The sequence below is a fragment of the Alteromonas sp. 4NH20-0104 genome, from assembly GCF_057547795.1.
On record NZ_BAAJLP010000038.1, the window covers coordinates 1 to 43,450 of the forward strand.

Sequence of the window (43,450 nt, forward strand, 5' to 3'; positions counted from 1 at the left end):
ATCCTGCTGTTGGGTGAGGTAAAAGTACTCGGTGAAGCATTTGTACAGCTGGGTACCACTGAGCACTGATGCCGAAGGAAAATGCAGCATAGGGATCAGATTGCAGGGCGCCAGAATGTCGTGGCTTCCGTTGTCATTGTCGAGCTCGTCGATGTTCAGTACGCGAGCCAGTAACTCGCCCTGTTTAACGTGCTGGCCAGGCTGAGCGCAATATTCCACCATGCCGCCCCAGCCGGTAAATAAGGTTTTGTAATCGCTCAGCATAACGCCAATACGGTCCATTACTGCCGGACTCACCTGACTTTCGGGTAATAAGCCTTTCACGGTCAGATAACTGATAATGCTGCGGGCATCGATTTCACCTTCGGCAAAATCAATCACTTCCTGACTGCCCATTTCCAGCGTAAACGCCTCAATGCCAAAATCGATATCGCGGTTATCCCGTTCATTGAGGCGATCGGTGAGAGTCCACCAGGGGCAAAACGTGGCTTCATCCAGTGCACCGGCAAAGACATTAGGAATGAAAATACAGTGCGGAAAGTTAAATGCTTTAGCGCTCTCACGGGCATAGTCGGGAATATAGATGTGGCGGGTTGATACCGGCCCGTTGTGTAAATCCAGCACAAAGTCGGCATCCAGAGCCAGTTGTTGGAGCCTCAGATTGAGCTGTTGAGCCAGACCCAGTCCCCACGGACTAGCCAGTTTACCGGCAATGGCAGTGCTTAAATGTTCGCGAAACCGCTGTTTGATGGAGGCGACCGACTCTTCTGCCGTGACGGTATTGATGAAGGCATCTACCTGCCCGGCATCATAGTAATAGCCCCGGTTCCAGTTAGTCCCGTTAACCGGATCAAACCGGCCAAGGGTGTATTCACCGGCTTTTATATTCGTGCCAACGGGATTGCAGTTTGGTACCAGCACAATTTCGCCACATAGGGGCATGGCCTGCAGCCATTGGATAAGGTGGTAGATCACCACATTGCCCTGAACCTCGGCACCGTGAATTGAGCTTTGAATATACACCTTAGGTCCAGGCCGCTGGCCCTTGATATGATACACGGGAACATTCATGCTCCGGCCTGAGGCATTTTGGGCAACTCGGATATGTTTCTTATTTACCTGATTGAGCATAGCGATGGGTTACTTTTTATTTTGTTTCAGGCTGGCAAACTGCACACTGCGGGTCGGCAGGTACATTAAATTGTTGCCAGGTAAGGGTAAGGCCGTCGTAGGTCAGTAACTGCCCGGCGGGCAGCACCTTTTTGCCCATCAGCCACAATAAGCCTACGTGGGCCTGCTGGGTACCGATGGCGGCAACGACCGGAGCAAAAATACCGGCTTCCACACAGGACAGCGCCTGTTCGGTGAAAAGACGGCTGATACACTGATAACAAGGACTCCGATTAACTGGATCAACCATTAATAACTGACCCTCAAAGCGAATAGCCGCGCCACTTATTAACGGTCGTTGCTGCTGATAGCACAAGGCGTTAATTTGTTTGCGACTGGCCGGGTTGTCGGTGCAGTCCAGCACTAAATCGTGCTCACGGATCTGCTGTATCAGAGCGTCATCATCAAGACGCGTATTAATAGCGTTAATCTGACAGTCCGGGTTCAACTCGTGCAGTCTGTCCCGGGCGGCGTAAACTTTAAACTGACCGACCTGAGCCCGGCTAAAAAGGAGCTGCCTGGGAAGGTTCGATACGGCTACTTTGTCATCATCGACCAGGGTCAGCAGGCCAACGCCACTGCTGCATAATAACTGTGCTGCCGGGCAGCCGAGCCCGCCGCTGCCGATGATCAGCACCCGGGCATTTAGCAGCGCTTCCTGGCCCTGAAGGTCAATCTGGGGCAGCACAATATGGCGATTATAAGTGACCGCCTGGGCGTAGCTGAGTGTCTCTGCCATGGTTAGACTTTTATCCTGTTATATTTCAACGCATAATGTACCAATTCGACAGTCCTGTCGCAGCAGATTTTTAAGGACCATCATGACTACCGCTTCTGAATCACTGGCAATTGCAATTTTAACCGTATCCGATACCCGTACGCTGGAGACCGATACATCGGGGCAGTATCTGGTTGAGGCCGTTACTGAGGCCGGCCATTCAGTGGCCGAACGCGCGCTGGTTATCGATGATATCTATCAACAGCGGGCCATTGTGTCGGCCTGGATAGCCAACCCTGGCGTGGAAGCCATACTGGTGACCGGCGGTACCGGCTTTACCGGCCGTGATTCAACCCCTGAAGCGCTTAGCGTGTTGTTTGATAAAACCGTCGACGGCTTCGGTGAGTTGTTTCGCTATTTGAGTTATCAGGAAATTGGCACTTCTACCATTCAGTCGCGGGCACTGGCCGGCTTTGCCAACCGTACTGTGATTTTTTGCCTGCCAGGGTCTACCGGTGCCTGTAAAACGGCCTGGCAGGGGATTATTCGTTCGCAGTTAGACGCCAGCTTTAAGCCGTGCAACTTTGTTGGACATTTAAAAGGCGGACATTAGTTATGCAATTGTCTCATGTGAATCAGCAAGGTGAAGCCAACATGGTGGATGTCAGCGGTAAAGCGGTGACGACCCGTGAAGCTATTGCCGAAGGCGAGTTGCATTTAAGTGCCGAGGCGTTGGCGCAGGTGAAAAATAACAGCGCCGCCAAAGGCGACGTGTTGGCAGTGGCCAGAATTGCTGGCATTCAGGGGGCAAAACAATGCGCCAGCCTGATCCCTTTGTGTCACCCTTTAGCCCTGAGTAAGGTTGATATTGAGTTCACTCTGGACGAGCAGAATAACCGGATTATTACCCGTTGCCGTTGCAAACTGAACGGTCAGACCGGTGTGGAAATGGAAGCGCTGACCGGCGTTAATGTGGCGCTGTTGACCTTGTTTGATATGTGCAAGGCGGTGGATCCGGCTATGATTATGACCAATGTGCGCGTGTTGCATAAGCAGGGCGGCAAGAGCGGTCAGTGGAGTCGTGATGAAGGTTAAGTTTTTTGCTCAGATCCGAGAGTTAACCGGGACGGCGTCGGTGGAAATGGCAGTGCCGGAAAATGCCACCGTTGAGGGCGTGCGTCAGGCATTAATGGCCAGAGGCCCGTCGTGGCAGGAAGCCCTGTCGGTGAATGTGTTATGTGCCTGTAATCAAACACTGTGTGACGGCGCTACGACCGTGTCGGAGCAGGATGAGGTGGCCTTCTTTCCACCGGTCACTGGAGGTTAGGATGTTTGCGCGGGTCAGCGAAGCGGACTTCAGTCAACAGGCACTTTTTGATGAGCTGTGCCAACACGATAAGGCCAGTCAGTCGGGCGCTGTGGTGACCTTTACCGGACGGGTGAGAGACTATAACGCCAACGGCGCAATCGATGGTATCGAACTGGAATATTATCCGGGCATGACAGAGGCTGCGCTGCAACGTCTGCTGGATGAGGCGACCACGCGCTTTAATCTCGCCAATGCCGGGATTGTTCATCGCGTGGGCCGCCTGGAAAACCAGGCGCAGATTGTCTGGGTAGGCACCTGCGCAGCACATCGACAGGACGCCTTTAATGGGGCCTCGTATATGATGGATATGCTCAAGCAATCGGTGCCTATTTGGAAAAAGGAATGGGCGGACGGTTCGCCAACCTGGGTGGCAGCCAAGGGAACAGACAGTGATGCCGCCATGCGCTGGCTGACCGACGATAAGGACAACTAGTCAGCCATGAACCGAATATTTCTGCACCTGGTGGTGCTACTGGGGATTATTGGTGCGCCTGCCAGCGTATTGGCCGCCTCTTCCATCAATGTAGCGGTGGCGGCAAACTTTGCAGCGCCACTGCAAAAGCTGCTACCCGAATTTGAGGCCGCAACGGGGATAAATGTGCGCTTAAGCGTTGGTTCCAGTGGAGCATTATTTGCGCAGATCCAACACGGTGCTCCCTACGATGCATTTCTATCGGCCGACAGTAAACGTCCCCAGGCTTTAATTGCCTCAGGCAGGGTGAATGTGTCTGCGGTGCAGACCTATGCTATTGGCCATCTGGCGCTGGTGGGGGATGTCGAGGGTATTTCAGATCCCAGGTTAACCGCGGCCGGCGTACGGGTCGCCATCGCTGAACCAGAAACAGCGCCTTATGGTCGCGCTGCCAGACAGTTGCTCAAGCAAGCGGGGCTATGGGAAACGCTGGCCGCAGGACTGATTCGGGGCACCAATATTCAGCAGACATTGCAGTTTTGGCAAACCGGTAATGTGGATGTGGCGTTGATAGCGGCTTCTCAATGTGTCACTTACGAGCTGGCCTGTAAAAGGGTACCCGAAGACTACGCGCCGATTATTCAACAAGTGGCCGTTACCGGCACCGGCGATGCGGCAGTCGCCGCCAGCCAGCTGGTGGATTTCCTGCGTAGCCAGCCTGTGCAGTTAAAGTTGTCTGCGGCCGGATATGCGCCGCTGGATCAGCATCTGTCAGAAGGTAGTGATTAAACGTGGAGTTCCCGGCAATTTGGCTGACTCTGAAATTAGCAGGGTTATCGACGTTACTGCTGATGCTGGTCGCCATACCGGTAAGCTGGTGGTTAAGCCGTTGGAACAGTCGTTTCAAAGCTGTGGTTCAGGCTTGTGTAGCATTACCTTTGGTGCTGCCCCCCACGGTGCTGGGATTTTATTTGTTGCTGGCTTTTGCGCCCGATAGCATGGTTGGCGAGCTATGGCTAACGATGACAGGGGAGCGGCTTGCTTTTACCTTTGAAGCCCTGGTGCTGGGCTCAGTTATTTATTCCTTTCCGTTTGCAGTGCAGCCGTTATATGCCAGTTTCTGCCAATTTCATCCCCATTATTTACACACCGCAAAAATGCTCAACTTGCCCTGGTCTGCGCGTTTAGCAAAGGTCTGGTTGCCGGCCATTAAGCCTGGTTTGCTGATCGCTGCAGGATTAAGTTTCGCCCATACGGTGGGCGAGTTTGGTGTGGTGCTGATGATTGGCGGCAATATTCCAGGCCAAACCCGGGTTGTTTCCATCGCATTGTTCGACCAGGTAGAATCGCTAAATTATGGCACCGCTCATCAGCTGGCCGCAACCTTGTTAATTTTTTCTTTGTGCTTGCTGATGGCACTTTACTGGCTGCAGGGACGTCGGAGGCTCAAATGGAATGTCATGTAAGGGGGCAGGCCGGCGAGTTTTATCTTGATGTGGTGTTATCCGCCACTGCTGAGTGCGCCTGGTTTGGTCTTGTAGGCCACTCAGGCGCGGGTAAGTCGACGTTATTGCAGGCTTTAGCAGGCTTCGACACGTCAGCTAAAGTGCAGGGACAGTGGCAGGATATCGACTTGAGCAGTGCCAGAAACACCGTTCTGGTCAGTGCACAAACGCCGTTGTTTCCGGCACTTAACGTGGCCGACAACCTTGAACTGGTAGCCCGCTATAACCAGCAGCTCACCAACATAGCTGCCATTGTGGCGCTTTGTGAGTGTGAGGCCCTGTTACTGCGCCACACCACCGAGTTGTCGGGCGGTGAGCTGCAACGGGTAAAGCTGGCCAGAGCGTTACTGGCCAATCCCCGATTGTTATTGCTGGATGAAAGCTTTGGCGCCATGGATCGCGCTCTGCGTTTTCGTATTTTGAAGAAGCTCAGGGTGTTCCTTGGTCAGCACACCAGGGTGCTCATGGTCAGCCATGATATTAATGAGATCATTCTTTGCTGCGATCATCTTGCGGTGATTGAAAACGGAGGCACGGTTGCCTGCGGTGCACTTAGCGAGTTGTTAAATCCCGAACATTCAGACTTGAGCACGACCGTCTTGCCATTGATCAGCGTGCTGCATGGAGTTGTGCGGGAAAACAAAGGTGGCGTCAGTCGTTTGCTCATCGACCAGACGGATGTTCGGGTAAGTGATGAAAGCGACGCTCAGTCCGGCAGCCCGATAAGGCTATTGTTGCCCGCTGAAGCGATCACTCTGGCAACTAAACAGGGCGACGCGCTGCAAACTAACTGTCTGAAGGGGAGGGTTATGGCGCTTCGGGCTTACTCGGCCACACAAAATGTGGTGATAATTGATTGCGGTGGCCAGCGATTGTCGGCTTTGGTTGATAACTACAATCAGCAGTGTGAGTTGTTGTCGGTCGGACGCCGTGTATGGGCTTATTTCAGTGGTCAGCAAACCCTGGTGTGAAAGGCGTGCACCCGATCACGACGCCACTTCTCCCTGGTCAGTAGTCGCGCCTTTTAACTGCGCTTTTCCCGCCAGTTTGGCCTCATACAAATACAAATCCGCTTCATTTAACAGATGCTCCAGTGTCTGCACGTTATTGATTGAGGTTACCACGTAACCGGCGCTGATGGTGACCACTCCCAACGGACTGGCTTCATTAACAATGGCCAGTTTCCGCACAGCCTCCACCAGGCTTTGACCAAGCATCCCGCAGCTTTGAGGGGGGATGTCAGGTAAAAAGACAGTAAATTCTTCACCGCCATAGCGTACGATACTGTCCTGGGGTCGCGGCAGGTGCTCTTTGAGGGTTTGTGCTACCTCGAATAAACACTTATCACCGGCAACATGACCATAGCGATCATTGAAACCTTTGAAATAGTCTATGTCGAGCATGATGACACCCAGCGATTTGCCGTCTCGTGACAGCCGTTTAAGCAGCGTTGGGATCTCGGTAAACAGGTAGTAGCGATTATACAGCAGGGTTAGCTGATCTTTGAAAGTCAGCTCGGTTAATAAATCCAGACGCAGTTTACTTTGCAGAAGGTTCTTTACCCGATGCACCAGAGTTGAGGCCACCACGGGTTTGCGGATGTAATCGGAAGCGCCTGCCTGCCAGCATTGATTCTGGGTATCTGCATTGCCATCCCCTGTAATAAACAAGACTGGGCAAGCGGAGGTTTTATGGTTGTTTTTGAGTAGGTGACACAATTCAATACCATTGATGCCGGGCATATTAATGTCGAGAAGAATTAGGTCCGGTGGCTGATTTTCACAGTAAACCACCACGTTGGTTGGGTCGTGCAATGTGTCACAATGTACGATATCGCTAAGAATGGTGGCAATTAATAAGCAACTGGACTGTTCGTCATCGACAACCAGCACCTTACAGTCAGCGATACTTTTGCTGGCATAAACCGTTGATTCCAGCGTGGTGTAGGCCGTGGATTGGGTCATTATGCTACTATCTTGCTCATTTATGGTTAGTCTGGCGGCAAGGTTACTGCTAAGCGTTACTTCACCCCTAAAAACGTCCTGTGTCGGTCATCTGTAACGCGGCGCTTTGGTCTCTGATTCCATATAAGCTATTAAAAGTGTACATGATTACATAAAATTTACAATTGATGGCGGCCTATAACCTCATTTCCCCTGAATTATTTTCATCCCGGGTTAGTAAATACGATGATTTACACTAGGATTAACTTAACCCACAAAACAACTCGTCATTGGTGATCAGAGTGGGCGGTTTCCCCTGAGGATTTCAACGCTTGAAAAAAATATCAGTCAGAGCTTATTCGTTTATTGCCGTGCTCATCGTTGTTGCTATTGCCATGATTGCCGATCACCGTATTACGGCATCCTATAATCAGGCTGTATTAGAAGATGTGCAAATAAACCTGAGTGAAATTGAAGCGTTGTTAAAAAATGAATATGCCTCATATCGCGATGACATTTTATTTTTGTACTCCACACCGCCAATTAGCGGCTTAACCCGGGCCCTCAGTAATAACGGAATTGACACGCAGGACAATACCACCACTGCCCAATGGCTGAGTCGCCTGACTTATATATTTCGCAGTTTTGTGGAGAATAACAGCGCCTACTCTCAATTAAGGCTGCTGGATGCACAAGGCAACGAAACCATTCGTGTGGACCGCAAAAACGGCAAAATAGTTGCCGTTGAAGAGCACCAATTACAAGCCAAAAGCGATCGATATTACTTCAATCAAACCAGAGCGCTGGTTAACGATCAACTGTATGTATCGCACATTGACCTCAACCGTGAAAATGGCCGGCTCACTTTCCCTCATCAGCCTACGGTGCGACTGGCACTGAAGATTGAGTCGGAGGGCCAGTTCATCGGCATGCTGGTTGCCAATATTGCGGTATCTCATGTGCTCACTGAACTGGATGTTCTGGTAGGGCAGCATTTATCGATAGTGCTCACTGACGACAAATATTATTTTATTAAACATCCCAACCAAGCCCTACGATTTAGTCGTGATCTGGCCCCTGAACGCACCTTTACCAGTGAATATCAAGCCGTTGATTCAGACATTAAAGGATTACATCGATACGTCAACCGCGATACGGGTGACGCTGAATTGGGCTCAGCAGTCGATATTTTTGTCGCGCCTGGTGAAGCCGGGGTATTGCATGCTTATGTCATGGTTGATGATGACTATTATCATGATCAGCTTATTGGCCGACGTATTGAGTCTCTGGCGGGATTAGCCGCCGTGCTGATCCTGGCGGTGCTAGCGCTGGAGTATCTGGGGAATAACAACAAACGATTGGCAAAACTCCTGGTGGTCGCAGAAGAAGCCAAAGCGGCGGTAGACGTTGCAGAAGATGCCGTCATTACCGTGGCAAGTGACTGGCGGGTAAATACCTATAACCGTGCATTTGAGCGTATGTTTTTACTTCAGGAGAGTGACATAAGCGGTCATAAAATGACTGACATACTGACCCGGCTGGGTGGCCGTGAGATTGCCGCGTCGTTTGAAGCGCACCTTGGCACAGGGCTCAACGGTGCTGAATGGTACCGGCCGACCGGCACGACAAGCGGCAAGTGGTATTACTGTAAAGTGAATACTCTTGATAATCCCCAGGCTGGGGCCGCTTACGCCATTGTTATCCGTGATATAACCGTGGAAAAAGAAAGTCTGCTAACCGTCGCTGAAACAAACCGTCAGTTAGAAGAGCAGGTGGAGGAGCGCACCCAGGAACTCAAAAAGACCCGTGACGAAGCGTTGCAGCTCAGCCAGCTAAAAACAAACTTTATCTCCACAATCAGCCACGAAATGCGAACGCCGCTGAACGGCATTGTAGGCGCCACCACTTTGCTGAAAAGCGAATCGCTGAATGCGAAACAGTCTAAATTGCTGTCTATGGCTGAAAACAGTGTGGACACCCTGAAGCGACTGATTAACGATATTCTCGATCTGTCTAAAATTGAAGCTGGAAAACTGGAACTGGACTTTCGGAATTTTAACCCTGAAGCCATGATTGAGGGGATCACCAGTACCATGTCGGTAGTGGCTAATCAAAAAGGTATTGGCTTTTACATTGATACCAGCGAACTGAACTTCAGTTTAGTTCACAGTGACCCACACCGACTCTCACAGGTCATCAATAACGTGTTGAATAATGCGATTAAGTTTACCAGCGAAGGCTATGTATTAGTACGATGCCTGAGTGAGGTAGAACGCGATGATGCCTGCCTGGTGGTTGAAGTGACCGACACCGGTAAAGGTATATCGCCCAGGCAGCAGGAAAAACTGTTTACGGCGTTCAGCCAGGCCGATGAAACTATCGCTGCCAGCTATGGCGGAACCGGATTAGGCCTGTCCATTTGCCGGGAAATACTGGCTTTGCTGCAAGGTTCGATAACAGTGAGTTCCCGGGAAGGTGAAGGGTCTACTTTTACCATCAGGCTGCCCCTTAAATTATGGCAGGTCAGGGAGCCCCAGGCGCAGCCCAGACTGGCAGGCTGTGTTGCCGGAATGCTGGTTGATAATAAAACGCTGGGAACCGTGCTGCGACGATTATTGGTTAGTAACGGCGCCTTACCTGAGGCGCTTGAGGCGCCGGTATCCCTTGTTGAAGTGCAAGCCTGTGCTTGTGTCTTCATTGATCCATCGAATCCTGACTATGCCACGTTTACGGCAAACTGGCTGCGCTGGGTGGCAGACAAAGAGCGCCTGCCATTATTGTTCGTGATAGCGAGTGGGGCGGCATCTGTCGATGAAGCATTACCTCAGGCAACGGTGCTGACAGAGCCGCTCTACCGTTCCGTTTTCCTGTCTAACGTGATCGAAAGCAGAGAAAAAAGAACGCCGTCAACGGTGTTATCCGCTGATAACCGGCGTAGCTCGGATATCGCTGATAACCCATCACAGGAGCGTATTGATTTTAGTCGCAACACTTTCCTGATTGTTGATGACAATGAAATTAACCGTCAGGTGGCTGAGTTTATCCTCGAACCCTACGGACCCAAAGTACTCACTGCCGTTAACGGGCAAGTGGCTATCGAACAACTGCTCAGCAACCCTGACACAGACCTGGTTTTAATGGACTGTAACATGCCTGAGCTCAACGGTTACGATGCGACCAGAGCAATTCGACAAGGCGCTGCCGGTGATGTACACCGCAATATTCCTGTTATTGCAATGACCGCCAATGCGCTGAAGGGCGAAAGTGAAAAATGTTATGACGCCGGTATGAATGAATACCTTACCAAGCCAATTGAGGCGGGTGAATTTATTCAGAAAGTCAAACGTTGTATGGAGCACTCTGATACAGGTAAGCAGCCAAACCAGGACCCAAAACGGCCTGAACAAACGCTCTGGCAATGTGAAGAAACGCTGGTAAGACTGGCTGATAATAAAGCCCTGTTAAAAAAACTACTGGCCATGTACCTCAATGAGAGTCAGGTAAAACTGGCGGCGATAGAACAGGCTATAGCCGCGGACGACAGGGAAAAAGTGCGGTTTACGGCGCACGCCCTGAAGGGCAACTCCGCAGAAATTGGCGCAGCCAGCCTGCAGGATAAACTGGCAGCGTTGGAGTCTTTGGCCCAGACGGCATCGAAGAGGGAGATAGAAGGCCTTTTTGACGAGATATCCGATCAAATGCCGCATCTGATATCATTACTGGAGCAATTCATTAAAGAAGGCCAGTAATAGTGTGTCAATTAACCGTCGAAGTGTCAAAAAAATGACTACTAAAGTTGTATAGCACTTTGTTAAAGGAGTGTATATAACTTAACAATAATGTGGTTTGTGAGGTACCGCGGTGAAACACATTGACCAATGCACGGTTCTGGTTGTCGATGACGATGAAATTACCCGATTAATGTTAATCGCGGTATTAAGTGACATCTGTCATTGTGAAGCAGCAGGAAACGCTCAGGAAGCGTTTAATTTTTTGGCAGTTCATCCGGTTGACCTTATCGTGCTGGATATTCAGATGCCGGAGATGTCTGGCCTGGAATTTTGTGAAAAAGTGCGTGCTAACAACAACTTTGTCAAAATTCCTATCCTGTTTATTACCGCTTCTGTGGAGCGCAATATCCAGGAGGCATGCTGGATTGCCGGAGGCAATGACTTTGTTAAGAAACCCGTCATCAGTAATACGCTCAAGCAGCGAGCAGAGAACCTTCTGAAAAGTAAAATTGTAGCCGATTCAATGTTTCATACGGGCTACGACGACCCGCTAACCGGTATGAAAACAGAACACTATTTATTAAAAGAAGTTGGCGATCATTTGCATTACTGCCAGATGAATAACCGGCCTTTTTCGATGCTGCTAATTAAAATTGCCGGTATCAATGATATCAATATCCATCAGGGCTTCCATCAGGGCAATCTGGCGATTCAGGCTGTTGCCCGGGTCATTGAAGGTCAGCTAAGTATTCCTTTGACTAAATGCTGCCGTATCAGTGGTGCAACGTTTGCGATCAGTTTACCCAATGTCAGCGAAAAGCAAGGCCTTGGATTTGCCGACCAGCTCAATAATGCAATGGGCACTTATCTCTACAGCAGTGGCACTAAATTACCGTTGAATATCCGGTTTAAATCGTCGATTGCCAGCTGTGATGGTAGTTCCGGTGACAATTTGGATCAGCTTATGGAGCAATGCCATGCTGCTCTGTTGGCGAACCCTGCCGGCAACTATCTAAAACCTGGCCGGCCGAATTAAATTACCCGGGAATAGCGCCGCTGATGAACCTGTTTAGCCAGATAAGCGTCAAAAGACATACTGATAATGCGGATCAACAGTCTGGCTTTTGGCGCTACTTTGATATGCTGTGCGGTTATCGACACCAAGCCATCATCGATAAAGGGGTCCAGAGCGCTAATAGCGTCGGCAAAATAGGCATTGAAGTCGATATCCCATTCGGACTCAATATCGCGAATAGCCAGGTTCAGGTTGCACATCAGTTCCATAATAACCTGACGGCGTAACATATCGTCGCGGTTCAGTAATACGCCTTTCGTGGTTAAGTTAGCCGGTTCATCGAGTGCAGCGTAGTAATCATTTAGCGTCTTAGGGTTTTGCCCATACATGTTATAAACGGCCGATATGGATGAGACACCTAATCCCAGCAGATCCAGATCGCCACGGGTGGTATAGCCCTGAAAATTGCGGTGCAGTGTACCGCTACGCTGGGCAATGGCCAGTTCATCGTCTGCCTTGGCAAAGTGATCCATGCCAATCAGCTCGTAGCCTACTTCACTTAGCGTGGACATGGCTTGTTTCATTAATGCCAGTTTAAGCTCTGCTGAAGGCAACCATTGCTCTTTTATTTTACGCTGTGCGGCGAATCGCTCGGGTAAATGTGCATAGCTAAACAGTGAGACCCGCTCGGGATCCATCGCTTTTACCGCTGCCAGGGTCGTTTTGAAGGTTTCTTCGGTTTGATGCGGTAAACCATAAATCAAATCCAGATTAACCGATGCAAAGCCCACCTCTCGGGCATGTTCCACTAAACCGGCAATATGCGAGGTACTCTGGATCCGGTTGATCGCCTGTTGCACATTAAAGTCGGTGTCCTGCACGCCAATACTGATGCGACGATAGCCAATGGCGGCCAGTTCGCTGATGTAATCGGTATCCACCGTGCGGGGATCTATTTCGATACTACATTCAGCCTCTTCACTAAACGTAAAAGCGTCTCTTAACAGCGCCATTAAGCGTCGGTGCTGGTCTGGCGATAAAAAGCTGGGTGAACCTCCGCCCAGATGCAACTGACTCACGTTGTAGTGGCCAAATGCCGCTGCTCGAAGGGTGATTTCCTTGCTGAGATAATCCAGGTAGCGGTCGGCTTTTTCAGCATGACGGGTAACCACTTTATTGCAGCCACAGTAATAACACAGTGAATGGCAGAACGGGATATGCACATAGAGTGATAAATTCTGCGCCGGACTGGTTTGTGCCGCCGTTAGCAGGGTGGCATCACTCACATCGCTATTAAATTCCAGAGCAGTAGGGTACGAGGTATACCTCGGGCCATTGATGTTGTATTTGTTAAGTAGCGCCGGGTCAAAAAAATCGATAGTTTGCATAGCCTGAATTCATCTGTTTATCGTTATGGGAACCGGATAGTTCCTGATAAGCCGTAGCATACAGACTCTGAGCAAAGACGATTTGATCTCGTTCAATAAAAAGCGGCGAAGAAGGGATTAGTTACCCGGTGAAAGGGAACACCGGGTAACCAACGGCTGTCTTTAAAACTGGGTTCTCAGGGTAATGCCCCAGGTGCGTGGCATGCCAGGGTAAGCCATAATCTTGCCCGCCTGAACCGGCACGTCAAAGCCATTTTTCGCTACATACTCGGTATCAAACAGGTTTTTACTCCACAGAATTAGCTGACTGTCCCAGTCAGGCATTTCCCACATCCAGCTGGCATTTACCAGTTCAAAGCTGTCGAGGTGTTTATAGGGATCGTTGGTGTCATCCATGAAGAGATCACCGGTGTACAGATAATCCACGCGCACCGTGGTGGGGAAGCTAAAGACGTCAATATAATGCTCAAGACCCAGCGTATAACGGGTTTCTGGTTCAAAGCCGACCCTGTCACCGGCCCGTGAACAATAGGGATCTTCAGGGTTTTGCCGGCCCGGATCGTCAATGCCGGTGTGCCAGGTATAGGCAACCCAACAGGTGCCATTGTCAAACTCGTCAAAGGTGGCCAGTGTGCGAGCGAAATTTAATGAGATCTGGGTAGAGGCAACCGGTAACCAGACCAAATCGAATTCAACGCCTTTGGTACCGATACTGCCAGCATTTTGCAGATTAAAGCCCGTCCCGGTAAAGGTGGATGCCTGAAAGTCGTCGATATCCGTTTTATGCAGGGCCAGATTAAAGCGTAAATCGTATGCAGGGAATTCCTGCTTCACACCCAACTCCCAGGCCCGGGAAGTTTCCGCTTTGAAAACCGGGTCGAAGCCAGGCGCTATGCGATCGGTATTGATGCCGCCAGACTTAAAGCCATTCGCCCAGGACAAATATATCAGGCGTTCATCATTGGGCTGGTAACTAATTTTAACCGTGCCGGAAACATTATCATCGGATAAGGATTCCTGCATGGACGGCCGCGGCAGAATGGAAGCCGTATTAAGAAAGTAAAAACCCCAGCCCGGAGTCTGAAACGGTGCGATGGCTGCCAGTGAGTCCGCAGTGGGTATCTGCATAGTGGCCAGCGCCGTGGCGATATCCGTTAAAGCCGGTACCGCGGTAAAGGGGTTAGGAATATCCTGTGGTTGAGTAGGTAAACCATTTATACCTGGCCCAATTTCGCTGAATTCCCCGTTTAGCGTTTTATCTTCGGTGGTCCAGCGGATCCCGGTAGTCAGGGTCCACTGTGGCAGAAACGTCCAGTCTGACTGGGCAAACACTGCATAACTGTCCTGGGTCTGATCGGCACTGTGCGGGAAATCGGTGCCTCCCGGCGTGGCGGGCGCTACCGGCGCTATCAGGCCTCCGCTTAATGTACTGAGCGTATTAATCCCTTCTATAAGAGGTTGGAGTTCGGCAGCGCTGGTGGCAAAAAAGGCTGGAAAATCACCGCCAATCATATTATTGAAATCGAGATCAAGGCGCTGATGGAAATAAAAGACACCGGCAATGGCAGACAATGATGGCGAGGTATAGTGAACCCTGAGCTCCTGAGTCACCGCGCGCTGGGCCGAGTCATTGGTGGTGGATAATAGCTCGCCATCGGAGAAATCAGAGTCGATATAGTCAAAGCTATCAAATTTTCTCAGTGAACTGACAGACACCAGCGACAAGGTGTCGCTGATTTGCCAGTCGATCTCTGCCGACAATCCCCGGTCTTGCATGGCGGAACGCGGCGAGGTGCTGAGCGCCGTGGTGAAGTTGAAATACTGCGCCTGGTTAAAAACACGGCCGCCAATTAATGGCGACGCAATAAGGCTATCGGTACCATACTTACCCGCTATCTCGTTTGCCTGAACGTTACCCTGCCAGGTGAGCGCCGCACAACAGCGCTCGTCGAGCTCGGCATAGTCTGCGATTACCCTCACAGATACGGCATCCGTGGGGGTATATAAGGCTTGCAAACGAAAACCTGAGCGGTCGCGGTTGTTAAGCTCTTTGCCGGGGTGAGTCTGATCGGTTACCCAACCATCACGGCGTGCGGTAAAGCCGCTCGCCCGCATAGCCAGTTCGTCGTCAATCAGGGTGACCGACTTACCGCCGCTTATATTCAGCGTATTGTAATTGCCGGCAGTGACCTGAAAAAAGCCCTGGCCATCAAAATCGGCATTCACGGTATTAATAACTACCGCACCGGAAGGCGTATTTTTACCAAACAAGCTGCCCTGTGGACCTCGCAGCACTTCCACCGACTGGATATCCACTAAATCGTTAATTACCGAGTTCTGGCGGGCGCGATAAACACCATCAACATACAAACCCACGGATGATTCAAAACCAAAATTTTGTGAGGAGGTGCCAATGCCGCGTATCGCAAAGGCGCTGTTAGTGGCGCTCTGACTTTGAAAAGCTGACAGGGTGGGGACACTGCGTTCGATGTCAAAAATATCGAAACTGGCTTTTTCGGCTAACAGTTCTCCGTTAAGAGCCGTAACCGCTACCGGCACTTCCTGCAGGTTCTGAGAACGCTTTTGCGCTGTAACTTCAATGGTTTCCAGGCCGGTTTCTGAGTTCACCGGAGAAGATTGTGCTAACGCGGTGGAGGAGAGTATTGCAGTGGCCAGCAATGACATCGCTGGCACAAATGATCGCGTATTACACGAGGATTTATGTTGTTGCATAGAAAGCTCTGACTTTTTATCGGCAGTAATTGCCGCATAGTGTAGTGACAATTAAGCCAGAGGGGTAGTCAATGAATGCAACAAATTGTGATAACTAATAATTTGAACAGAGTTGAAAGGGACTGACGTTTAGCGACCTGCCTGTTGCCCTGGCATTTGTGGCGCGCCATTTAACGATAAAGCTGCAGCAGGCGCCTGCGTACCGTTAAGTTTGGTGCTTTGTTTGTTATGCTTGAGCAATTGCTCAACTGGCAGACGCGATGTATCGGCCCGTAATTTTTTTACCAGTTGTGGGGTGGTATTGCTTACGAAAGAGGCGTCAGGTGTATTAAGCTCATTAGCCATTACAGTCCCTGTAACAGATGTACAGGATAACAGGGTCAGAATAATCATTTTTGCTTTCATAATACGCTCGCTTTATTGATCTCAGTCAGCAACATCAGCATTACACCTTAGTTGCAGAGTTGAATACACACTGGGAATCATACAATGGTATTTCAGATTATACGTTATTTGCGTAACCGTATGTTTTTAATAATTTAAATTTATTCCTGATAAAGGAAAGGCGCCCTTAGGCGCCCCACCGCAGAGCCCGGAGCTCTGCTACCATGTTGAAATGTTTACATGGCTATCATGAATTCGTTATTAGTCTTAAAGACGGGCGATGACTTCTTTAGCAATGGCGTTGTCTTGCATGCCATTGTCGTTAATCCAGGCTTGCAGTGTTTTACCGTCTTGCTCTGGCTCGCTTAAATCACGGCTTGGCATCTTTTTCACCAGCAGGGTGCCCACTTCAGTCGCGTTATTTTGTAACGCGGTGCGGATAAGGCTCTGGCCGTTACAGGTGATACCTGCATAGTAATCGCGAAGTTTTAAACGGTAGTCAGATTGAACGTCACGCATTTTTTTACGCAGTTCGCCTTTATCATCAGCACTAACGATAGTGCAGATGTTCGCCAGCGCTTCTTCTACGTTAGCGTGAGCAGTAGCGTTAATTCCGAAAGAAGCGGTTAATACCAGTGCAGCAGTTTTAGCAAATTTCAACATGGGGTAATCCTCGTACGTTTTAGCAGTCTTAAAGTTAATTACTATTTTTGTTTGTTTGTTTTGTTGGCACTATTAAAGCGAAATTTAATGCCCGTTTAAACAGTAGGTCTGATACATTGGTATTTAAAATAATACTCTACGTATGGGTTGTTTAAGTATTTAAAATCAATATATTAGAGATTTTTAGGGTGGCCTGAAAAGGAAAAAGGCGCCTTTCGGCGCCTTTCCAATGCAGGGGACTGCTAGGCTCCCTGCAACCATGTTGAACAAGTTACATGGTTATCATGAAAGGGGTCTGACGTCTTAGAGACGGTCCATCACTTCTTTGGCGATAGCATGATCCTGAAGGCCATTATCATTAATCCAGGCTTGCAGGGTCTTACCGTCTTTTTCCGGCTCACTCAGGTCACGGCTTGGCATTTTTTTCACCAGCAGGGTACCCACTTCCACGGCATTATTTTGCAGCGCAGTGCGGATAAGGCTTTGGCCGTTGCAACTAATACCTGAATAATAATCATGCAGTTTTAAACGATAATCCGATTGAACCGCACGCATTTTCTTGCGCAGTTCACCTTTATCGTCGGCACTAACGATAGTGCAGATGTTCGCCAGAGCTTCTTCAACATTGGCGTGCGCAGTAGCGTTAATTCCAAAAGAAGCCGTTAATACAAGAGCAGCAGTTTTAGCAAATTTCAACATGGTGGTAATCCTCGGTAGTTTTAGCAGTCTTAAGGGCAAATATTTTTATTTGCTCCGTTTCGATGATGCTATTAAACCTAAAGTATAAGGCGGTTAATACAGCTAAGGTGATACATTGGTATGCGTTTGAATACTCTTTTTAGAGTTTAGAAAGAAGCGCAAAATCAATGCCTTGAAGTGAAAAAAGAAAAAGGCGCCGTGAGGCGCCTTCTAAATGCAGGGGACTGCTACATTCCCTGCAACCATGTTGAACGGTTTACATGGTTAACATGAAAAGGGGTCTGTGGCCGTCTTACAGACGGTCCATTAATTCCTTGGCAATGGCATGATCCTGAAGACCATTCTCATTAATCCAGGCTTGCAGTGTTTTGCCGTCATTTTCCGGCTCGCCTAATTCACGGCTAGGCATTTTTTTCACCAGCAGGGTACCGACTTCTACCGCATTGTTCTGCAATGCTGTGCGGATCAGACTCTGACCGTTACAGGAAATGCCTGAATAGTAATCGTGTAGCTTTAAGCGATAGTCGGATTGAACCGCACGCATTTTTTTGCGTAATTCGCCTTTATCATCGGCACTAACAATAGTGCAAATATTGGCCAGTGCTTCTTCTACATTAGCACTCGCTGTGCCCGTAAACGCCAGCGATGCAGTTAAAGCAAACAAAGAGGTCTTAACAATTTTCAACATGGTTAGCTCCTTGAAAGATAAAATTTAAATTAGGTTAGGTGGTCAATCAGTTGTTTGTTTTGTCCATTTCATTAAAGCCTTGTAAGTCGCAGCGGTAAATTCTTTGAATAATACATTGTTATGAAGCTTAATACGTAAAACGGCGAAGTGTCGTGTTGGTTGGTTTTTAACTTAATGTAATGAAAGGGATAAATGGTTTTTTGCCAGCTTAGCCGAAATGCTGATAAAAGGGCTTTTGGGCTGTCTGAGAGGTCATTATACAGTGAGAAATAGCCTCGCCTGATGGGCTGCGAGGCTGTAACCTAAGCCACAGTTCAGGCGGCGTTCTGATTTAACGGTGGTGTCAGGAATGCCTGAGCGATATCGATAAGTTGCTGGCGAACCCAGCGATGGGCCGGATCTTCATTGGCACTAACATGCCAGTAAACGTAATAATCGAGAGGTTGCAAGGTAAAAGGAAGCTCGCTGACGGCTAAATTGTAGTGCTTGGCCAGATGGGAGGGTAAGCATGCCAGTAAATCTGTCTTCACCAGCACACTGGGAATGGTTAGAAAATGATGGCTTTGCATGGCAATACGGCGCTGGTGGCCAAGTTTTGATAACTCAACATCGACCTCACTGGCCTGGTCGGGTCGTTGGCTCACCTTTATATGGCCATAAGCCAGAAAGTTCTCCATTGACATGGGGTCGGCAAAAGCCGGATGTTCCGGGCGACCAACCACTACCAGCCGGTCTTCGGCGATTTTGTGTCTGGCCAGGTATTGCTCGGTAAGCGTTTCGCTGTCGGCATAGAAATCAAGCTGTCCGCTGGCCAGGGCATTTACTACCTGCTTTTTATCAATATCATAGTTAGTTATGGTGATAGCGGGTGCCTGCGCTTCAATTTTAGCAATCAAACGGGGAAGAATACTGGCTTCAATGAGATCCCGACAAGCGAACTGGAAGGTCTTCTCTGCGACTTCAGGGTTAAACTCCCGGCTTTGCAGTACACTGGTGCGCAGTAACGAAAGCGCTTGTCTGGCCGGGCCGATAAGATTTTGGGCAACCGGTGTCGGACTCATGGTATGGCCTGTTCTGACAAATAAAGGGTCGTTAAGCAGATCACGAAGCCGGGCGAGCGAGTTACTCACTGCCGGTTGGGTGATGCAAAGGATATCAGCGGCTTTGGTAAGATTACCTGCGGTATAAATGGCATCAAATACAGCAAACAGGTTTAAATCGATTCGGTTTAAATTCATGTAAGAAGTGGCCCAACCAGTTAACTGCACTCATTATTACCATTATTAATAGAAAATCAACATTTCTATCACATTGGTTGATTGTCAGACCAGCTGGGACACTGCTGAGAACGTTGGTTATTCTGTTAGTTTTTGTCTGCGGCTTCTTCGATCTGTTCACCCGCTTTTTTGATATCTTTGCCGAGTCCTTCCATCGTTGCACAACCCGTTGTCATACCGGCAACAGCGATTAATCCGAATAAAAAAAGACGTACATTACGAAACTTCATGGGATGTCTCCAAACAAAATTAAAACTGGTTTCTAACTATCATCGCCAGGACTATTATCGTCTTCACTAGCCGATGGCTGGGAAGCACCGTCATCTGTTTGGCTTTGAGGTAAAACCGAATCGTTAAGCATAGCGTTGAGTTTCTCGCCTCCTTTAGCACCAAAATCCAGCGTGCGAATAGGGAAGGGGATGAGTATATCAGCATCGCTCAATGCTCTCTGAATGGCAACGATTACCTGATGTCTTGCCGCCAGAAAACCCGGTTCGCCCGGGTATTCGATCCAGAACCAGACCAGCAAATTAATGCTGCTGTCGCCAAAGGACTCAGCCCACACGCCGGTTTCTTCTTTTCTGATCACAAAGTCAAATTCATTTACGGCTTTGGTTAACACTTCGGCGGCTTGCTGAGGATCGTCCGCATAGGAAATCCCAACCGGCACTTCAACCCGGCGATGGCCATTAACGCTATAGTTGGTAAGAATATTGCGAAATAAAATCTTGTTGGGAATGATTTCCCGTTGGCCAAAGAATGTCATTACATGAGTGTTGCGAAGGTTTATTGCCTCTACGTTGCCAAATACCCCTTCGGCTTCGATAACATCACCAATCTGAAAGGGTTTACGCACCCCCATTGCAATGCCGGCTATAAGGTTTTCAGTAATGTCCTGGAACGCAAAACCAATGGCCAGGCCCACAATACCGGCACCGGCCAGTAAAGAGGTGACTGTTCCCCGCAGTCCAATAAAGTCCAGCGCAATAAAAATGCCCGCGGTTGCAATGGCCACTTTAATGATGGAGGTGAGCAAGCCGACAATTTGCGTGGAGTCAAAAGTGCGTGACAGAACGCGGTGAGCAAGGTTTCCGACTATTTTGGCCAGCAGGCCAAAGGCCATGGCAATAAAGATGGCCACGGCAATATTAGGCAGGTGTTTAATACTTGCTTCGACCCAGCGCTCAAGCTTTTCATTAATCAGTTGCCAAAAAGTATCGAGATGTAGTGCTTTCATAATTCTCCGCAAACCGCCTGAATGTAACCTAAAATTTGATCTGCAGTGGCTGTTGCAAGCATTGCACCAGCCGCTTTTTCATGTATAACCCACTGAAAGTAATAGTTATATGAGTTTATTTTAGGGGGTGGCAGAGAGCAGTGAGTAAAATTTTCCTGCATAACACGAAAGGATTACTCTGCTGCATGGATTACTTTACAGCCTCTCAGACAAAGAAAAGTGATAGCCCTTTGAGCGCTTTGTGACTTTCGTTAAGGTAAGAAGGTGTATTGAAAACAAGGAAACCCTATGACTGCCAAGTTAAATGAAACTCAAATCGCAGAACAACTGGCCGCATTAAATGCCACTGCAGAAGAAGGTTGCCTATGGCAACGGGACGGCGATGCGATTACCTGTACGTTTACTTTTAAAGGATTTATCGGCGCTTTTGGCTGGATGTCGCAAATGGCTATCTGGGCAGAGAAGCTCAAACATCACCCTGAGTGGTTTAATGTTTATAATAAAGTTGAAGTCAGATTAACCACCCATGATGTGGGCGGTCTCAGCGAACTGGACTTTAAACTGGCGCAAAAAATGAATCGCTATTTTAAATAAAACCGTACTAAATAGTATGCTAAGTGAACGTTGTGGTGGGTATTTAACCGGTTGGTCAAAAAATTGAAACAATTCGCCAAACAGGCCTTGCTAACCTCTAAACCCTATGTATAATACGCACCACTTGAACGGCACAGGGCAACACGCAGTCCGGTTCAACCCAGTACAGACGCGGGATGGAGCAGTCTGGTAGCTCGTCGGGCTCATAACCCGAAGGTCGTAGGTTCAAATCCTGCTCCCGCAACCACATAATCACTGTTTGTTGAAACGAACAGTTGATACCAGAATAAACGCAATAATGCGTCGCAAAGAATATCACGATAAAACGTGCAATGTTTCGGACGCGGGATGGAGCAGTCTGGTAGCTCGTCGGGCTCATAACCCGAAGGTCGTAGGTTCAAATCCTGCTCCCGCAACCACCTTTAAAGCCCTGGCATTTGCCGGGGCTTTTTGTATCCGGCGCTTTCCTAAAATCATCATTTTTCCAGCTTGGGCAGAAACGTGCCCAAATTGTGCCCAAAATTATTTTGTTCTTCAAAAAAATTAATTCGAGTCGTACTCTCATGATAAAGCCAGATGACTGTACTTCTATTATTAAAACAACTTCGTTTAGGGAAGATGCGAATAAGTCCCCGATGTGAGATCATAGCAGCACAGCAAATCACAGCCACTAATGCCCATGAGCCAACAGTTTACCTTCGCCGATAGTGAGTTTTCCAGCAAGCGCCGCCAGACTCGCAAAGAGATATTTTTATCCAGAATGGATAACCTGTTGCCGTGGTCACAACTGCTGGGTGTGATAGAGCCATTTTACCCCAAAGCCGGTAATGGTCGCCGTCCCTATGCATTAGAAAACATGTTCCGCATTCACTGTATGCAGCAATGGTACAGTCTGAGTGATGAAGCGATGGAAGATGCGTTATATGAAATTGCTTCGATGCGTCAGTTTGCGCAACTGTCACTGGATAAAGCGATTCCAGACCGCACCACCATTATGAACTTCCGGCACTTGCTGGAAATGCACAAGCTGACCCGCCAATTATTCAAAACGGTCAACCAATGGCTGTCCGACTGCGGTGTGATGATGACGCAGGGCACACTGGTGGATGCCACGATTATTGAAGCCCCCAGCTCCACTAAAAACAAAAAGAATGAACGTGACCCGGACATGCATCAGACCAAGAAAGGCAATGAATGGCGCTTCGGCATGAAAGCCCATATCGGTGTGGATGCTAAGAGTGGCCTCACTCACACGCTAGTGACCACCGCCGCCAATGAGCATGACCTGAATCAGATGAAGAACCTGTTGCATGGTGATGAGGAATTCATCTCTGGCGATGCTGGATATCAAGGCGCAGAGAAGCGTGAAGAACTTAAAGAAAAGGATGTGGAATGGCTGATTGCTGCGCGTCCCGGAAAAGTTCGGGCACTGAAAAAGCATCCCCGCAAAAACAAAACTGCCATCAACATCGAATATTTAAAAGCCAGCATTCGGGCGAAGGTAGAACACCCGTTCCGGATCATCAAATGTCAGTTCGGCTTTATCAAAGCACGCTATAAAGGGCTGACAAAAAATGACTCACAGTTAGCCATGCTATTCACCTTGGCGAACCTGTTTAAAGTAGACCAGATGTTACGAAGACAGCCAAGATCTGTCTGAAATCCCGAAATGGCCCTGAAGTAGGTCGAAATCCGGCCTAAAACGGCAGTATATTGGCCTAAACTGCAAAATTAGAGTTTAAAAATTAGGCAGGTGATGCTGCGGCTTAACTGAGCGTTAAACTGCGGGACTTATTCGCAGTTTCCTTAGCGGGGAATTTATTAAGATTTGGTAAAGAAAAATGGTGGAGGGGGCAAGATTGACATAATTATTTTTTGGCCAATTAAACTATTATATTTCTGTATGTTAAATTTTATTAGATTTTTCTAATTTTCAATTTTTGTGTCCCAAATGTGCCTCAGCTTGTGTACCAAAACTCAAAAAGTGGATGGTGCGAATCCCGTGCAGTTATCCACAACTTAATTGAAATGGAATAAATACCTATTTACATGCAACCTCTCCAGATTAACCTCAATAGGACTCGTAGATTATATTTTAATCGTGACACGTCCGATTAGTGACATTATAATGTTAGTAAAGGTTAATAAAGAAAGATAAATAACATAATGGTGTCACTATTATCTCCGTCCAAAGCACAAAAGAAGCTTGCAGAGAATGCAAGGGCGAAACGCCTACAAATGGAACTAACCCAAGAAGGGCTAGCCACCCGTTCTGGCGTGCCACTTCGAACGTTGCGGAAGTTTGAGCAAGAAGGCGCTATTTCACTGGAATCGTTCTTAAAGATTTATTTGGTGCTCGGCGGTCTCGATGACATTATTGAAGCCTCTGCCCCCAAAGAATCAGCATTTTCCTCCATTGATGAAGTATTAGATACACCCAGCAAGCCAACACGTAAGCGAGGGACGCGCAAATGAGTACTATTAAGGCCGTTAATGAAATAAAGATTAGCTTAGACTTTGGCACAAAACGCATTTTTGTTGGTCGCCTTGCTGTGCGTGAGCGCAAGGTATACTTTGAATATGAGCGCAGCTTTCTCGATAAGAACATAGAAATATCACCTTTCAGGCTTGCGCTTCAGCCTGGCTTACAGCGCTTTGACCGCAACTTGTTCGAGGGATTACCTGGTGTGTTCAATGACAGCTTGCCTGATGGATGGGGGAGATTGTTGTTTGATCGCTTCGCGCGCACTCAAGGCATTCTACCCGCTGATATTACGCCGCTGGATAGGCTCGCATATATTGGCACCAATGGACTTGGTGCACTGATCTACGAACCAGACTTTAGCTTGGATGAACAGAGCGAAACGATCAGCTTGGATAAACTGGCCCTAGAGGCGCAAGAGGTGCTTGATGGGGAAAGCAGTGATGTTTTACAAGAACTCATCGCTCTGAATGGTTCTTCTGCTGGTGCAAGGCCCAAAGCCCTGATCGGCGTTAACGATAAGCGCGACCATATTATTCATGGCGTGAGTGAACTTCCTCAAGGCTATGAGCCATGGATGGTGAAGTTCTCTAATACACAAGACGGTATTGATGCAGGGGCCATCGAATATGTTTACGCCCTCCTCGCAAAGGATGCTGGCATTGATATGCCAGATGTTCACTTATTCCCTGCGGAAAAAGGCCCTGGATATTTTGCGATTAAGCGCTTTGATCGCATAGGCTCAAAGCGCTATCACATGCACACAGCTTGCGGATTGCTGCATTCAGATTTCAGAACGCCATCTTTGGACTACGAAGACCTTCTGACATTAACGGGCACGTTAACACGCGATGTGCGCGAGGTTGAAAAGATGTTCAGGTTAGCCGCCTTTAATGTGCTCACTCATAACCGTGATGATCACTCCAAAAACTTTAGCTTTTTGATGGATGAAGATGGGCAATGGAAACTTTCTCCAGCCTATGATCTGACGTTTTCTTCTGGTCCTGGCGGAGAGCAAAGCACAACGGTAATGGGGGAAGGTAGAAAACCTGGTGTGGAGCATTTACTAAAGCTCGCTAAAGAGGCCAACATCAAAAAGCCAAGAGCCCTAGAGATAATAGAAAAGATACAGTCCAGCCTGACGCTCTGGCCTGAATTAGCGAAAAAATACGGTGTGAGTAGCGCGAATATAAAGCTTATCAGCACAAAGCATATAACCTAGCGAGTTAAGCTCTACCTCACAGAATACGGATTTAAAAACTGCCTATGCCAGAATAAATTACGGTCCACTTCGCTGAGTTCAGCTTCGTCACAAACTGCCGCCCAGTGTTTTTCAATGGTCGCTTTTTGATGCTCAAAAATCTCAGTCGCTTCTTCCTGGCTCAATAAGAAGTTTGGCGCTGCCGCCAAACAAGTACTAAACGTACTTGCATTTTGACTGCCATGAATAAGCATGGCTTGGCCCTGCTCATTACCTGTTCTGCCTTGAGGGCAGATATCATAGGCGGGTGTGAGCTCTAATTCCTTACCATCCCAGAACGCCGCATGGTTTCTTGCATGATCGTCTGTGTTCCCGCAAAGGATATTAAACAGCAAGCGAGAAAACAGCTCTCTCAGCGTTTCCTTTGGGTCAACAAAGCGGTGGCGAATAATTTCAGCTAGCAACTCATAACTAGCATATCTGGCCATCATATCATCCAGCTCAAACAAGGTAAGGGCAGAGACCATGGACTTTCTCGCCCAAAGCTTGCCTTTTTTAATCCGGTCAAACCGCGCGATTAAGATAACATCTTTTCCGGCCGCTTTTTTCATGAGAACTGGCGCAACGTTCAGTCCGGCCAGCTCAGCTAAACGCATCGCGATAAACTCAGCCTTTACGACGCTGTATAGATCATTGGATGCAGAAAACTTGGCGATATATTTCTTATCCCCCTCCTCAATCAAAGCCTTCGGGCGAGCGCCGCCAATTGAGCTTCCATGATAAAGCGCCTGGTCGAGCTCTGGTGTCAATGGAACCCCTTTCTCAACGCGCTCAGCAGATTCCAAAAGCTCTTCCATACTGACATTTTTCGCAAATCGCGGAACATATTCAGTGGGGGAGAGCTGGAAGTCTAAAGCCCCTATTCGATCAGAGCCTGACTCAAGAAGATAAGTAAGTTCATCGAGTGATGCGGTATCAATATCTTGCCCTTTGGTTCCGTGCTTTTTATTGATGATAACGCGCCGCCCCCAAGCATCGGGCGCGGAGTCGCGTATACATCCAGGCATCATTAGCCCCTCCAGATTTGGGATAAACCCAGATTTGAGTGGCAGCTCAGGCTCATAAATTGGAATTGCGCGCGGAGTATCATTTATCCGCGCAAGATAGCTTTTACCGTAGTTGAAAAACAATCGATCCCCGTCTGCCTCAATCTTACCTGCAACAACAGGCTCGGTTTCACCTGGCAACCAGATCCAGACAAACGCTTCTGTATATTCACGCTTAGAAGTCATCATCTACCACCTTATGTGCTTTATGAACAGCTTTGGGAAGAAGTGAGAGCTTTTCATTACTGCGGTTAATCTCTCTTCTAATCGTGGTCAGCGACTGCGATGTATCAAAGAGACTCACGCCAACAATGGTGGCCACCTCAAATACTGCGCCTATCTCACATCTCAAATCCGCTTTTTCAATACGCTGGAGCATGCTTCTGGATATACCTGCGCGATCAGCGACTTCTTGTGTCGTTAGCTTTTGCTCTATACGCGCGCTGCGAATAAGGTTTGCGAGCAAGCGAATGGCTTCTTCGGTATACCTTGAATATGTACGTTTAACTGACTTACGCATGATTTTGACCTATATATAACCCATAATTCCGTAAAATGGTTTATGTATGAATCATAATAGGCTTTTCTTGAAAGTATTGTCAAACTTTATTTGGTTTATATATAACCCATTTAACTATTAAATGATTTACACATAAACCATTTTTGTAAATTCGCTTAAAGCAGCTCATTTTCCAAAAGTTGCCTCGCCCTATTCACCGCATCGATTTGATGAACGCGTTCTTTGTATTCCATCTCAAGGCGCTCAAATATCGGAATGATTTTTATCAGGGCTTTTTTGATCATCCTGCATAATTTCTTCACAATTTTTAGCGACAATTTTTCTAACACAATGTCTGTTGGTATTAACACGTGCCATGAATAACCCGGCTCGTTTTGTATAACCAGTGCCTTTGATTTTAGTTTCGGTCTTGCGACCAAATCCCCTCAGGTTCTCTGCATTGAACTGAGGGGGCTTTTCAACAGCTATAGATTATAATTCTCGCTAAATTCACCCCCTTTTTCTTTTTGCCTTTCAACGAAGGCATGCTCCACTGACAGACCTGTCCAAGTCAGAACAATCGAAATAATGCTGAATAAAGAGGATGTGTAGATGGCAATTAAGCGAAAGGGGAAGGCTTATACCATACCCACAGGGCGCGACTTTCATGCCTTCTGAACTGCAACAACCACTTCTTTATCAGACGGCATGAATTCTCGCGCTGAGTGAGTAGTTATCTAGATGGAATGGTATTAACCATTATCTCGTTAAGGCATTAACAGGAGAGGGCATGGGAAACGATGAAACTCCTGCTCGTGGTGTGAGTGAACTGGGGTTAGCAAATCAACCCCAGTTCGGCCTTGTAAGTGAACCGTTTTCTTTTTGGGTAAAGTTCGTGTTTACCCGCTGCAATGGTGTACTTAAAAACGGTAATTAAGATTTACACCAATCGTTCTTGGTGCAGTAACGAAGCGACGATAAGCCGGAAATACATAAGTTGTTTGGGCGTCATTCTCGAGATTTCTTACCCAAAATCCCACCGTCCAGTCATCGAAAGACTCATATCTTACGTTTAGATCGCTACGGGTATAGCTTTCCTGCTGTGCGCCGGGTAGATAGTACTCTACGGTCGTGTAGTAATCGCTGGAATAATTCGATGTCACACTGGCTACAATAGTCCCATTTTCCAGTTCCCAGTTATGTTCATATCCTAGCATCGCTGTAAATGCCGGGGCATTAACCATATCCCGCCCCGCTAACTGATAAGGGCCACCTGAAACAAAAGGATTTACAGGTAATTCAGTTTCACCATACTCGGTTTGCAGCGTGGTTGCTGAGGCGCTAAGTCGACCGTTTTCTGACACTAGCCACTCAAGCGTGACTTCGGCACCGTATATGGTGCTATCACCCGCATTCAGCGCATAAGGGAATATGGATACTTCACCGGTTTCAGCCACAGGAATCGTTTGTAGTGACGGTACCTGATAATTTTTGTAATCATAGTAAAACAGTGCTGCATTCAATTGCATGTTATTGTTTAACAGTGTGTTTTTTGTTCCGATTTCGTAGCTTATTAATTCTTCCGGAGCAAACACGGTCACCGGAATAGTCGTATTAACGCCGCCTTGTTTAAAGCCAGATGCAGCATGGGCATAAATCAGTTGATCTTTTGATACATCATACTCAACGCCTAATTTCCAGGTCGTTGAATCGTCTTCAGTAGACTGTGATTGCATATCCACCAGAGCACCGTCTGGTGAAAATAATTCATAAGCACTCTCCCGTGTGTCATTACTGAATCTCAGACCTGCGGTGATTCTGAACTGCTCCGTTACAGGATAGGTTGCCTGGCCAAATACTGCCTTGGTTTTACTTGGGGCAAAAGCCTGGTTGTATAAATAAGTACCACCAGACAAGTCGAGTTCCTGACCATCTCCGCCAATATCTCCCTGGCTGCTCAGATAATAAAGTCCAACCATCCAGATGAGCGGCGAATCGACAGGCGAATTAAAGCGTAATTCCGCTGTTTTGTATGTGGCGTTTCCAGTACCTTCTGTGTAGCAATCAGGCGTACCGCAACCAAAGAAAACATCAGGATCGGCGATGCCAAATAAATGGCTGGTACGTTCAAGGTTTTCGTGTTCTGAATAGGCCGTTAATAAACTGATACTTGCCCAGTCAAGATCTGTTGATAAGTCGAGAGACCAGGTGTCTGATTTGCGCAGCATATATCCTGGCAGGTGGTATTGGTCGTTCTCCCATGGATCACTACTGTCATTTACTGCCCATCCTTCTGGTGCAAACGCTCCTAGAAACGGTGGGAAGGTAAGATTGCCTTGCCAACCCTCTACAGGAACGGTATTCGCAGCATTGCCTTCAAATTCAGAAGTTTCATATTTTAGCAGAGCACGCATGTCTTCACTGGGCTGAAACAGCACTTTGGCGCGAGCTCCCCAGGTATTGTCTTCCATGCTGCCATCACTGATATAGCCGTCCCTATCGCTGTTGAATCCAGCAATTCGTATTGCGATATCATCGGTTAGCGAAATGTTTACCGCCCCCTCGAGGCGGCGTAACTGATAGTTACCGACTTGCGCGGTGATATAGCCTTCAGTACCGCCTAACTGAGGATCGCGGGTAATCACATTCATCGAGCCACCTGATGCATTGCGTCCATACAGCGTACCCTGGGGCCCACGAAGTACCTCTATACGTGAAATATCATAAGTACCAGACTGAACAGATTCGGTACGACCGGTATAAACGCCATCGATCAATGTGGCAATGGCAGGATCGGCGAAGGCAGGATCGATTTGCGAGCCGACACCACGAATGAACACTTGGGCGCCCTGAGCAATCCCCTGTACTTTTACACCAGGTACGCCTTCGATGGCCTCATCATAAGAGGTACTACCCTGGTTAGTAATAGCATCACCACTAATCGCTGTGATGGCAATGGCGGTGTCATTAATACTCTGAACACGTTTTTGCGCAGTGACTTCAATGACTTCTAAGGTTTGATTGTTTTCTTCTTCTGGCACTTCGCTTGATTGCGCTAATGCCAGCATTGGATTAATCGCAGTCATTACACTTAGTGCGATGAGTGATGGAGAATATATGTGCTTCATTTCAGTGTCCTGTAGGGGCTTGTTATGTAATAAGTTAATTGGCGGCGGTGACAAAATCTGACTTCACCAAATGCCATTCTTGTGTCCTATAGTGCTAAATCCATTCCGCTTTCAAGCGTTGTCGCCAGACAGCGCTATTCACTAGCGGTTACTTGATTTGCTTTAATAACTAAAGGTTTCCTCAAATGTGTAATAGGGTTGTGGAATTTGAGGGTAAATGATTGATGGCCTTTCTGGTCTGTATGCCGGGTACGAATATTCCGGTGATGAAAACCCTGGTGGCATTTCACCGTCTCGTTCGCCAGCCTGAACCATGCCTTTCTTTTCAAAATCCAGCCATTTATCATCCAGCTTAGGGGTAAAGTCATAGGCCATCTGAAGATGCCAGATTTTCCAGACTCCGTTTTCTTTTATAAAATCTGCCGCGTATTTTTCCCAAAAAAACGTGCCATTGACTTTGACATTCTGTCCGTCAATTTCTGTCATTAATCCCATTCCTGGTGAATACCAGATCCCTTTGGCAGTTTTGCCGTCACCAGCGACTTCGATTACGGGAGTCGTATTGGTATGCATTGCCCATTCATGTCCGGCACCAAGATTTTCTTCCGTTACCTCAATATCAGGGTTTACTTTTGCCAGCTTTTCGAGAGCGTTTTGGCGGTTTTGTTGGTTAACTTTGCCGTAGGCATTCTTAATGGTTTCAAAGCCATTCATAACCCAAATCGGGCTGGAGAATTTAGCCGTTTTGGCATTTGGGCCATATTCATCCACCCAGATTGCAGCCATTTCCTCTAAATTGACGCCTGCGGCGTGGTAATAAGCATGTTTACTCATTACATTTTGTACTTCCCACATGGCCAGGGCGCGCTCTGCGGCTTCAATTCGCGGACGGGTGTCCATTTTTGCGCCCATTTCACGGTCAAACTGCTTAAATTCAGCCAGTGTTAGTTTGCCGTCACCATTGATGTCAATGCCCGCTGGCGCAGGTGCATTATCATAATCAGACTGGGTAACATAGCCCCGGCCATTTTCAAACATGTTAAAAGAAGACACTGGCGCTCCGGCGCGCTGCCACTCGGTGCGCGACATTTTGCCATCACCATTAGTGTCTACACTGGCAGTTACAGCCGAGAAGTCCGGGTTGGGCCCGCCGCTTGGCGGGGGAGGTGTCTGTGCGGTGGTTGTTGCGCAAGCACCAATCAGAAACGTCATTGCTATTAAGCTGGAGAGTTTCGTGCGTCTCATAAGGCTTTATCCTTCTGGTTAATATATGCTGGACACAAAGTGCTACCGACAATCGGCGTACTCAAAGGTGTCGTTCAATGTTGAATAAGGTTCGGGCAGGCGCGGAGTTAATGATTGCCTGCGGGTCGGGCTGTATTCTGAATACAGCGTTTTACTGATGGTCGGCGGTGGAATGTCCAGACCTTCAGCACCTGGTCCGGGTCCCATTTGCTGGGCGCCGCCTTCAGTGCCCATGGCGGCAAGGTCGCCTGAATGTTGTGGTAGCCCTTCACCAAGCGGTGCAGCCCAATCAGTGGCGACCTGAATATGTAAAAAACGCCACTCGCCATCTTCTTTGATCAGATCGACAAAGTACTTTTCCCACATATGCATACCCTGAGCGGACAGGCCATCAGTACTCGCCAGAATAACCCCGGGGGTATACCAGAATGCTTTGGCAGACAAGCCATCTTCAGCGACTTCTATAATGGGAGTGGTGAGTAAATGCCAGACATTGTTACCAATATAGCGGTTGGTTTGCATGTCGTTTTCAATATTGGGGTTGGTCTGACTCATTAAGGCAAGCTGAGCCGCCTGCATCTGATAGTTAACCTCAACGTAGTATTTATTGATGATGTCGCGACCTACCCAGCATCCCTGGTTTTGTGCCCAGCGGATATCGTCTCGTTTCGACCATAGAGACAGCTCAAGTTCGTTTCGCCCAATCGCATGATACATTGCTCTACGCGACATCAGGTTTTGGATCGCGTTAACAGCCAGCGTTCGGTCGAGCTCTTTTTTTACGTGCAATAATTCTGTTTCAAGCGCTGTTTGGCACCCGGTTATAAGCAGTGCAACTAACAACAGTAATAAACGAACATTAGCAGGATATGGCATTTTAAATCCTCTTCCGCATCATTAAAAATAGGTTTGGGAGCGCTCCCATATTTATCGAAAGTCACTCCAGGTAAAATGAATTGTATAGAGAAAAGGATGTTTTAAAAATTATTGCTACAAATGATATACATTTGATTAACAAATAGTGTTGCTTGATACCGCAGATTCAGCCACTTAGTGGCTATTTTTTACCGCTGAATTTCTGATGATTAACTGGCCGGTATAATATTCCGCCTGATTGTCTAAGGGTTCGCCATGCAGGGCAGTCAGTGTGTAATCAACCATTCTGGAAATAATCTGATCGAGTGGGTGAGCATAGGTAGTAAGCTCAAAAGCGGGCCATGAAGCAATAGCAACGTTGTCAAAGCCAACAATGGAGATGTCGCGGCCAGGAATTCGCCCAAACTCTTCTTTACAGACCTGTAAACAAGCCAGGGCCATATGATCGTTTATGGCAAAAATGGCTTCCGTTTGTGGCTTTTTTTCTAGTATTCGGCGGGTCGCTTTGGCGGCCCCGTTAAATGTATATTCACCAGATACCTGCATAACCTGTGAGAAATTAAACTGTTCGCAGGCGTGTTGAAATGTAGTGGCCCTGCGTATATTGGCCGAGCTGTTAGCAATACCGGATATGAGCGCAATGTGCTGATGACCAAGGTGGTTAAATAAACTGGCGATGTCTTGTGTGCCTGCGACATCGTCAGTACTGATACATTTAATGTCACCCTCCAGTGTCACATTATTAAACATAATGGTAGGGATGCCGGCATCAATACACCCCTGCGCAATGACTTCTGCGCGGTTTGATGAGGCAAAGATGACCGCATCGAGACTGTGGTTCATAATTTCTTCAAGGGTGGGGTCGCGTTTGCTTTCACCGTGGGTGACAAATAACACCAGTCTGAATCCCACATCAGCAAATTTATCAGACAATTTTTGCACAAACTCGGGGTATAACTGGTTATCCAGATAGGTAATTGCAACGCCTATCAGATAAGAACGTTGCATTGTTAATGAGCGGGCTATTGGATTGGGGCGGTAATGCAGTGTCTTGGCCGCAGCGATAATGCGATCCCTGACGGCCGGAGCAACAACGCCTCCATTGAAGACACGGGACACGGTTGATTTTGATGTTTGCGCTAATTTCGCAACGTCACTGCCAGTTGGTCTTTTGGGCGGCTGCAGTTGACCTTTTTTAGTGCCTTTCGTCATATAAATCTGAGTCCTTGGATAAAGCCTGTGATTGCTTTGTTCAGTACGTTCATCTTATTAAGATACATCATGAGCGGACATACCTAAACGTAGATTATTGTCGATAGTTTATAAATGCTTGCCTATTTAACTTATTGATAAAGCGTATCCACATAAGCAATTTGTGATCGATGCGACTGCCTCTACACTCGAAACTATTCCTACTTGTTAATTACTCGATAATAATTGGTTAAGGAAAAGATTCAAGTTAAATTGGGAACGCTCCCATTTATGCTTGGTAACAATTATTTTTACAGGTTCATATTTATGCCATCAAATAAAAAAGCCGGCACGTTGCAGGGGGTAGTACTTATTCTGCCTATAACGTTAACCGTCATGGGGGCGGTTTTATTAGCGCCAATTATGCCAAAGCTAATGGAAGCCTTTGATCACATTGATAATGCGAACTACTTAGTCCCTATACTGATATCGATTCCTGCTTTATGCATTGCCGTTGGCGCGCCGGTTGCGGGGGCGCTTGCCGATAAAGTAGGGCGCAGAAAGTTACTTATCTGGTCTATAGGACTGTACACCCTGTGTGGCGTTATGCCTTTAGCGCTTAGTAGCTATCTACCATTATTACTATCCCGCATCGGCGTTGGGATATGTGAAGCTATCATCATTACGTGCAGTACTACCCTTATTGGCGATTATTTTGTTGGTGAGCAACGAGACAAATGGCTTGGTAGTCAAACGGCTGTAGCATCATTCAGTGCGATGTGTTTATTTCCGCTGGCAGGATTACTCGGTGCAGAGTTTGGTTGGCAGGGCCCCTTTGCAATATACGGGCTTGGCTTCTTTATGATGCTGGGGATATTACTGTTTACCTGGGAAGTAACGGAAGAGCAAGGTGACAAGGCTGTTGGACAACATTTAACACAGCAGCAACAAAAGATGCCGTGGGGGCACCTGTTAAAAGTGTGCTTATTTACCCTGGTAGGCGGCGTGATGTTCTACATTCTGCAATTTCAATTAAGTTCAGCCCTTGCGACTTTTAATATTAACGACCCGAGTAAAGCCGGGTGGATGTTGTCGGTAGCGAGTATCGGGGTACCTGTTGGGGCAATCGCTTATGGATTTGCCCGCCATTGGATGTCACTGCGGGCCTTAATCATTACCGAATTTGCCATGCTCGCTCTCGGTTTTTGGGGGATGGCGAGCGCTTCGAGTCCACAAATGCTGGTTGCTTCGGGGCTATTAAATCAATTTGGTGCAGGCATGATGCTACCAACTTTACTGACCTGGGCAGTTTCATCCCTGTCGTTCAGTATTCGAGGAAAAGGTACTGGTATCTGGCAGTCCACCTTCGCGATTGGCCAGTTTGCCTCCACACTGCTCTTTGCGTTTGCGTTAAGTATGGTGGGGCAGGATAACTTTATGGAAACGTTTAAAGTCTTCTCTGCTATTGCATTTATTATGGTTTTAGTCAGCGTGTTCAGTGTTCAGAAAAAAGCATCTCACAGTGCAACCAATTCGATTGATGAGGCCGGATGAATGAGTAAAGGCTGCATAGTTTCTTCACAGTTACCACATAGTGTACTGAGTGAAGCAGGATATTTATTTGTTACAACCATGGTATCGAAACTGGCTTTATAAGGTGCGTGAAGCAGAACCTCGCACTATCAAACACAACACAAAAGTAAAATGTTAAAAGGAAAAACAATGATGTTATCGAAACAGTTCAGGACCACTGCAATGACAGCAATGCTGGCTGCCGGTTTACTCAGCATAGGTGCCGTTAATGCTTATGCTAAAGAGGCTCCCGTCATCAGTCATGGTGAACATGCCTATATTGCACTGCAAGTACAAAATACGATGAGTCGGCATGCTTATTATCATGCCGCTGGCATGAACCTGGAAGAAGTGGATCATCTGTGGGTAAGTCGCGACGGAAAACATGCAAAAACGGCTGCCTTTGCCAGTCCTATGTGGGTTATGTCGGGCATAGAAACAGTTCGAAATGCTTACGGTAAAGAAAACCAGGCGAACCGGGAAAAAGCACTCAAAGCGATTCAGCAGGTGGTTCCGGATTTAAAGTTTGAGGAAGCCAACCTTGGTGCGGGTCATGAATGGGCCATGCACACAAATACTACCCCCATTATTGAAGTTGCCGGAGACGGTAAAACAGCAAAAGGCGTGTGGTATTCACCAGGTATGGGGTTGATGGCGTCTGTTCAGGGCGATGATGCTCAAATTAACAGCGTCTTTTTCTGGGAAAAGTATGCAGGGGATTTCATTCTGGAAGATGGCAAATGGAAAATCTGGCATTTACAAATGGCTTATGATTTTACACCAGGTCTGCCAAAAGAGATGACCGATGCTTTTGCTGTCATTAATGGTGAGGTGGACAATACCGCAGACACTGGCCCTATGCGGGAAGCTGGTGAAAGAATGGGGAGTTTACCACCGGGCTTTTTAAAGCCGGCTTATTCTTACCCGATTTATTCACCGGCACGTCCAGGCTTGATCTATCCGCGTTTACCAGAGCCGTATTACACGTTTTCTGAAACCTTTTCCTACTGCAATTGTGATGATTCCAGTCGTCCGGACAATTCGGCGACAATGGGAATTGTGGATTTAAAAGAATAATTGATGTGATAAAAACACAGCAACAAGCTGATTACAGCGTTCGCCATACTGAATAAAGTACTGTATCCACTTTTTATGAAGACTACACTGCAAAAGTGTTGGCAACCAGTAATCCAGCTTGTTAGCAGTGGAAAACTGCCATTTCACTTAGGGGTTGGAGGCAAACTCACCACGGCAATGATTTTTACCGGATTGTTGCCAGTGGTTTTGGCTGGACTGGCTACCCGAATCACGTTTGAACAAGGGTTTAGTGATTATTTAAATGAGCGGGGTATTCTTCAGATGGATACCATTGAACCGCTATTGATCCAACGCTTTCAAGGTGAGGGTAGCTGGCAGTTTTTGCTAACAACTCCCAGTGAGTGGTTTCGGATTATTGGCTATCCGTCCAATGATTCTAACGTTCCGCCAATTGGTACACCGGTGCCGGCTAATCAGACTCACTTCGATGAAAGTGGATCTGGACTGCGACTGGCACTGTTTGATAAACACGGGCAGTTTATTATTGGTTACCTGGATAAGCGCGAGAATGCGGTTAAGCGGGTCCTTAAGTCCCATGGGCAGATCATCGGCTTTCTTACTTATACGCCCGGCGAAAGTATTGTCTCTCAGGCAGAAGTCACGTTTAAAACCCGCCAGTATCTGTCAATGCTGATAATTGGTTTCATCAGTGTCATCATTGCTTCGCTGGTGGCGATTTTACTTAGTCACCGATTTATCAACGCATTACTACCAATCCGAAAGGTGCTCGCAGAGTTGGCAAAAGGTAATTTACTGGCCCGGCTCAATCTGCAGTCCGATGATGAAATTGGAGATTTAAGTGCCGATATAAATCATCTGGCAAATGCTTTGGATAAAAATGAGCGTGTGCGGCGAAACTTAATGGCCGATCTATCCCACGAATTGCGAACGCCTATTGCAATATTGCAGGCAGAGCTTGAAGCGATGCGCGACGGAATAAGAACGTTGAGTCAGGACTCCCTGCGTTCTTTACACGCCGAAGTGCGCACGTTGAGTGTGCTGGTAGACGATGTTTACGAAGTAACATCCAGTGATGTTGGCGCATTAAATTATAAGATGCAGTCTGTTGATGTACTGGATGTTCTTGAATATACCCTCCATGCCTTTGAAAAACGTCGTCAGCAACGTGGCATTTCTCTGCGTTATACCTCAGCCGGGGCAGAAGGCATGATTAATGGTGATGAAGGGCGGTTAAACCAACTTTTTAATAACCTTATCGAAAACTCAATGCGTTATACCAATACCGGTGGAAAGCTGAAGATTCAGACTTTTATCAGAGAACGGGTGATAGAAATTATCTTCTGGGATTCTGAACCGGGTATCGAAGGGACCACCTATGAGGCTATCTTTGAACGCAGCTTTCAGGGACGTCAGCGACTCGACACTGGTCGTAAAGGAAACGGGTTAGGTCTGACGATTTGCCAGAATATCATCGACGCGCACCGTGGCGAAATTAAAGCAGGGCCATCGCCTTTAGGTGGACTGTGTATCAATATAAAATTACCCAGGATTGAAATATGACGTTATCTTCCAAGTCAGACACTCAGGCTGCGACGATTTTACTGGTAGAAGATGAGATGAAACTCGCCAGTGTAGTAAAGGAATATCTTCAATCTGACGGACATGACGTCATTGCCGTAACCGAAGGGCGGCCAGCTATCGCACTGGCAAAATTATCACTGCCAGCGGTAATTCTGCTGGATCTTAACCTGCCAGATTTGGACGGAGTAGATGTCTGCAAGCAAATCAGGGAATTCAGTTACGCGCCCATCATCATGTTAACCGCGCGAACCGAAGAACTGGACAGGGTGATAGGGCTTGATGCCGGAGCCGATGACTATATCTGTAAACCTTTTAGCCCCAGAGAACTATTAGCCAGGGTAAGAGCCATATTACGTCGTATCCAGCAGCCGAAAGATCAACCGCTAGTGCCGGGATTACACATCGATGAAGAGGCTTATATCGCACGATACAAGGGCGAATCCCTCCAGTTAACCCCCGCTGAATTTCGTTTATTAAACACCTTGATGAGCACGCCCGGCAGAGTGTTTTCCCGAACTCAGTTACTCGACCTGTTGCACGATGATTACCGGGATATTACCGACAGGGCTATCGACAGCCATATCCGTAATCTGCGGGCAAAACTCAGAAAAGCCTACGAGGGTGAAGAGTTAATCCGTTCTGTTTATGGGGTCGGCTATAAATTTGAAAATTAACCAGGCCTACGTTTATCTCTGACAGTTTGAAGTTTGGAGGAAATAGCTTTTCAATATTACGCGATTTGAGAACCCACGGCTAAGAAGTACAGGCGGCCAGCCTGATTTTGCATTTCACTAAATTTTTATACTCCTCATAGCATGGGTACTTTTAGCTAAGTGAAAAAATTTGATTTATCTTGACTGTTTCGGCTTGTTTTCAGGTCTATTCTGGTCGATTTGTCATCATTAGTATGGTTTATTTGTGTTGGTTATGATTGAAATTGATTAAATGGATTTGGTTTTTTGTTAATCAGGTGTTAGTTTTAATCTTGTGATAATGAAAGTTTAATTTGTCTGAATCAAATTCCGGTCTTACCGTTATTGACCATACGTAAATAGGTAATCGCCCTCGATTCGGTAATCGTTTTCTTTTTGCTTCACGGATATTACTTTGGTTGAGTTAAGCATCTAATGGTTATTTTTATAGGCCAACTATACACAATCCTCGGTTTGCCAATTACGTTAAATTTAGAGATGTCCCAATGTTAGGAAAGAAATTATTTCAGTCAGGTTTGACTATCGCTTGTTCTCTGTTTCTTTTGTCATCTTGTGGTGAGCAGCAGGGAGAAACACCGCAATTGCCGGTCGTTGAAAGTCCTTTATCAAAGACAGTCCTGGCGCACTTTTCAAACCCGTCCTATCAGGATAAGCCCATGGTAAGGTTATGGTTTCCGGATGCGGGAGCAGGCCTGGATGCGCATAATACGATTGCAACACAAATTTCAGCGCTGGCTGAGGCAGGGTTTGGTGGTGTGGAAGTTACTATGTTAGCCGATGGCGCTGATTTTAATAATGAGCAGGCGGCCATTGTGGGCTGGGGAACACCTGCCTGGCGCAATGTGCTTAAAACCGTTCTGAAAGAAGCGGCCAAAGTAGAGGAGGGTTTTCAGGTGGATTTTACCATTTCACCGCACTGGCCCCTCATTATCAATACCATAGACCCTAACGATGAAGCCGCTTCTCAGGAGATTGTCGCTACGGTTATGCCTCTTTCTGATGCGCTATTAGCAGATGATTTAATCGCCATAACGTTACCTGAAACCAAACTTCACGACCACACCACAGCGCTTGCCAGCGCTCCATTTTTGTTTACTGACAAGCTCATTTCCCTGTCTTTAATCAAAACAGGAGAATCCCGTACCGGTGAAAACGAAGTGTATGCTTTGACGTCATTGCATGATCTTACTTCGCAGGTCATTGAAGACAAGGAAAATGGCTATGCGGCCGGGATCCCTGACCAAGCAATGGCCGAAAAACTGGGCATTGATTATCAGGACGTTATCAGGCACTGGGGGAATGAACCGGCCGCCCATGCAGATCTGTCACAAAGCTTTAATGGCAAGGTAGACAAGGAAGGGAACCGGGCACGAATGCAGGACTGGCAGTCTGTCTATCAGATTGATGCTGAGTTAGTGAAAGAGGCTGTAAAAGGCGATATCAATCAGTATCGGCTGATTGCAACTTATCGTCGGGGAACCGGACAGGTAATGTCTGACGGCGGTTTCGGTGGTATCGCACCGATGATGCACAATCGCCCGTATACCACCAATTATTTTGATAAGCGTGGTATCCACGCAGTGAGTTGGTTTTGGGAAAACCGCTTGCTGGATGACGAACTGCGCGCTTTGATGGCGGCCAACAAAGGCGATATTTTTGAAGATTCCATCGAGGCTTTTTCTGCCAGTCAGTTCTGGAGTGGCGATATTTTTGAATACCTGATAACTAATAACGTTGAATCGGCTCAGGCTTACCCGGTGGCTATTGCGATGGGTAAAGATGCTTTTGTTGAAACGTCGCAGGCGATTGCAATAACCGCAGATTTTGCCGGTGTATTGGGTAAGCTTTATGAAACCGAACATCTGCAGGAAGCTAAAAAATGGACCCATTCCTTTGGTTACGGTTATCGCGCACAGGCTCGCGGAGTTACCGGTGTCGATGAATTTAAGTCAGCAACCATTGTTGATGTGCCAGAGGGAGACAATGGAACCAAAGGGGATGGTATTCGCTCCTTATCCGCAGCAGCGCATGCGCAGGGACATCCGTTTGTTTCAATGGAAGCCGTTACCGGGTTCGGAAATATGCAGCTCAACTGGGCCGATGTGATCACTGAAGTAACCCAAAACTATTCTAACGGTATCAATCACGTAATCTTGCATGGCTCTCCTTATAATAAAACCTGGAATGGGTTTACCTCAGACTGGCCTGGCTGGCAGGCTTTTGGTAATAATTTTGCGGGAACATACAGTTACCGCCAGATTTACTGGCCGGATGTGACCACCATTAGTCATTATATGGCTCGTAGTCAGAGTATTCTTCGTAACGGAAAGCCTCAGATTGATTTGATATTCGTTGGTCAGGGCGAAGGTAACCGTTATCAGGGGTTGCTGGACAAGGGGTATTCTTATCACGTGGCATCAGAAGCCTTATTGTCGATGGAAAATCTATTTGTAGATAACGCCAGATTAATGCCAGACCGGGCTGCTTATAAAGCACTCATTGTCGATACTAATCAAATTCACAATGAAGCCGAGCACCTGGCACCTGATGGTAAATCTCTTGGCCCTGAAGGGGTTGCCAAAACGCTGGCGTTTATTGAAGCAAATGCAAAGAAAGGGGTGGCTTTACACCAGTCATCACTGGAATCGATAATCTCACTGGCTAAAAACGGTTTGCCAATTGTATTTATCAACTTTGATGGTGCTAAAATTGATTTACCCGAAAACGAACGGGTTAAACTCAAAAACACATTATTTAGTTTAGATAATGTAGTGAATATTGATACAGCTTCTGAACTATTGCCCGTCCTGAGTCACTTATCGGTGAGCCCTGAAGCCCAATATGAAGAGGAACAACTCGAATCCACGCTTTATGTTGATGCCGAAACCAGCAGCCGGTATTACTACCTCTACAACAATACCCATCCCACGAATAAGGGTATGTTGAAGGTTGGTCAGAGCAAAAAGTACCATACAGGTGAAGCAACAACCGCCAGTATTAAATTAACCGGGAAAGGGCTGCCGTATTTCCTCGATCTGTGGACAGGAAATATTACACCGATTACAGACTTTACCAAGGCGGAGGAAAACGTAGCACTCGACGTCACCCTGTTTGGTGGAGAAAGTGTTGTGGTTGCTTTACTCACCGGGGGCGACATTCCCTCTGTAGAGCAGACTGGCGATCTTGCTAATGCCATAAAAGGTGACTGGCGGTTTAAACAACGCTCAGAAATATTTGACAATAAGACACCTTTATCAGTTGCACAGTGGACACTGACACTACACAGTTATGGCCCTGCAGAGGATAGTGAGAATAGCCAGTCAGCGTTTGTTGAAGGCTACCCGCTGGTCCAACCGTTGTTAAAAGATCCCAGTAAACACAAAGTCACCCGGATTGATTTAGGCAAAGTCGAACTGGGAAGGTGGGCTGATATCAGCTTAACAGCTGAGCAACAACAATTGCTGGGCGTTAATGCCATGTCTGAAGTGTCAGGAATTGGTGTTTATTCAACTACTATGACACTGGATGAAGTGAAACCAGATTCACTACTTATGTTCAGTTCTCTGCAGGATCAGATCACTGAGGTAAAAGTAAACGGCGTTAGTTTTAGTGATATTAATGTTATTGCTGGGGTAGTGGATATTACCTCTGCTTTGCAACAGGGGGATAACAGCATTGAAATTAAATTGGTTTCGGGCCTGTTTAACCGGTCGTTGGCAAGCGGAGCTTCGGTATTTACTGCCACGCCAAGACAAATTAATGGTAAATCTCCTATCGATTACGGACTGACAGAAGTTACGTTGGTTGTTCCCTGATACCAGCACACTGGTGCGGCCCGTATTCGGGTCGCAACACGTTGTTTTTGCTGACCTGGCGCGAGGGAATGCTTGGCAATGCCCACAAATAACAAATAGAGTCTATTTGGATTTTAAATTTTCAATTCATTAACAAAATAACTACCCTCGTCGTATCTGACAAATAAGTTTGGTGGTGTTCACCAGTTGATTGAAAACTGCAGAACCGCCTGAATAACTAGCTTGGAGTAAAACATGTTCGAACCATTTCCCGGGAATTATGTCTGGAATTTACAGGTTAATCTGGCTCTGATTTGTGGCGGCAACCACGGCGAAATTGACGAGGCCTGTCGTCCAATAAAAGAAGCAGCAGCCAATGGTGAGGATGCTGGCACTGCTTTGTTGTTCGACAGCTGGATAGCCGTAGCGAAACAAGTTGAAGAAAACGCCCGTCAGGACGAAGAGGCCGGTTATCTGCTGTCCGCAGGCACCAAATATGCCCGTGCTTCCGGGTATTACCTCTCTGCGGAACGTATGCAATCGCGAGATTATGCGCCACGTTGGGAAGCTTACGACAAAGGCCTGGAGCTTTATCGTAAACATGTAGAATGCAGTGGCTTACATGTCGATTTTGTTGAAATCCCGTTTGAAGATACCACGTATCCGGCGATATTCGTTCATGACGGCAGCGGTATTAAACGCCCCGCGTTGGTGTCGTGTAACGGCCTCGACAGCATGAAAGAACAGGTCAATATGGCCGGTCATGGTAAGTCGAACCTGGACCGTGGTATGTACACCTTGTTTGTTGACCAGCCAGGAACGGGTGAAGCGCTTCGTAAGCGCGGACTGACTGCAGTTTATGATACAGAGCGCTGGGCGACCCCAGCCTATGAATACCTGGCATCGCGTGCCGATGTCGATGAAAACAAAATTGGTATGTTTGGTTTATCCCTGGGCGGCTATTATGCACCGCGGGCCGCAGCGAATGAGCCGCGTTTTGCACTGTGTGCCGTAATGGGGGCAAATCACCTGTGGGGTCAACGTCAAAAAGAACGGATGGAGCGTGAAGGGGAAAATCCGGTGCCGCACTATTGGGATCACGTTCTGTGGGTATGGGGATTCGACAATTTAGACGATTTTATGGCTTATATGCCCAAGGTCACACTGGATGGCCAGATCGAAAAAATGAAAATGCCATTTTTGGTCACGCATGGTGAGGGTGATCGCCAAATTCCCGTTAGCAATGCGGACCGATCCTATGATCAAGCTGTAAACAGTAGTAACCGGCATAAGCGCGTTTTTACTAAAAAGGACTTTGAAATCGAACACTGTGGTGCCGATAACGGTACCGCAATGCGTGATTACATAGCCGACTGGTGTGCTGAAACGTTCGCTAAGATGGGCGACTAAGCGGTGTTAGTTTAATACTGGTAAATCAGGTATTCAAAGAGGCGCATTGGCGCCTCTTTTTGTGGTG

General features: G+C 47.4%; 38 protein-coding genes and 2 tRNA genes. 22 read left to right on the forward strand and 18 right to left on the reverse strand.

The window, feature by feature from the left end; translation table 11 throughout:
* Both AC27IB_RS20840 and moeB read right to left on the reverse strand, forming a co-directional pair.
* Positions 1–1,131, reverse strand: a 1,131-nt coding sequence (locus AC27IB_RS20840; RefSeq protein ID WP_487123352.1) for a M14 family metallopeptidase, incomplete at its 3' end; no start/stop codon positions are given.
* 16 nt (positions 1,132–1,147) lie between these two features.
* On the reverse strand, positions 1,148–1,909 hold the full coding sequence (moeB, locus tag AC27IB_RS20845) for a molybdopterin-synthase adenylyltransferase MoeB (protein WP_487123354.1): 762 nt from the start codon (positions 1,907–1,909) through the stop codon (positions 1,148–1,150).
* 82 nt (positions 1,910–1,991) lie between these two features.
* Here moeB and moaB point away from each other — a divergent pair, with 82 nt between their 5' ends.
* From moaB to AC27IB_RS20880, 7 genes are read left to right on the forward strand one after another with little or no spacing between them, the layout of a single operon-like run.
* Entirely contained in the window at positions 1,992–2,501 is a 510-nt protein-coding gene (moaB, locus tag AC27IB_RS20850; RefSeq protein WP_296046680.1) for a molybdenum cofactor biosynthesis protein B, read from the forward strand.
* 2 nt (positions 2,502–2,503) lie between these two features.
* Entirely contained in the window at positions 2,504–2,983 is a 480-nt protein-coding gene (gene moaC, locus AC27IB_RS20855; RefSeq protein WP_123323204.1) for a cyclic pyranopterin monophosphate synthase MoaC, read from the forward strand.
* Positions 2,973–3,215, forward strand: a complete 243-nt coding sequence (gene moaD / locus AC27IB_RS20860) for a molybdopterin converting factor subunit 1 (RefSeq protein WP_296046685.1) — start codon at positions 2,973–2,975, stop codon at positions 3,213–3,215. Before moaC ends, moaD begins: the two co-directional genes overlap by 11 nt.
* 1 nt (position 3,216) lies before the next feature.
* A complete protein-coding gene (locus tag AC27IB_RS20865; RefSeq protein WP_487123357.1) occupies positions 3,217–3,690 on the forward strand; it encodes a molybdenum cofactor biosynthesis protein MoaE in 474 nt (157 codons plus the stop codon).
* Between the two features lie 6 nt (positions 3,691–3,696).
* A complete protein-coding gene (modA, locus tag AC27IB_RS20870; RefSeq protein ID WP_487123359.1) occupies positions 3,697–4,458 on the forward strand; it encodes a molybdate ABC transporter substrate-binding protein in 762 nt (253 codons plus the stop codon).
* Positions 4,459–4,460: 2 nt separating this feature from the next.
* Positions 4,461–5,135, forward strand: coding sequence for a molybdate ABC transporter permease subunit (modB, locus tag AC27IB_RS20875; protein WP_487123361.1), 675 nt, complete (start codon positions 4,461–4,463; stop codon positions 5,133–5,135).
* Complete coding sequence (locus AC27IB_RS20880; RefSeq protein ID WP_487123363.1) at positions 5,120–6,145, forward strand: ATP-binding cassette domain-containing protein; 1,026 nt, start codon at positions 5,120–5,122, stop codon at positions 6,143–6,145. The genes modB and AC27IB_RS20880 overlap by 16 nt, the downstream gene beginning before the upstream one ends.
* Positions 6,146–6,160: 15 nt before the next feature.
* Here the strand turns inward: AC27IB_RS20880 and AC27IB_RS20885 are convergent, their stop codons facing one another.
* A complete protein-coding gene (locus AC27IB_RS20885) occupies positions 6,161–7,138 on the reverse strand; it encodes a diguanylate cyclase (protein WP_487123365.1) in 978 nt (325 codons plus the stop codon).
* A gap of 311 nt (positions 7,139–7,449) precedes the next feature.
* On the opposite strand from AC27IB_RS20885, the gene AC27IB_RS20890 reads away from it, so the two are divergent.
* Together AC27IB_RS20890 and AC27IB_RS20895 are read left to right on the forward strand one after the other, a co-directional pair.
* Positions 7,450–10,866: an ATP-binding protein gene (locus AC27IB_RS20890; RefSeq protein ID WP_487123367.1), complete on the forward strand. Its 3,417-nt coding sequence runs from the start codon at positions 7,450–7,452 to the stop codon at positions 10,864–10,866.
* A gap of 112 nt (positions 10,867–10,978) precedes the next feature.
* Positions 10,979–11,884: a response regulator gene (locus AC27IB_RS20895; protein WP_487123369.1), complete on the forward strand. Its 906-nt coding sequence runs from the start codon at positions 10,979–10,981 to the stop codon at positions 11,882–11,884.
* On the opposite strand, the gene hemN is transcribed toward AC27IB_RS20895, so the two are convergent.
* From hemN to AC27IB_RS20940, 9 genes are all read right to left on the reverse strand, one after another.
* Positions 11,881–13,251, reverse strand: a complete 1,371-nt coding sequence (gene hemN, locus AC27IB_RS20900; RefSeq protein ID WP_296046702.1) for an oxygen-independent coproporphyrinogen III oxidase — start codon at positions 13,249–13,251, stop codon at positions 11,881–11,883. The genes AC27IB_RS20895 and hemN overlap by 4 nt on opposite strands.
* 162 nt (positions 13,252–13,413) lie before the next feature.
* Positions 13,414–15,984 carry a TonB-dependent receptor gene (locus tag AC27IB_RS20905; RefSeq protein WP_487123372.1) on the reverse strand — a complete coding sequence of 857 codons (2,571 nt, stop codon included), beginning with the start codon at positions 15,982–15,984 and terminating at the stop codon, positions 13,414–13,416.
* Positions 15,985–16,113: 129 nt separating this feature from the next.
* Positions 16,114–16,389 carry a hypothetical protein gene (locus tag AC27IB_RS20910; RefSeq protein WP_487123374.1) on the reverse strand — a complete coding sequence of 92 codons (276 nt, stop codon included), beginning with the start codon at positions 16,387–16,389 and terminating at the stop codon, positions 16,114–16,116.
* Between the two features lie 246 nt (positions 16,390–16,635).
* On the reverse strand, positions 16,636–17,031 hold the full coding sequence (locus tag AC27IB_RS20915; protein WP_296046707.1) for a DUF3718 domain-containing protein: 396 nt from the start codon (positions 17,029–17,031) through the stop codon (positions 16,636–16,638).
* A gap of 303 nt (positions 17,032–17,334) precedes the next feature.
* Positions 17,335–17,730: a DUF3718 domain-containing protein gene (locus AC27IB_RS20920; protein ID WP_279319324.1), complete on the reverse strand. Its 396-nt coding sequence runs from the start codon at positions 17,728–17,730 to the stop codon at positions 17,335–17,337.
* Positions 17,731–18,022: 292 nt separating this feature from the next.
* Positions 18,023–18,418: a DUF3718 domain-containing protein gene (locus AC27IB_RS20925; protein WP_296046710.1), complete on the reverse strand. Its 396-nt coding sequence runs from the start codon at positions 18,416–18,418 to the stop codon at positions 18,023–18,025.
* A 314-nt stretch (positions 18,419–18,732) separates the two neighbouring features.
* Positions 18,733–19,656: a LysR family transcriptional regulator gene (locus tag AC27IB_RS20930; protein ID WP_296046712.1), complete on the reverse strand. Its 924-nt coding sequence runs from the start codon at positions 19,654–19,656 to the stop codon at positions 18,733–18,735.
* Between the two features lie 125 nt (positions 19,657–19,781).
* On the reverse strand, positions 19,782–19,925 hold the full coding sequence (locus AC27IB_RS20935; protein ID WP_487123377.1) for an entericidin A/B family lipoprotein: 144 nt from the start codon (positions 19,923–19,925) through the stop codon (positions 19,782–19,784).
* Positions 19,926–19,957: 32 nt separating this feature from the next.
* The gene (locus tag AC27IB_RS20940; RefSeq protein ID WP_487123379.1) at positions 19,958–20,932 is read right to left on the reverse strand and encodes a mechanosensitive ion channel family protein; all 975 of its coding nucleotides are present in this window, start codon (positions 20,930–20,932) and stop codon (positions 19,958–19,960) included.
* 288 nt (positions 20,933–21,220) lie between these two features.
* Between AC27IB_RS20940 and AC27IB_RS20945 the strand changes: the two genes are divergently transcribed.
* The 6 genes from AC27IB_RS20945 (at position 21,221) to AC27IB_RS20970 (ending at position 25,230) form a co-directional block, all read left to right on the forward strand.
* Positions 21,221–21,526, forward strand: coding sequence for a 4a-hydroxytetrahydrobiopterin dehydratase (locus AC27IB_RS20945; RefSeq protein WP_487123381.1), 306 nt, complete (start codon positions 21,221–21,223; stop codon positions 21,524–21,526).
* A 170-nt stretch (positions 21,527–21,696) separates the two neighbouring features.
* Positions 21,697–21,773: transfer RNA gene (locus AC27IB_RS20950), tRNA-Met, on the forward strand.
* 95 nt (positions 21,774–21,868) lie between these two features.
* A tRNA-Met gene (locus AC27IB_RS20955) sits at positions 21,869–21,945 on the forward strand.
* Between the two features lie 260 nt (positions 21,946–22,205).
* On the forward strand, positions 22,206–23,186 hold the full coding sequence (locus tag AC27IB_RS20960; protein ID WP_487123383.1) for an IS5 family transposase: 981 nt from the start codon (positions 22,206–22,208) through the stop codon (positions 23,184–23,186).
* Positions 23,187–23,692: 506 nt separating this feature from the next.
* Complete coding sequence (locus AC27IB_RS20965) at positions 23,693–24,001, forward strand: helix-turn-helix domain-containing protein (protein ID WP_296051175.1); 309 nt, start codon at positions 23,693–23,695, stop codon at positions 23,999–24,001.
* On the forward strand, positions 23,998–25,230 hold the full coding sequence (locus AC27IB_RS20970) for a type II toxin-antitoxin system HipA family toxin (protein WP_487123385.1): 1,233 nt from the start codon (positions 23,998–24,000) through the stop codon (positions 25,228–25,230). The genes AC27IB_RS20965 and AC27IB_RS20970 overlap by 4 nt, the downstream gene beginning before the upstream one ends.
* Positions 25,231–25,241: 11 nt before the next feature.
* Here the strand turns inward: AC27IB_RS20970 and AC27IB_RS20975 are convergent, their stop codons facing one another.
* Both AC27IB_RS20975 and AC27IB_RS20980 read right to left on the reverse strand, forming a co-directional pair.
* Positions 25,242–26,504 carry a type II toxin-antitoxin system HipA family toxin gene (locus tag AC27IB_RS20975; RefSeq protein WP_487123387.1) on the reverse strand — a complete coding sequence of 421 codons (1,263 nt, stop codon included), beginning with the start codon at positions 26,502–26,504 and terminating at the stop codon, positions 25,242–25,244.
* Positions 26,491–26,835 carry a helix-turn-helix transcriptional regulator gene (locus tag AC27IB_RS20980; RefSeq protein ID WP_296051184.1) on the reverse strand — a complete coding sequence of 115 codons (345 nt, stop codon included), beginning with the start codon at positions 26,833–26,835 and terminating at the stop codon, positions 26,491–26,493. Before AC27IB_RS20980 ends, AC27IB_RS20975 begins: the two co-directional genes overlap by 14 nt.
* A gap of 769 nt (positions 26,836–27,604) precedes the next feature.
* Here AC27IB_RS20980 and AC27IB_RS20985 point away from each other — a divergent pair.
* Complete coding sequence (locus tag AC27IB_RS20985) at positions 27,605–27,751, forward strand: hypothetical protein (RefSeq protein ID WP_487123389.1); 147 nt, start codon at positions 27,605–27,607, stop codon at positions 27,749–27,751.
* Here the strand turns inward: AC27IB_RS20985 and AC27IB_RS20990 are convergent.
* From AC27IB_RS20990 to AC27IB_RS21005, 4 genes are all read right to left on the reverse strand, one after another.
* Positions 27,735–29,942 (reverse strand): TonB-dependent receptor, encoded by a 2,208-nt coding sequence (locus AC27IB_RS20990; protein ID WP_487123391.1) that lies wholly within the window; start codon positions 29,940–29,942, stop codon positions 27,735–27,737. The genes AC27IB_RS20985 and AC27IB_RS20990 overlap by 17 nt on opposite strands.
* Before the next feature lie 162 nt (positions 29,943–30,104).
* Entirely contained in the window at positions 30,105–31,187 is a 1,083-nt protein-coding gene (locus AC27IB_RS20995) for a nuclear transport factor 2 family protein (protein ID WP_487123393.1), read from the reverse strand.
* Between the two features lie 42 nt (positions 31,188–31,229).
* Positions 31,230–32,063 carry a nuclear transport factor 2 family protein gene (locus tag AC27IB_RS21000; RefSeq protein ID WP_487123395.1) on the reverse strand — a complete coding sequence of 278 codons (834 nt, stop codon included), beginning with the start codon at positions 32,061–32,063 and terminating at the stop codon, positions 31,230–31,232.
* Positions 32,064–32,237: 174 nt separating this feature from the next.
* Complete coding sequence (locus AC27IB_RS21005; RefSeq protein ID WP_487123397.1) at positions 32,238–33,275, reverse strand: LacI family DNA-binding transcriptional regulator; 1,038 nt, start codon at positions 33,273–33,275, stop codon at positions 32,238–32,240.
* A 270-nt stretch (positions 33,276–33,545) separates the two neighbouring features.
* Here AC27IB_RS21005 and AC27IB_RS21010 point away from each other — a divergent pair, with 270 nt between their 5' ends.
* The 6 genes from AC27IB_RS21010 (at position 33,546) to AC27IB_RS21035 (ending at position 43,383) form a co-directional block, all read left to right on the forward strand.
* Positions 33,546–34,808, forward strand: a complete 1,263-nt coding sequence (locus AC27IB_RS21010) for an MFS transporter (RefSeq protein ID WP_487123399.1) — start codon at positions 33,546–33,548, stop codon at positions 34,806–34,808.
* A gap of 168 nt (positions 34,809–34,976) precedes the next feature.
* A complete protein-coding gene (locus tag AC27IB_RS21015; protein WP_487123401.1) occupies positions 34,977–35,903 on the forward strand; it encodes a nuclear transport factor 2 family protein in 927 nt (308 codons plus the stop codon).
* A 75-nt stretch (positions 35,904–35,978) separates the two neighbouring features.
* The gene (locus tag AC27IB_RS21020; protein WP_487123403.1) at positions 35,979–37,445 is read left to right on the forward strand and encodes an ATP-binding protein; all 1,467 of its coding nucleotides are present in this window, start codon (positions 35,979–35,981) and stop codon (positions 37,443–37,445) included.
* Positions 37,442–38,140, forward strand: coding sequence for a response regulator (locus AC27IB_RS21025; protein ID WP_487123405.1), 699 nt, complete (start codon positions 37,442–37,444; stop codon positions 38,138–38,140). Before AC27IB_RS21020 ends, AC27IB_RS21025 begins: the two co-directional genes overlap by 4 nt.
* A 695-nt stretch (positions 38,141–38,835) precedes the next feature.
* On the forward strand, positions 38,836–41,994 hold the full coding sequence (locus tag AC27IB_RS21030; protein WP_487123407.1) for a hypothetical protein: 3,159 nt from the start codon (positions 38,836–38,838) through the stop codon (positions 41,992–41,994).
* Positions 41,995–42,228: 234 nt separating this feature from the next.
* Positions 42,229–43,383 carry an alpha/beta hydrolase family protein gene (locus tag AC27IB_RS21035; RefSeq protein ID WP_296051191.1) on the forward strand — a complete coding sequence of 385 codons (1,155 nt, stop codon included), beginning with the start codon at positions 42,229–42,231 and terminating at the stop codon, positions 43,381–43,383.
* The last annotated feature ends 67 nt before the right edge of the window (positions 43,384–43,450 follow it).

Bases quoted from the DNA above. Each gene is read 5' to 3' on its own strand.
- AC27IB_RS20915 (WP_296046707.1), bottom strand. From the start codon at position 17,031: ATGTTGAAATTTGCTAAAACTGCTGCACTGGTATTAACCGCTTCTTTC.
- AC27IB_RS20980 (WP_296051184.1), bottom strand. From the start codon at position 26,835: ATGCGTAAGTCAGTTAAACGTACATATTCAAGGTATACCGAAGAAGCC.
- AC27IB_RS20995 (WP_487123393.1), bottom strand. From the start codon at position 31,187: ATGAGACGCACGAAACTCTCCAGCTTAATAGCAATGACGTTTCTGATT.
- AC27IB_RS20970 (WP_487123385.1), top strand. From the start codon at position 23,998: ATGAGTACTATTAAGGCCGTTAATGAAATAAAGATTAGCTTAGACTTT.
- AC27IB_RS21030 (WP_487123407.1), top strand. From the start codon at position 38,836: ATGGTAAGGTTATGGTTTCCGGATGCGGGAGCAGGCCTGGATGCGCAT.
- AC27IB_RS21010 (WP_487123399.1), top strand. From the start codon at position 33,546: ATGCTTGGTAACAATTATTTTTACAGGTTCATATTTATGCCATCAAAT.
- AC27IB_RS20905 (WP_487123372.1), bottom strand. From the start codon at position 15,984: ATGCAACAACATAAATCCTCGTGTAATACGCGATCATTTGTGCCAGCG.
- AC27IB_RS20965 (WP_296051175.1), top strand. From the start codon at position 23,693: ATGGTGTCACTATTATCTCCGTCCAAAGCACAAAAGAAGCTTGCAGAG.
- moaB (WP_296046680.1), top strand. From the start codon at position 1,992: ATGACTACCGCTTCTGAATCACTGGCAATTGCAATTTTAACCGTATCC.
- AC27IB_RS21020 (WP_487123403.1), top strand. From the start codon at position 35,979: ATGAAGACTACACTGCAAAAGTGTTGGCAACCAGTAATCCAGCTTGTT.
- AC27IB_RS20920 (WP_279319324.1), bottom strand. From the start codon at position 17,730: ATGTTGAAATTTGCTAAAACTGCTGCTCTTGTATTAACGGCTTCTTTT.
- AC27IB_RS20975 (WP_487123387.1), bottom strand. From the start codon at position 26,504: ATGATGACTTCTAAGCGTGAATATACAGAAGCGTTTGTCTGGATCTGG.
- AC27IB_RS21035 (WP_296051191.1), top strand. From the start codon at position 42,229: ATGTTCGAACCATTTCCCGGGAATTATGTCTGGAATTTACAGGTTAAT.
- AC27IB_RS20880 (WP_487123363.1), top strand. From the start codon at position 5,120: ATGGAATGTCATGTAAGGGGGCAGGCCGGCGAGTTTTATCTTGATGTG.
- modA (WP_487123359.1), top strand. From the start codon at position 3,697: ATGAACCGAATATTTCTGCACCTGGTGGTGCTACTGGGGATTATTGGT.
- AC27IB_RS20910 (WP_487123374.1), bottom strand. From the start codon at position 16,389: ATGAAAGCAAAAATGATTATTCTGACCCTGTTATCCTGTACATCTGTT.
- AC27IB_RS21005 (WP_487123397.1), bottom strand. From the start codon at position 33,275: ATGACGAAAGGCACTAAAAAAGGTCAACTGCAGCCGCCCAAAAGACCA.
- AC27IB_RS20990 (WP_487123391.1), bottom strand. From the start codon at position 29,942: ATGAAGCACATATATTCTCCATCACTCATCGCACTAAGTGTAATGACT.
- AC27IB_RS21000 (WP_487123395.1), bottom strand. From the start codon at position 32,063: ATGCCATATCCTGCTAATGTTCGTTTATTACTGTTGTTAGTTGCACTG.
- AC27IB_RS20885 (WP_487123365.1), bottom strand. From the start codon at position 7,138: ATGACCCAATCCACGGCCTACACCACGCTGGAATCAACGGTTTATGCC.
- AC27IB_RS20960 (WP_487123383.1), top strand. From the start codon at position 22,206: ATGAGCCAACAGTTTACCTTCGCCGATAGTGAGTTTTCCAGCAAGCGC.
- AC27IB_RS20930 (WP_296046712.1), bottom strand. From the start codon at position 19,656: ATGAATTTAAACCGAATCGATTTAAACCTGTTTGCTGTATTTGATGCC.
- AC27IB_RS20985 (WP_487123389.1), top strand. From the start codon at position 27,605: ATGGGAAACGATGAAACTCCTGCTCGTGGTGTGAGTGAACTGGGGTTA.
- AC27IB_RS21025 (WP_487123405.1), top strand. From the start codon at position 37,442: ATGACGTTATCTTCCAAGTCAGACACTCAGGCTGCGACGATTTTACTG.
- moaC (WP_123323204.1), top strand. From the start codon at position 2,504: ATGCAATTGTCTCATGTGAATCAGCAAGGTGAAGCCAACATGGTGGAT.
- hemN (WP_296046702.1), bottom strand. From the start codon at position 13,251: ATGCAAACTATCGATTTTTTTGACCCGGCGCTACTTAACAAATACAAC.
- AC27IB_RS20925 (WP_296046710.1), bottom strand. From the start codon at position 18,418: ATGTTGAAAATTGTTAAGACCTCTTTGTTTGCTTTAACTGCATCGCTG.
- moeB (WP_487123354.1), bottom strand. From the start codon at position 1,909: ATGGCAGAGACACTCAGCTACGCCCAGGCGGTCACTTATAATCGCCAT.
- AC27IB_RS20940 (WP_487123379.1), bottom strand. From the start codon at position 20,932: ATGAAAGCACTACATCTCGATACTTTTTGGCAACTGATTAATGAAAAG.
- AC27IB_RS20945 (WP_487123381.1), top strand. From the start codon at position 21,221: ATGACTGCCAAGTTAAATGAAACTCAAATCGCAGAACAACTGGCCGCA.
- AC27IB_RS21015 (WP_487123401.1), top strand. From the start codon at position 34,977: ATGATGTTATCGAAACAGTTCAGGACCACTGCAATGACAGCAATGCTG.
- AC27IB_RS20935 (WP_487123377.1), bottom strand. From the start codon at position 19,925: ATGAAGTTTCGTAATGTACGTCTTTTTTTATTCGGATTAATCGCTGTT.
- moaD (WP_296046685.1), top strand. From the start codon at position 2,973: ATGAAGGTTAAGTTTTTTGCTCAGATCCGAGAGTTAACCGGGACGGCG.
- AC27IB_RS20865 (WP_487123357.1), top strand. From the start codon at position 3,217: ATGTTTGCGCGGGTCAGCGAAGCGGACTTCAGTCAACAGGCACTTTTT.